Genomic DNA, 57,671 nt, shown 5'->3' on the forward strand with positions numbered 1-57,671 from the left:
TCTCAGAGTCGACCAGGTTCTTCTCGCAGCCGAGCGTGACCACTTTTACTTTCTCCGTCATAACTTTCCTCCAAGCTGTCGCGTTTGCGTCTCTCTTTCAGGGCAACCGATTCGTTTACAAGTAAAACAATGGTAATACCCAGTATAATATAGGCTCCCAAAAGGTGTCAAAACCGGAAGGAGGAGCCCCCGAGGCAGCTGCCCCGGCAGGTTCCTCCCCCTCCGCCCCGCACCCGGGTCCTTTAACGGAAGTTGATAAACTGCAGGTCCAGCGGCAGGTCCGCCTTGCGCAGCATCGCCATCACCGCCTGCAGATCGTCCTTGCTCTTGCCCGTCACCCGGATCTGGTCGCCTTGAATCTGGCTTTTGACCTTCAGTTTGGAATCGCGGATCATGATGTTGATCTTCTTGGCGTTGTCCTGGTCTACTCCCTGCTTCACCTTGATCCGCTGGCGGACGGTGCCGGAAGAAGCGCCCTCGACCTTGCCGTACTCGAGGTTCTTCAGCGAGATGCCCCTCTTCGCCATCTTCGACTGAAGAATATCCAGCACGTTCTGAAGCTTGAAGTCGTCATCGGACACCACGACAAGCTCTTCCTTGTCGAGGGTGATGCTGCTCTTGCTGCCCTTGAAATCAAAGCGGGTCGCAATTTCCTTCTCCGCCTGGTTGATGGCGTTGTTCATCTCCTGCATATCCAGCTTCGATACGATATCAAATGAATTCTCGCTGCTCATGCTCATGCATCCTTCCTTTTCCGTTCAGTTCCATTTCATTCTAACAAAATAATCCCAATGATGCGAACAGTCCGCAGGGTATTTTAAACTCCTTATAAATATTGAAAGTATTTTTGAGAGTGCATTATTTTCATGGGGTGATTTTGGGTTTTGTGAGCGCGCATGTGAGCATATACAATCCGTTAATTAACTCAATCTCTTTCACTCTGAAACATATTTCTCTCAATTCTCATTCTACCCTGATTTTGGGATTATTAAAATGCTTGGATTCAGATCCCTGCCAGTCTCAAAATAAAGTTTCTGATCGGTACCGAGTATTTGCAGGGACACGTCACGGATCGTCAACAAGCGCCGCGGTGATCATGCTGCGACCGCGTTCCCGATGAGGCGCTGCATTCGCAGTTTGTTGTTGTTCTTCTCTGATTAGACGTTTAACCGTTTCGGGCAAAGAGCTCCCCTGCATAGGATAGTTATACAGAGAATTACTTAAGGAGGCGGTATCGTGGCGATAACAGATCGTTATACGCTCAGCCCCAGTCCGTTGATCGAATTGAACGGACGTGAAGAGGAAACGGTTAATATGACGCTTCAGGCTGCGCCCGATGCTGACACAGGGATTGTTTCAGGAATTGTGCGGCTTGGGAATGGCACCCCTGTTCCCTCTGCAACAGTCATGCTTTTCACGCAGACTGGTGAGCCGTTTGAACATACAAGCAGTAATGCTGCCGGACGGTTTATTTTCCCTCGAGTGCCTGTGGGATCTTACTTTATCACCGCAATGGAACCAACCTACTTAACACCTGTCCGAACGTCTATTGCAGTCTTAAGGAATCGTACAGCCGAAGTTGAAATTATTATGCAAACTGATCCGAACGGACAGAAAAACGCTATATTCGGAACAGTGCGAACGACTGTCGGGGGAGAGCCGCTCAGTGATGCTACAGTAGAGCTATTTCAAACAATTGGGGCGTCACAGCTGCTGGCAGGCATTGTTTCAACCAATTCTGAAGGACAATATTTATTCGCCGATTTAGATTCGGGTAATTTTTTTATAAGAGCAAGTAAGGCCGGTTATTTATCCAACCAAAGTGCTTCAACAGACTTGACCAATCGGGACTATACCCCTTTAGATCTTATCCTGCCAGCCGACCCAGACCAATTAACTGGCACGATTAGTGGGATTATTACCGATAGCGGAACGAATAATGCGATTCCCAATGCAATCGTAGCGCTCTACACAATTGCCAACGGCACTGAATCTATAGTAGATATCTCAAGGACTAACGCCGGTGGATTTTATGGCTTCGGCGACCTGCCAGCGGGAACGTATCGAGTAAAAGCAACCGTTCAGGTCGAGACTTAGCATGAAGACCATTGAGCATACATTATCCGTAACGAGTGAGCCGATTACACTGAACGCTAATGAACATGTCGTTGTGAATCTGTCGTTACCTAATAATCATGACCCACATACACGACATAAAAGCAAAAAGAAGCTGCGAAAAAGCAAGCGTCCTTCTCTGAAGAAAAAGAGGCGGCCGATAGGACGATCTATTACCGTTTCATTCCAATTAAAAGTTAGGTGTGGGACTGCACTATTACGGCAACGGTATAAACTATTTCTGGCAGCCAACCGTTGGGGCAAAATTGACCGAAAGAGAGTACAACTAAAATGGGTTCGGTCACGTAAATGCACTAACCCGAAATGTTCCATGAATCCAGTGACACTTCGAACATCCTTAGAGGTAAAACAACGTACAAATTTAATCATGAAGAAAAACCTCAAAATGAAGTGTTAGGATACCAACCTTGTTTAAAACCAATAATGCTACGTCAAAAAGCCTCCGGGTAATTGAACTGGAGGCTTAATCATTTTATTTTCCAGCCACCCTAAGTTGGCATAAAATCATTGCTTGCGGCAGAGCCGGTTACTTTACTTACAACTCGTCGAATCTATGGGTATTTTTTTCACAACCCCTTCTTAAGCTAGACAAAAAGACACCTTCAGCACAAAGCGTCCGCGTGTCTTGGGTGTCCTTTTGGGGTTCTTCGCTGCTTGCGTTACGGAGTGGCGGCCGAAGCCTGGGCAAAATCGAGCTGGATCTTCTTCACGTTCGCCACGTCGCCGACAGCCACCGGCGTACCGTTGACGACCAGATCGACCGCGCTTGCCTTGCCGAAGATCAGAAAGCCCGAAGTCGTAAGCTCGTACGTCTTCGTCTCCCCGTTCTTATATGTTCCCTGGTCGACGGTTGTGCGCTTGCCGCCCTGAAGCTGATCGACTTCAAGCCAGCAGGCGTCGCCCTTGATCGTGATCTGGATGGAGAGTTTGTCCGTGCCCGTTACCGTATAAAAATCGGTCCCCCGTTCGCTCTTCGCCAGCTTCACCTCGGCGGCAGACGCGGGCGTCGGAGCCGGATTCGGTGCAGGCGTGGGAGCCGGAGCGGGTGCAGGTACAGCTCCTGCCGCATTCTGCGTCACATTCCCGTTCTCCGTACCGGGCTGCGGAGCAGCCGGAGGAGGCGCGGCATCATCGGTGATCCGGGCCGGCAGATCCTCGCTTGCCCCGCTCGTGCCTTCGTAGTTTTTACTCACAAAATAATAGCCGAGGCCGAAGATGAGAACGACAAAGGAAATCAGCATGGCGCTCGACGCCCATTTGCTGAACCTCTCGGAGTTGCGGGAGGTCCGCTTGCTGCGGATCGGCTCGATATGTTCAGGCTCGGCGGCCGGAATGTCGCTTTGGTACATGCTCAGCACTTCGTTCGGTTCGAGTCCCACCGCCTCGGCGTAACTCTTGATAAAGGCGCGGACATAAAAGTTGCCCGGCAGCACTTTATAATTGCCGTCCTCGATCGCCTCGAGATAACGCTTGCGGATTTTGGTGGTCTCCTGCAGATCTTCCAGCGATATTTTTTTATCCAGACGGGCTTTCTTCAGAAGCTGGCCTAATTCAGACATGGGGTCACCCCTTCCCTTCATGTTGCCGGGCGGCGTCCAATCCGCCGCCCCTATATGTGTTATCGGAACCCGGAGCGTGCCTGCGGCAGGGCTTAGTAATCGTCGAAGCCCCCGGTGAACGCCTCGTACGAAATCTCTTCTTCGGGATTGTTGCGCAGTTCCACGATGCAGTCAAAGTGCTCGTATGTAAATTGGGACTCCCGGATAAAGATATCCGGATGCTCGATCACTTTGGTCGAAGGCATGGCCATGATCTCCTGCATGAGCGAATGGTGCCGTTCGTTGGAGCGCAGCGTCGAGACGATGCCGTCGATGATGAACACGTTATTGGCGTTCATTTCGTCCTCGGACAGCTGGCTGCGCACCGTTTGGCGGAGCAGAGTCGAAGACACGAAGGTCCAGCGCTTGCCGGAGCAGACGCTGCCCGCGATGATCGATTCGGTCTTGCCTACCCGCGGCATTCCCCGCAGACCGATCACCTGATTGCCTTCGCGCTTGAAGAGCTCACCGAGGAAGTCGACCAGCAGCCCAAGCTCGTCCCGGGTAAACCGGAACGTCTTGCGGTCATCGGAATCCCGTTCGATATAACGGCCGTGACGGACGGCCAGAATATCAACCAGTCTCGGCGTGCGAAGAGCCGTTATAGTTATATTATCCACTTTTTTGAGCATTTTACCCATAAGTTCAATTTTTTCTTCATCTTTGGTCTGCAGCAGCATCCCGCGGGTCCGGTCTTCGACACCGTTGATCGTCACGATGTTGATATCGAGCATCCCCATCAGGGAGGCGATGTCGCCGAGCAGGCCGGGACGGTTCTTATGTATCTTGTACTCCATGTACCACTGCTTGATTTCATTCGATTCCATCGTCATTGCATCTAAGCTCCGTTCTGTTCATGATTGGGGTCCCGAATCATTTCTACAATATTCGATTCATTCCTCCCCGGTTGGGGCGGTATTTTCGGATTAATTTTTGACGATCCTCGCTTCGCTCTCCGTATAAGGCTGAATGCCCGGAGTCCACGCCTGGCCGTCGATCGCTCCCTGAAGAAGCGTTAGAATGCCGTTCCACTGCAGCTGCACGGTCGTGCCGCCCATATTCATCACAGGAATCTGCAGGCTGCGCATACGCTGCACGGCGGCACTGTCCATTGGAGCGTACACCGCAATCCAGTCCGGACCGTGACGCCTGACCTGATGCTGGAACTGGCCGTACCACCCCTCCGCGTCGGAGAGCGAAATATACTCGGCTTCCTCGGAAGGCGCCCATTCACCCGGTACCGGATATGCACTTGTCGTAACCCACTCGATCGTGCGTCCCGCCTTCGTCTGCTCCTTCACCCAAGGATCCCACAGGGCGCGGAACTCGGCATCCTGCACCATCTTCATCTGGATATGGTCTCCGCTGACCTGTACGGTATCGCGGGTCAGCCCGTCGTCGAGCAGCAGCCATTTGCGCTGGGTCACCTGCTGTGCCGCGGTGAGGGCGCTTCGCGCGAGGTCGTGCCCGGCGACGACAATGTAATCGTAGTTCCGGCTTCCGGTCTTCGCGATCAGATCGGGGGTCCAGGTCGCGCTGCTGTCGGCATTCTGCACCCATTCGTAGGACAGGTGCTTAGTGTTCTGCCACTGGGTGAGCGCTGTCTGGAGCGAAGCCTTGTCCGCTTCGGCCAGCGCAGGGCCGGTTACGACGAGCAGCGAGGCCTTCTTCTCGAGCAGTGCCGGTTCAATGACAGGGATGCTCTTGCCGCACCCCGGGGCCAGGGCCAAAACCCCTAACATACTTACACCGATCACGGCTTTTTGTAACACCCGGCTCCAACTTCGGATGCCGGTTCGGTGCTGTTTCATGTCCTGCATCGTTTCATTCATCCCTATCCCACTCATTGATCTCTTGAACAGTATACCAGAAAAAAGCATGAAAAGCCTCCCTGATAGGAGGCTCACACAATGGCAGCTATAATTAGTTGTTGGCTTTGGCCAGTTTCACCATGATGCTGGCCATGACTCTTCTTTCATTTTCGTCCGCAACATCCCAGAGCTCCTTGAGCACGCGCTCTTCCTTGTTCTCCGGATCGACCTTGTCGGACAGGAACTCACCGATCTGGAAAGCGAGCTTCGAGATCAGCTCTTCGCTCATCCCGGCTTTCTCAGCCTGCTCCACACGCTCACCGAGAAACTCTTTCCAACGGTCGAACACCTTCAGGACTGTAGCCATGATCGCAACTCCTCCTTGGGCTTATAGGTTCATTACAAGCTTACTATTCGCAAAAGGAGCGATCATTATGCGGTCCGTCAGGTCAGCCACCCGCCGTTCGGCGAGATGATCTGGCCGGTAATATACCCGGATTCAGGAAGCGCCAGGAAGTAGACCAGGGAAGCGATCTCATCGGGCTTGCCGAAGCGGCCCACCGGAATGTCGTTCTCCATCGCCGCCTTCTCCTGCTCGTCAAAGCCCGACATCATCAGCGTATCCACCGCGCCCGGAGCTACGGCATTGACCGTCACGCCGGAGGGAGCCAGCTCCTTCGCCAGCGCTTTGGTGAAGGCGTTGATCCCTCCCTTGGCCGTCGAGTAAGCTACCTCGCAGGAGGCGCCCGAGATGCCCCAGATCGAAGACACGTTGATAATGCGGCCGTATTTCTGGGAAATCATCCGCGGCATGAACTGCCGCGTCATCAGGAAGGTCCCTTTCAAATTGATACCCATGATTTCGTCCCACTGCTCTTCGGTCACATCCGACAGCAGGCCGTAGTGGGAGACGCCCGCGTTATTCACCAGAATATCCGGATACATGTCATGCTGCGCCAGCTTGTCCTGCATGCGTTCAATGCCGTCCTTGGAGCGAAGGTCCGCCGTTACCGTCAATACCCGGGCCCCCGACTTCATGCAGCTGCGGGCCGTCTCATTGGCGGCCTCATGCGACTGCAGGTAGTGGATGACCACGTTCATGCCGACGGAAGCGAAGCGGCCCGCAATGGCCGCTCCGATCCCCCGGCTGCCTCCGGTAACGAGGACCGTCTGCTCCGTGAACGGCTTGAACCCGTTAGGCCCCGTCTCCACGGCTGGTAACGACCGAGGCGGCTAGACGGCTCCAGTCGAAGTGGTCGCGGAGGCAGGCGTCCACATCCTGAAGCGTGATTTCTTCATACACCGGCAGAATATCGAACAGATCGGAATCCTTGAACCGGTATTTGGTGAACTCGTTGGCGATCGCCTCGGGCGAGTTAAGCTGGCGAAGGAACGCCCCGATCTTCTTGCGCTTGCTGCGCTCGAAGTCCGCCGCGGCAATGCCGGACGCCTTCACGGCATCAATCTCTTCCTTCACCCGTGCGATCAGGCGTTCCGGATCCTTCGTATCGCCGCCGATAACCGAGAATCCGTAGCCTTCGGCGATATTGTACTCGGAGCCGAAGTTATCCGAGATGAGCTCCTCGTCATAGAGCTTCTGGTAGATCGCGGAGCTCGGGCTGACGAGCACATCCATCACGATTTTCATCGCCAGCTCGCGCTTTAGCATCTCCCGGCCGCGGCGCGGCTGTCCCGGCTCCTTGCACCCGAAGAGGCATTTCGGCAGGGAGACGGGGAGAACGGTTACTTTGCGCTCGTTTTTGACCGTATGGGGCTCGTTGTCGAAATAGCGTCGGATCTCCCCCTGCGGCGGGAACTTCTTGCCCGCCTGGTTGCTGCGTACGAGCTCCAGTACTTCCCCCGGATCCACGCCGCCTACAATGAAGAGGCTCATATTGCTCGGGTGGTAGAATGTGCGGTAGCACTCGTAGAGCATATCCTTCGTAATCTCGCCGATCGACTCCACCGTGCCGGCAATATCGATATGCACTGGGTGGTTGTGGTAGAGCGTCTCGATCAGCCCGAAGTAGGCTCTCCAGTCCGCATTATCCTCGTACATCTTGATCTCCTGCCCGATAATGCCTTTCTCCTTCTCGACGTTCTCGTCGGTGAAGTAAGGGTTCTGCACGAAGTTGAGCAGCGTCGTCAGGTTCTCGTGGATGTGCTCGGTGGCCGAGAACAGGTAGGCCGTCCGGTCGAAGCTCGTGAAGGCATTCGCCGAAGCGCCCTGCGCCGCGAAGACCGAGAAGATGTCCCCGGTCGGCTCTTCGAACATCTTATGCTCGAGAAAGTGCGCAATGCCGTCCGGCACGCGGCGCTCCTCTCCCCCTTCCACCTGGAAGTGGTTGTCGATGGAGCCGTACTTGGTCGTAAAGGTGGCATACGTCTTCTGGAAGCCTTCCTTGGGCAGTACGAACACGGTCAGCCCGTTCGGAAGCTTCTCGGTGTACAGCGTTTCTTTGACGTGAGGATAAGGGATCGTCTGCATGCTTATTCGCCCCCCTTGTTATCGCGCAGGAAGTATACCGTATCGAGCTGCACCCGGCGTGCAAGCTCCTGGATCTGTTCCGGTGTGATGCTCTCCACCGCCTCAATCAGGGACGGCACGGAGCGGTCGGCGCCGGATAGGCGGTTATTGAAATCAAAGGCAATGATCTCGAAGGCCGAATCCTGCAGCTCGCGCAGATGACTGGTGATCATCGCTTTGGTCTGCTGCAGCTCGGTTGCGGAAATATTCCCTTCCTCCATCGCCTTGAGCTGTTCCTTGATAATCTGGACAGCCTTCTCATAGTTGCCGATCTCGATGCCCGACTGGATGGTCAGAATGCCCTTGTGCCCGTCAAGCCTCGAAGAGGCATAGTAAGCCAGGCTTTCCTTCTCGCGGACGTTCGTGAAGAGCTTCGAATGCGGATAGCCGCCGAGAATTCCGTTATACATGAGGGAAGCCGGATAGGAAGCATCCCCGTACGACGTAGGTACGCGAAGCCCCATATTCAGCTTGCCCTGGTTGACGTCGAGCCGTTCGACGACCTCTTTGACCTGCGTAACCTCACGATGCCCCGACTTCATCGCATAGTCACCCGGCCGGCTTCCGCCGCCAAGGTCGAGGCTGCGCTCCAGCAGGCCCATGACCTGTTCCAGCGTCGTGCTGCCGACGACGTACACATCGATCGGCGAGGACTGCAGCCACTGGCGGTAGCGCTCCGTCAAGCCGGCGGGCTCGATGGCCTCCAGCGCCTCTATCCGGCCCAGCGGATGGAAACGGTACGGCTCGCCTTCGCACATCTCTTCAATGCAGCGCTCCGCGGCGTAACGGATCTTATCGTTAACGATGGATTCGAGCCGCTTGCGCAGCGTCTGCTTTTCGGAATCGATATACTTTGGAATGAGCGTACCGCCTTCGAACGCCGGCTTCGTGAGCGCTTCACCGACAAACTGCAGCGCGCCCTCCAGCAGTGACTCGGAGCTTGATACGAAAGCATCCTGGATGACATCCATCCGGAACTGGACCATCTGGTAGTCGCCCCGCTTGTAGACATCAAAGCCGAAGCCTGCGCCGTACAGGTCATCAAGCCGCTCACGGAACTGCTTCGTTTCGGGATATGTACGGCTGCCGCGGCGCAGCACGAACGGAATCAGCGCCGTGGGAGTCACCGTATCCTCCTGCAAAGGGCTGCCGACATAAACGGAGACGGCAAACGTTTTGAACTGCTCGGTGGGTAACACATGAACACGCACAGGGCCAAGCGTTCCCCGTTCAAATCGGATCTGCTTCAAAGCCGATACAACTCCCCTCATGAATGCTTCTCCTGCCTTTCTGTTATTATATTCCTCCATAAACAGAAGAAGCAACCGCAGTACGCCGGTTACTTCTACCCTAGTAGTTATTTACAGAAAATATGCTTGCCGATCGTCTTTACTTGAGGTCTCGTCCAGATCCACTTCGAGGTAGCTGTGACGGGATTGAAGTAGTAGATGCAGCCGCCCGTCGGATCGGAGCCGTTCAGCGCGTCCTGCACCGCTTTGCGCGACGTTTCGTTCGGTGTTAGCCAAATCTGGCCGTCCGCAACGGCCGTGAAGGCGCCGGGCTGGAATATAACCCCGGAGACGGTGTTCGGAAAGCTCGGGTTCTTGACACGGTTGAGAATGACGGCCGCAACCGCAATCTGGCCGATATAAGGCTCCCCGCGGGCTTCCCCGTGTACGGCATTGGCCATAATGTCCAGGTCCTGCTTGGACAGGCCGAGCCGTGTGGATTGCGTCATGCCGGCGGCCGTCGTTTTATATGTGCCGCCTCCGCCTCCGCCTCCGCTTCCTGCCGCTGCTCCTCCGCCTGCGGCAGCCTTGCCGCCCTTCACAACCCATGGCGGCAGGTCGGCCGCCGTCGGCTTCCAGTCCTTCGTGGCTTCATACAGCTTCAGCTTCGTCTTGCCGCCGGCGACGCCGTCGACCTTCAGCCCGAACTCGGACTGAAACCACTTGAGGGATTTGAGCGTGTTGTAGCCGAAATCGCCGTCCACTGCTCCTTTATAGAAACCGAGATGTTTGAGGCGGCCCTGCAGCTCGTAGACGTCTGCCGTGCCGGAAGTTCCATAGCGTATTTCATTGCCGCTGAAGGTCTGCTCCGCGCTGAACCGGTGTTTCACTTCAAACCCGGCGAACATCATGAGCACCAAGCCGACTGTAATGAAAACCAGACGTTTGTTCATCGCTTATACTCACCTTTCCCGTTCTCATAATGGCAGCCTGTCTGCTGGTTAGTATGAGAAGGGAAGCGCGCTTCTATTCAAATTGGAAACGGTGCATAAGCTTCACAAACATGGGGGAAACAGGCTAGGAGCTCATCCGCATAACCTGGTACTGCTCAAGCGACATGAGCACTTCCCTCGGCTTGCTGCCCTCGTACGGGCCGACGACCCCCCGGGCCTCCATCGTGTCGATGAGCCGCGCCGCGCGCGTATAGCCCACGCGCATCCGGCGCTGGAGCAGGGAGACGGACGCCTGCTTCGCTTCGAGAATAATCTGCACAGCCTGGTCGTAGAGCTCGTCCTCGTACTGGTCCCCGTCGTCCTGCTTCTCTTCGACCATGGGGACCATGTCCTCGACGTACTCCGCCTGTCCCTGCGTCCGAACATAGTTCACGACCGCTTCGACCTCCTGGTCGGAGAGGAACGCGCCCTGCACCCGCACCGGCTTGGAAGCGCCCATCGGCAGGTAGAGCATGTCCCCGCGGCCGAGCAGCTTCTCGGCGCCCGCAGAGTCCAGAATCGTACGCGAGTCGACCTGCGACGATACGCCGAAGGCAATCCGCGATGGAATATTGGCCTTGATGACGCCGGTAATGACGTCGACGGACGGGCGCTGGGTCGCGATGATGAGGTGGATTCCGGCCGCTCTGGCCATCTGGGCCAGCCGGCAGATCGCATCCTCGACATCATTGGCCGCGACCATCATCAGATCCGCGAGCTCGTCCACGATCACGACGATATAAGGCAGCGGCGCACCGGTCTGCGTCTCCAGGAGCATCGTATTGTAGCCCTCGATGTTCCGCGTGCCGCTCTTGGAGAACAGCTCATAGCGCTTCTCCATCTCGACGACGACCTTCTTCAGCGCCAGCGAAGCGCGCTTCGGATCGGTGACGACCGGTGCCAGCAGGTGCGGAATGCCGTTATACACATTGAGCTCGACCATCTTCGGGTCGATCATCAGGAACTTGACTTCGTCGGGCTTCGCCTTGTAGAGCACGCTGGTAATAATGCCGTTGATACACACGGATTTACCCGAGCCTGTGGCCCCGGCAACGAGCATATGCGGCATCCGGGCCAGGTTGCCCACAATCGGCTGGCCGGAGATATCCCGCCCGAAGGTAATCGACAGCTTGGAGGCCGCATCCTGGAAGGCGCTGCTCTCCATAACCTCGCGCATCGTGACGACCGATACTTCCGAATTCGGCACCTCGATGCCGATCGCGGACTTGCCCGGGATCGGCGCCTCCATCCGGATGTCCTTGGCCGCAAGCGCCAGGGCGATGTCGTCGGTCAGCGAGACGATCCGCGACACCTTTACCCCAACATCCGGCTGGATTTCGTAGCGGGTCACCGCCGGGCCCCGGACCACTTCGAGCACCTTGGCACGGACGCCGAAGCTCTCAAGCGTCGCTTCGAGCTTGCGGGCCACCGCCTTGTAGTCCAGCGACTCGGCCCCCTTGCCCGATGCCGGCTTCGAGAGAAGGTTTAGCGGAGGCAGCTCGTAAGGGATGGCCAGCGGCTTGTTCTTGATATCAAACTCCTCGCCGCCTCCCGCTCCCTCTTCCGCGGCTGCTGATGCCGCGCCCGGACCGGCGACCGAAGCGGATGCGGCCGCCGGCACGGATTCATCCGGCTTGACGACCGTCTCCTGCTTCACCTGCTCCTGGAAATCACGGATGACCGGAATGGCCGGATCATGGGTACGCGTGAGCGGAGCGGGGATGTCGTCCACATCCTCCGCAGGCGTCGTGAACGCCCCACGGCCCTCCGTCTCGGCGGAATAGACGCTGACGCCTTCTTCCTCTTCGTCATCCCATTCAGACGTCTTCGCCTTCTTCTGCTTCTCCTCATCGGACCGGCTGCCCTTGATGAGCTCCATGAAGACCGAGCGCTTGCCCGTCTTCTGCCGGACCTTGCGCTGCGGCTTCACGGTCTCTTCATCGAGCTCGTCCGGCAGTTCGTCCTCGTCCTCCGACTCGTAAGCGGCTGCCGCAGCCTCGGCGGCTTTGCGCTTCTTCTCCGCCGCGGCCGCAGCCTTCGCCGCCTGCTTCTGACGTTCCTGCAGCTTGCGCTGCAGATAACGGCCGAACAGCGTGTCCTTGAACGCTTTGCGTCCTCTCACCTTGTCCACGATGTCCGCGACGGACAGCCCCGTCACCATCATAAAGCCTGCGGCGAACAGCATATACTGGATCAGCCGGGCGCCGAGATTGCTGAAGAGCATGAAGAGCACGGAATACAGCGAGGCGCCGATCATGCCGCCGCCCACTTCATCCTGCAGAATCCGCTGCCCCTGCTCTGTCGGCTTCAGCCCCTGCTTCAAGCTGTACCACGTCTGCGACCAGATCTCACTCCCTGTAAAGTCCGCCTTCGGATACAGCTGGGCGAACACCGAGATATGGCTCATGAGCAGCAGGGACAGCAAGATGAGGGCGATCCCGTATTTGCGCGGGGTGCGCCATACCGGCCATTCCCGCTTCATCATCGCATAGAGGCCGGCATAGATGAAGACGAGCGGAATAACAAAATCCCAGGTTCCGATCAGAAAGCGGAACAAGTATGTAAGTGATCGGGCCACGGAGCCCTCTCGCGACAGTGCGATAATGGAGAGAGTCAGAATCGCGATCCCGTACAGTTCGAACTTCACATTTGTTTTGATTCCTTTGCCCTTTTTCCTTTTCTTGGACAAGGCCGCTCACCCCCGAGGAACCATTATACCATAACCTGGGGGCAAAACGGTAAAAGGACCAAAGTTCGGCGGAGCCGGTTATTCGGCTGCCGGTACCGGCTGGAACTCAATCAGGCGGCCCGGCGAAAACTGCGGATTGAGATAATCCTGGGGGTTGCCGCTAAGCAGACGGACGATCGTCGCCTGCTGGCCGTTCAGCGGCTGCACCTGCATCATCACGCCGTTCATGACAATCTCCACCGGAGCCTGGATCTCGCTCTCGATCCCCTCCATGACCGCTTCGATCGGAAGAATGGTATAGTGGCTCATTGCACCATACCCCCCGTACTGACCTTGCGGCGCTCCTCTATCAGGCCGCTCAGCTTGCGGATCGCATCGCCCACCCCGCCGATCTGGTCGATGAGTCCGTATTTGACCGCATCCGCGCCAATGACCGTCGTTCCGATATCGCGGGTCAGCTCTCCGGTTTTGAACATAAGTTCCTTGAACTTGCCTTCATCGACTCTGGAGTGACGGGTGACGAAGCGGATCACCCGCTCCTGCATTTTGTCGAGGTATTCGAAGGTCTGCGGCACCCCGATCACGAGGCCGTTCAGGCGGATCGGATGGATCGTCATCGTAGCGGTCTCGGCAATGATCGAATGGTTCGCCGATACGGCAATCGGCACCCCGATGCTGTGGCCCCCGCCGAGGACCAGCGTGACCGTCGGCTTGGAGAGCGTCGCGATCATCTCCGCGATGGCCAGGCCCGCTTCCACGTCACCGCCCACCGTATTCAGAATGATGAGCACGCCCTCGATCTTTGCGTTCTGTTCCGCTGCGACGAGCTGGGGAATCAGATGCTCGTACTTCGTTGTTTTGTTCTGCGGCGGAAGCACCATATGCCCTTCCACCTGCCCGATGATCGTCATGCAGAATATATTCGACTCTCCGCTCGGCGCTACCGTCTGTCCGAGCTGCTGGATCGTCTCGACCGTTGTTCCCTTCCGCACTTCTTCGCCCGGCGCGGCCGGCGGATTCTGCGGCGTTTGTTCCTGCTTGTTGTTGGACAAGATACGCACACTCCCCAGGGTTCTTATACAATCTCCTATAGTATGGGACAGGCGCCTGAAATTATGTAATGAAACGGCAAAAAGAGCTTTCACGCGCAGCAGCTCGCAAGCGCGGAAAGCTCTTCGGAATCTCATCAATGGGTTAAGTGACTAATGCCGACGCTCATACTTCCATAATAATCGGAAGGATCATCGGTCTTCTTCTGGTTTGTTCATAAAGGAATCGTCCGAGCGCATCCTTGACATGTGTCTTGAGCGACGCCCATTCATTGACATTTTCATTCATCAGCCGGTGCAGCGTCGATGTGACGATCCGGTTCGCCTCTTCAAGCAGCCCCTCCGACTCGCGGACATACACGAAGCCGCGGGAGATGATGTCAGGTCCCGACAGGATCGTGCCGTCCTGCTTGCTCAGCGTAACCACCACCACAAGGATGCCGTCCTGGGATAGCAGCTTGCGGTCGCGCAGAACGATGTTCCCTACGTCGCCGACGCCGAGGCCGTCGATGAGGATGTTGCCCGCCTGAACCTTGGAGCCCTTGCGTGCTACTCCATCCTGGATCTCGACCACATCGCCGTTATCGACAATAAAGATGTCCTCGCGCGACACGCCCACCGATTCGGCCAGGAGACCGTGCTGGCGGAGCATCCGGTATTCGCCGTGGACCGGGATGAAGTACTTCGGACGCATGATGTTCAGCATGAGCTTCAGCTCTTCCTGGGAGCCGTGGCCCGATACGTGGACTCCGGTGATCGAACCCGGGCCGTAGATCACATGCGCCCCGATCCGCATCAGCTCGTCCACCGTACGGCCCACATACCGCTCGTTGCCCGGAATCGGCGTAGCCGCGATGATCACGGTGTCGCCCGGCAGGATGTCCACCTTGCGGTGTGTGGAGCGGGCCATGCGTGTAAGCGCCGACATCGGTTCTCCCTGCGAGCCTGTGGAGAGTATCGCCACGCGGTCCGCCGCCAGCTTGTTCACTTCCTCCGGCTCAATCAGCATGCCTTCGGGAATGTGCAGATAACCGAGCTCGCTTGCGATCGTCACGACGTTGACCATGCTGCGGCCGATGACCGTCAGCTTCCGCTTGGTCGTTACGCAGGCATCGATGACCTGCTGAATCCGGTGGATGTTCGAGGCGAACGTGGCGATGATGACACGCTGCTTCGCCTTGCGGAACACCTCTTCAATCTCCGCTCCGACGCTGCGCTCCGAACCGGTATAGCCCGGGCGCTCGGCGTTCGTACTGTCGGACATCAGAGCCAGAACGCCCTTGTGTCCGATGGCCGCCATGCGGTGCAGATCCGCATACTGCTCGTTGACCGGAGTCTGGTCGAATTTGAAGTCTCCGGTATGGACTACGTTGCCCTCCGGCGTCTCCAGGCAGACCCCGACGGAATCCGGGATGCTGTGATTCGTTTTAAAGAACGTCGCCGTCATCGTGCCCAATTCCAGCTCGGAATCCGCCGTAATGACGATCCGCTTCGTCTCGCCCAGCAGGTTGGCTTCCTTCAGCTTGGTCTCGATCAGCCCCATCGTCAGCCTTGTCCCGTATACCGGCACGTTCAGGTGCTTGAGCACGTAAGGCAGACCGCCGATATGGTCTTCATGGCCGTGGGTGATGATGATGCCGCGGATCTTATCCCGGTTCTCCGTCAGGTACGAGATGTCCGGAATGACGATGTCAATGCCGAGCATGTCCTCCTCCGGGAACTTCAGACCGCAATCGATGACGACAATATCCTGATTGTATTGAACAACGTACATATTCTTACCAATTTCGCCCACGCCGCCCAGGGCAAAGATCGATAGTTTCTCCGTATTTTTCTTAGACAATGTTGATAAACCTCCTCCAATTAATTGACGACGATTTCATTATGAGCTGCAAACCATTAAATACCGCACCAGTCACTTGCAACCATTATACATGATAAAAAGTTCCATTTACAAGCGAAGCCCGGATCAGGGGGGTAACCCGTCCGATACCTGTTCACCTTAGCAGTTTTTCCCAGATGATAAGCGCTTACACGATTCTTTTAAAATAACCCGGTGCCGCAGGGGCACCGGGTTTTCCGGCCTGACGTAATGCCGCTTTATTCGAACAGGGAAGCGATGAATTTCCGTTCGGCCTCGTTGGCCTCCACCAGCGGCAGGCGTACGCCTCCGGCCGGCAGCCCTTTGAGCGACAGGGCAGCCTTCACCGGAGCCGGGCTCGGGAAGGTGAACAAGCCGCCGAAGACCGGCAGCAGCTGCCCGTGCAGCTTCGCCGCCTGCTTCACATCGCCGCCCAGGTAAGCTTCGATCATCTGCTTCATCTGCTTGCCCACGACATGGCTCGCTACGCTGACGATGCCGTGCGCCCCGACGGACAGGGCCGGCAGCCCCGCGCTGTCGTCTCCGGTGTAGACGAGGAAGCCTTCCGCCGCACCGCTGACGATCTGCGTCAGCTGATCCGTGCCCGTACAGTCCTTGGTAGCGACGATATTCGGGATCTGCGACAGGCGGATCGTGGTCTCCGCACTGATGTTCACGCTGGAGCGGGAAGGCACATTGTACAGGATGACCGGGATCGATACCGACTCGGCAATCGCCTTGAAGTGCTGGTACAAGCCTTCCTGCGAAGGCCGGTTGTAGTATGGCGCCACGAGGAGCAGGGCGTCTACGCCCAGCTTCTCCGCCGCCTGGGAGAGATGGATGCTGTGCGCCGTATCGTTGCTGCCCGTACCTGCGATGATCCGGCACCGGCCCTTCGCCCGCTTGACTGCGGCCTCGAAGAGCTGGAGCTTCTCCTCCTCGGTAAGGGTGGGCGACTCGCCCGTCGTTCCACAGATGACCAGGGAATCGCTTTCCTGCTCATCGATCAGATAATCGAATACCGTTTCAAAACCTTCCCAATCGATCTGGAGATCGCTGTTAAAGGGAGTGATCATCGCTGTAATCAGTCTGCCGAAATCCAAGAGTACTCCTCCTATCCTGCTGTCCGGAAGCCGCGAAGCGGCTCCGGCGGCTTCGCCCGAGCCCCACCCCCGTTCCTTCCGGAAGTGGTGCTCTGCGAGAATTTGTGATCTTCTGTATCCAAGCCCCTCTGCCGAAGTCAGGCTTCGCCTCTTCCTGCAGGTGCGTTTGACGACAGATGATGGCTGTCCAAGGGAGGCAGGTGTGATCAAACGTCAGCGCTTTATCTCTTTACCTGCTTGCAGTGCCTGTCTGCAGCAAAGAGCCTTCCCGGCATCCGGCAGGTTCTGGCAGGTCCGGGAAGCTCACCTTCCCGGACCGCCGCACCTCCTACCTGTGAAGCTCAAACTGCTTATGCAGCGCCCGCACCGCCTTGGCCATATCATGTTCTTCCACCAGCACCCAGATCGTCGTGTTCGAATCCGCCGACTGCAGGATGCTGATATCTTCTTTCGTCAGCGCTTCAACAATGTGCGCCATAATTCCCGGTACGCCGTTCATGCCCCCGCCAATGACGGACACCTTCGCGCAGTTCGGCGTGATCTGCGGCGACAGCCCCAGCTCTTCGAGCTTCTTCGCGGCTCGGTCCGCCTCATGGTCGAAGACCGTGTAGACGACACCCGAGGGATTCACGTTGATGAAATCGACGGAAATCCGCTCCTGCGCCATCGCCTTGAAGACGCTGAGCTGCAGGTCAAAGCTGCCCTCCTGCGGCGTCACCCGGATCTGGGAGACGCCCGCCACGTGGGCAATCCCGGTGACGAAGCGGTCGTGGACCGCTCCGGGACCTGACTTCAGCACGGAAGGATGGGTCACCAGCGTGCCCGGATCCTTGGAGAACGTCGAGCGGACCCGCACCGGGATGCCGGCATGCATCGCCACCTCGACGGCGCGGGGATGAATCACCTTCGCGCCGAGGTGTGCCATGTTGCAGATCTCGACATACGAAACGATAGGCAGCGGCTTGGCGTCCGCGACGATCCGCGGATCGGCCGTAAGAATGCCGCTGACATCCGTGAAGATATCCACCATCTCGGCATGAAGCGCAGCGCCGAGCGCCGTAGCCGACGTGTCGCTGCCCCCTCTGCCGAGCGTGGTGAAATCCCCTTCCTCCGTCTGTCCCTGGAACCCGGCGACGATAACGACCTTGCCCTCCTCGATCCCTTCGATAATACGGACAGGGTCAATCGAATGGATCTGCGCGTTTCCGAAGTCGGCGTTCGTGCGAATCCCCGCCTGTGCTCCCGTAAGAACGGTTGCCGGAATGCCATGCCCGTTCAGCAGGCTGCAGAGCGTTGCGGCCGAGATCAGCTCACCGCATACCAGCAGCATGTCTCGCTCCCGGGGAGGAAGCGCATTCCCGTTGGAGGCGGCCCACTCCAGCAGCGTATCCGTCGCATAGGGCTCACCCTTGCGACCCATCGCCGATACTACGACAACTGGTTTATAGTCCTGGTTCAATGCATCTTGAATGTGTTCGATTACATGTGCTCTGGCCTCGGCGGTGGACAAGGACGTGCCTCCAAACTTCTGCACCAAGATCTTCATGAAGATCCCACTCCTCTTCTCCACCTGTCGTGTAAAAAAGCAAAAGCCTGGCTTCCTGCGCGGTACAGGAAGCCGGCTGCCGCACGGTTACTTCTGCTGGACGGCGATGTACTCGGCGATCTGCACGGCGTTCCAGGCGGCACCCTTCAGCAGATTATCCGAGACGATCCACATGTTCAGCGCACGCGGATTGCTCAGGTCACGGCGGATGCGGCCCACGAAGGTCTCGTTCCTGCCGGCCGCCTCCGTTGCGAGCGGATACAGCTGCTCGGCCGGATTGTCTTCGAGTACGATGCCCGGAGCATCCGCGAGCAGACGCCTGACCTCCTCCACATCGAAGTCTTCCTTCAGTTCGACGTAGACGGACTCGGAGTGGCCGTATACTACGGGAATGCGAACGCAGGTAGCGGTCACTTCGAGAGCATCGTCACCCAAGATTTTTTTCGTTTCATTGATCATCTTCATCTCTTCGTAAGTAAAGCCGTTCTCCACGAACTTGTCGATCTGCGGGATGGCATTGAAGGCGATTCTGTGCTTCTTCGGCAGAGAGCCTACAGGCAGAATCTGCGGCTCCGGCTGCCTGCCCTCAAGCACCTCGCGGGACTGGCGGAGCATCTCGTCGATCGCGCTTGCCCCCGCTCCCGATACGGCCTGGTAGGTGGATACGATGATCCGGGAGATCCCGTACCGGTCATAGAGCGGCTTCAGCGCATGCACCATTTGAATCGTGGAGCAGTTCGGGTTGGCAATGATCCCCCGGTGATCGCTGATCCGGTCGATGTTGACCTCCGGCACGATCAGCGGGGTGTCCGGGTCCATACGGAAAGCACTCGTATTGTCCACGCAGACCGTGCCATGCTTGATGGCTTCCGGAACCAGGGCGCGGCTGACGTCGCCGCCTGCACTGAAGAGCGCGATATCCACGCCTTCGAAGCTCTCCGGTCTCGCTTCCTCGATTGTAATCTCACGGCCCTTGAACTCGATCTTTCTGCCGGCGGAACGCGCGGAAGAAAGCAGCTTCAATTCACGGATGGGGAAATCCCGTTCGGAGAGCAAGCGGATGATCTGCTGACCAACCGCTCCGGTGGCGCCCACTACTGCGACATCAAACAACTTCTGTTCCGACATCTGTATCTCTCCCCTGTCATGATGAAACGATGCAAGTGCAAGATCAATAGTTAAACCGTTCGATAATCATCGGCTGAAGCTGCTTGCCCGAGAGGGCGGCCTCGCAGGTTTCCATAATGAGATCCATTCGTGCCACGAGCGAATTCGGTTTGGCCGTCGGTGCATCCTGGCCGTATGGAACGAAATAAATGTTCTTGGTGATGAGCAGCTTGCCTACGTTCATTGCGTTCAGCCCTAATCCGTCGTTCGTAGAAATCGCCAGCACGAGAGGGCGCCCGTTGCGCATCTGCGCTTTGGCAGCCATCAGCACCGGGCTTTCGGTCATGGCATTGGCCAGCTTGCTTGTCGTGTTGCCCGTGCAAGGGGCGATGACCATGACATCGAGCAGTTTCGAAGGTCCGAGCGGTTCTGCTTCAACAATTGAAGAAATAATATCATTTCCTGTGATGTCTTTCAACTGTTTTAGCCAATTTTCCGATGTGCCGAATCGGGTATCCGTGGTCATAATCGTATTGGAAACAATCGGAATGACCTTGGCTCCGGCATCGACAAACCGCTGGATTTGAGGCATCACCTCTTCGAAGGTGCAGTGGGAACCCGTCAGCGCAAAACCGACCGTAATCTCTTTCCAATTCATTCTTCATTCCTCCTCGCTCTTGCCTCTTCCATGATGATGCGGGTAATCGTGTCGGCCATGATCCTCCCCGCCGTCTTGGGTGCCACAATGCCCGGAAGCCCCGGAGCGAGCATCGCCTTCACCCCGCGCTTTTCCGCGAAGCGGAAATCCGTCCCTCCCGGCCGGGAGGCCAGATCGATAATCAGGGCGCGGTGGGGCATCTGGGCGATCACCTGAGCCGTAATGATCGGTGCCGGGATCGTATTGAACACATAATCCACTTTCGACGCCTGCTGTTTCAGCTCTTCCGTATGGAACGGATTCAGCCCCATCTCGTAGGCCCTTGCAAAATATTCCGGTTTGTTCACGCCCACCTTGACACGGGCGCCCATCCCCTGCAGCGTGCGGGCCAGCGTAATGCCGGTGCGGCCGAAGCCGAGCACCATCGCGGTGGAGCCGTGGATCGTGATATCGGTATTCTGGATCGCCATCATGATGGCCCCTTCGGCCGTCGGAATGGAGTTGTAGATCGCCACATCATCCCGGTCGAACAGCTCGATGAGGCCGATACCGCTCTCCGCACAGAGCTCTCGTAAGTAAGGTTTGGCCATGCCTGTGAAGACCTTGGCATGCTTCGGCAGCGCCGCAATATGTTCCCGGGTCAATCGAAGTTCCGCGGATGAGAAAAGCGAGTCGATTCTTCCGCTGTCATCGGTTCCGACGGCCGGCAGAATCACCGCATCCATGCCCTCCAGCGCCTCCGTGGTGAACTCGGCCTTGGTGATGCCGCTGAAGGCGTTCTGCAGGTTGTCGAAGCCGATCAACAGAACCGTGGCATCCAGCTCGGAGCACTTGCTGATCACCTCGAGCTGGCGGGCATCTCCGCCGATCAGTGCCACTTGAATTCCGGTCAGCATCCATCCTCACCTCTTTCTTCTAATAAAATGACGACCGCATCCCGCTCTCCGGCCCATGCCAAGGCCGTGCCCCCGCAATGGACGCAGAAGCACCTCCCTGCCGTATGAAGCTCCCGGATCACACGGGATGGGCGGCACGATAGCACGGAAACCTCTCGGCCGCTTTCGATAAATCATCTTATGCCGGTGCCCACCGATGGGTTCCAATCCCGCGCGGCGCCGGCAAGAAGTGCGGCGGCAGGCCGTCATCTTAGGGATACAAAAAAAGCGCCCTCCGGGCAGCGGCAGAGCCGCATTCCGAAAAGACGCTTTGGTTCTCTATGCTGTTCGTTCGTGTACCGCCGCTTACCTGGTGCCCGTATGCCCGAAGCCGCCGGCACCGCGAACCGTCGCCCCCAGCTCTTCCACTTCCGCCAGGCGGACCTGCGGGACAAGCTGGAATACCATCTGCGCGATGCGTTCCCCCCGCTCAATGACGAAGGCCTCCTGCCCGTGATTGATGAGAAGCACCTTCACCTCGCCGCGGTAGTCGGCATCCACCGTGCCCGGCGAGTTCAGCGCCGTAATGCCGTGCTTGAAGGCAAGACCGCTGCGGGGGCGATCTGTGCTTCCAGCTCGGCCGGCATCGCCAGCGCCAACCCGGCCGGTACGAGCGCCCGCTGCCCGGGATCGAGCGTTAGCGGCTCTTCAACCGCCGCATACAGATCGAAGCCGCTGGCCAGCTCCGACATCTTCTGCGGCAGCGGAAGCCCTTCGCTGTTCGGCAGACGCTTGATCTCTACAACAAAGCTGTCAGACAAGGATATCCCTCCTGAAGCCCTGGATCGCGGTATCATTCTGTCCTACCATCGCCACAGCGAAAGGACTGGACAGCATGCTGCCGATGAGACCCGTGATATGCTCCATCTCCACCGCTTCCACCCGCTCGATCATCTCGTCGAGGCTGTAGTGGCGGCCGAGCATCAGTTCGTTCTTGCCGAGTCGGTTCATGCGTGCGGAGGTGCTCTCGAGGCTGAGAATCAGGCTGCCCTTCATCTGCTCCTTGCCCTTGCGCAGCTCGGCCTCGGAGAGTCCCTTCTCCTTCAGATCGGACATCATCTCGAGGGTGACCTTCAGCACTTCATCCGTCTGCTTCGGCGCCGTTCCCGTATAGATCGTGAACAGACCGCCGTCCTGGTAGGACGTATGGTACGAGTAGACGGAGTAAGCCAGGCCCCGCTTCTCGCGGATCTCCTGGAACAGGCGCGAGCTCATGCCGCCGCCGATCGCGTTGTTGAGGAGCACCATCGCATAGAGCCGCTCATCCTTCGCCGACAGGCCAGGAAGCGAGAGACAGATGTGGTTCTGCTCGGTCTTTTTCTTGTGGTACTGCAGGTTGCTGTGGAACGAGAGCGGCTGCTCTTCACTCGGCGTTCCTTGGGCCGCGAACGCACCGAAGTGCTTCTCCATCAGAGCGATGACATCGTCGTTGACGTTGCCCGCGATGCTGATGACCGTATTGCCGATCGTATAGTGGGAATTCATGTAATCCCGCAGCGTGCCGGAATCCATGGCCGCCAGATTCTGCTGCGTCCCGATGATCGTGTAGCCGAGCGAATGGTCCTCGAAGGCCGCCTTGGCGATGAGATCATGCACCATATCGTCGGGGGTGTCTTCGTACATGGAGATTTCCTCGTAGATGACGTTCTTCTCCTTGGCCAGTTCCGCCGGGTCGAGCACCGAGTTGAAGAACATGTCGGAGAGCACATCCACGGCCAGCGGGAGATGCTCGTCAAGCACCTTGCAGTAGTAGCAGGTGTATTCCTTGGAAGTAAAGGCGTTCACATTGCCGCCGATGCCGTCGAAGATCTCGGCGATGTCTTTGGCGCTGTATTTATCCGTGCCCTTGAAGAGCATATGTTCGATGAAATGCGAGATCCCGTTTTGGCTTTGGCTCTCGTGGCGCGATCCGGTTTTGACCCAGATGCCGAAGGCAACGGAACGGGTGGTGGGAATCTTCTCCACAACGACCCGGAGCCCGTTATTCAATGTATATTTGTCCAAGCAGGATGCCTCCTCAGCAAGCTATGTAGTATAAGATCATGGGCCCGTCATGCGGCCGGCGGATTCTCCCGCGCGAACAGCAAGGTGACCGGAGGAGGAGTTCTCTCCCACATTCCGGAACGGCAGGAAACCCTTCATTAGATATTATCACTATTGGCGGGTGGACTCAACTTCGGGCACTCGTTCCGGTGAAATGACTTCGGAGACGGTCCCGAGCGCCAGCCCTTTGGAGCGGATCGCCTGGATCATCCCCTTGAGCGCAGCGCTGCTCGAGGAGGTGGGATGCATGAGAATGAGCGTCCCCGGAGCCACCTTGGCCTCCACCTTGCGTACGATCGAGGAGGGTTCGGGCTTCTTCCAGTCAACGGTATCGAGCGTCCAGAGGATCGTGCGCAGCTTGAGCTCATGGGCGACCTGCACGGTAGTCTGGCTGTAATCGCCTGACGGCGGGGCGAACAGCTTGTTCTTTACCCCGACCCCGCCGGTCAGCAGGGCCTCCGTCTTCGAGATTTCATTGCGGTTGCCCATGCGGTCCAGCTTGCTCATGTCCTTATGGGAGTAGGCGTGATTGCCCGCTTCATGCCCTTCGGAGAGGATGCGCCGGGCGGTCTCCGCATTCTTCTTCAGCCACATCCCGTCGAAAAAGAACGTCGCATGGACCCCCTCCTGGCGCAGCGTGGCCAGGAGGGGCTCCAGGAACTCGTCGCCCCAGGCGACATTGACCATCAGCGCCGCCATCTTCTTCTTGGGGTTCCCCATGTAGATCGGCTGGGCTCCCAGCTGGTCGAGGCCGATGGCTGGCGGAATCTCCTTGTAGACGAGCTTCAGAGGCTCCCGGTAGCCCTGCTCCTCCGCCAGCTGCATCGTGGCTTCCACGTCAACTTCCAGCCCGTTGTAGCCGGGCACCGCCTTCCAGACCGGGTCGATGCGCGCGTTAACCGGTGCCTCCCGGCGCTTCTCCGCCTCCGCTTGAATCTTCCGCAGCGTCTCGCTGCGGTCCGCCTCCTGCTCCTCCCCGGTCACCAGCCGGACGGCGGCTTCCACCGCCTCCATCGCAGGCACCCTGCGCGCAGCCGGTGCCTCCTCGGCCTGTTCCCGGGCCCGGGCAGCGAAACCGTCCACCGCCTCGGAGTTCTCCAGGCCCACGAGCAGCAGGCCCAAACATACTGCCGCTGTTGCTATAGGATACCGTTTCATGTTCATTCTCCTGTCGCATCACCGTTTGTCCCATACTTATGCGGCGGCGGACAGGTTTAGACCCGGGGTGTACCGCGGACGAGAAGCAGCCCGGATAACGCAAAAAAGAGACAGACTGCTCTGACTCTTTCTTCGTGTGCCTGCCCGGAAGGCAGGCCGTTATGCGGTTTGGTGCTACGTTTGGGCCGGTGCCTCAGCGGTCAGTACGGCTTTGCGGGACAGGTTGACGCGGCCTTGACCGTCAATCTCGGTCACCTTCACCGTGATCTGGTCGCCGATCTTCACGGCGTCTTCCACCTTGGCTACCCGTTCGGTCGACAGCTGCGAGATGTGCACGAGGCCGTCTTTACCCGGCAGGATTTCGACGAATGCGCCGAACTTCTCAATCCGCTTGACCGTACCGAGGTAAATCTCGCCGACGATCACTTCGCGAACGATGCCCTCGATGATCTGGCGTGCCTTCTCGTTCATCTCCTGATTCGAAGAAGCGATGAAGACGCGGCCGTCCTGTTCGATGTCGATCTTGACGCCGGTTTCTTCGATGATCTTGTTGATGATTTTGCCGCCCGCTCCGATGACATCGCGGATCTTGTCCGGATTGATCTGCATTGTGAGGATCTTCGGCGCGTACTTCGAAAGCGAAGTCTTCGGCTCCTGGATGCGCTCCAGCATTTTGTTCAGGATGTGCATCCGGCCGACTTTCGCCTGCTCCAGCGACTGGGTCAGGATGCTGCGGTCGATCCCGTCGATCTTGATGTCCATCTGCAGTGCCGTTACGCCTTTGGCGGTACCGGCTACCTTGAAGTCCATATCGCCGAGGTGGTCTTCCATCCCCTGAATATCGGAGAGAATCGAGAAATGCTCGCCGTCCTTGATCAGACCCATGGCTACACCGGCAACCGGCGCCTTGATCGGTACCCCGGCATCCATCAGAGCCAGCGTGCTCGCGCAGATACTTGCCTGGGAGGTGGAACCGTTGGATTCCAGCACTTCGGATACGAGACGGATCGTGTACGGGAAGTCGGTTTCGTTCGGAATGATCGGCTCGAGTGCGCGCTCACCCAGTGCACCGTGGCCGATTTCGCGGCGGCCCGGAGGACGAAGCGGTCTGGCTTCCCCTACGGAGAACGGAGGGAAATTATAGTGGTGCATGAAGCGCTTCGATTCTTCGAGGTCGATGCCGTCGAGAATCTGGACGTCGCCGAGCGCACCGAGGGTGCAGATGCTGAGCGCCTGCGTTTGACCGCGCGTGAACAGGCCGGAGCCGTGCGTGCGGGGCAGCAGGGAGATGTCGCATTCGATCGGACGGATCTCATCGAGGGCACGGCCGTCCGGACGTACTTTGTCATGCGTGATGAGGCGTCTGACTTCTTCTTTTACGATATCATACAGGGTTTCCTTGACGTCGGCCATTTTCTCCGGCGTTTCGGCGTATACGAGGGCAAAGTGCTCCTTCGCTTCGGCATTCACCGCATCGATCGCTTCCTGGCGGGCATGCTTCTCCTGCACCTTGATCGCTTCGATCAGGCGGGCCTGTGCGAATTCACGCACCGCTGCGCTGACTTCCGCGTCCACCGCGTGCAGCTTCACTTCCATCTTCGGCTTGCCGGCTTCAGCGACGAGCTGCTCCTGCACCGCAACGATCTTGCGGATCTCATCGTGGCCGAACATGATCGCCTCGAGCATCACTTCCTCCGGCACTTCGTCGGCGCCCGCTTCCACCATCATGATGGCGTCTTTGGTACCCGCTACCACGAGGTGAATATCGCTCTTATCGGCCTGCTCCAGCGTCGGATTGATGACGAACTGACCATCCACACGGCCGACGATCACACCGCCTACAGGGCCGTTAAACGGCACGTCGGAGATGCTCAGCGCCGCCGAGGTTCCGATCATCGCTGCAATCTCGGGAGAGCAGTCCTGATCCACGCTCATGACGATGTTGGCGATCTGCACGTCGTTGCGGAACCCTTCCGGGAACAGCGGGCGGATCGGACGGTCCGTCAGACGGCTCGCCAGAATCGCTTTCTCGCTCGGACGGCCTTCACGCTTGATAAAGCCCCCCGGGATTTTACCCACAGAGTATAACCGCTCTTCGTAGTTCACGGTGAGCGGGAAGAAATCGAGATCTTTCGGTTCGGACGAAGCCGTAACCGTACATAGAATCACCGTATCGCCGTACTTTGCCACGACGGCCGCGTTGGCCTGCTTGGCCAGACGCCCGGTTTCGAGGATCAGCGTACGTCCGCCGAGATCCATCTGCACCTGCTTCTGCATAAACAACCTCCTCATGAATTGGCGTGCCGTCCCACAAAACGACAGCACGGAACCCGGAGTTCGGGTTCTTCCTTATGTACCATTCTTCATCCTGGCTAGTATTTCCTTCTTTTGCGAAAAACATTATTCGGAGTCCATGAGCTCGAAAAAAAGCAACCCCGCCTTCCTTGCCCCCTCACCGGAAGTCCGGTAGGAGCAAAGGACGAACGTGGTTGCTTTATGCTTGTGCCAATTAGCGGCGCAGACCGAGCTTTGCGATCAGGTCGCTGTAACGCTGAACGTCCTTATTCTTCAGGTACGTCAGAAGTTTACGGCGTTGACCGACCATCTTGAGGAGACCACGACGGGAGTGGTGGTCCTTCTTGTGCGTCTTCAAATGGCTGGTCAGGTTCACGATGTTTTCCGTGAGGATTGCGATCTGAACTTCAGGAGATCCCGTATCGCTCTCGTGTGTCTTGTGAGTAGCAATCAGTTCCTGTTTGCGTTCTTGTGTAAGTGCCATTGGTAATTCACCTCCATTGTTCTAAGTAATTGCCTCTAGCCCAGAGACCGTCGGAGAATCGAGTCTCCATGCCATGGTTACTATGCTTGTCTGTATCCCGCTAGCATCCGGTTTCGCCTGCAGCGAAAACAGCAACGTTAACCAGTATAGCACACCGGATTATAAAAAGTAAAATGAATTAAAGCATTTCTGCGGAATTTTCTTCCGTGAGCAAATTCCGGGCTTCACGGGCATCCCTTCCGATCTGTTCGATCAGCTCGCCGACCGATTCGAATCTGCGTTCGGCGCGGATATATTCAATAAATTCCACCCTGACCTCTTCGCCGTAGACGGAATCGTCAAAATCAAACAAGTGCGCCTCGAGTACCGGCTCCTGCAGATCGGAGCCGAACGTCGGCTTCACCCCGAGGTTCATCACCCCGGCCTTCTTCTGTCCGCGGACTTCCACCTGTACGGCGTAAACTCCGTTCGCCGGCACGACATAAGGCTCCCTCACTTCGACGTTGGCGGTGGGGAACCCGATGGAATGCCCTCGGCCGTCACCATGCACCACCGTGCCCGTCACATGATAAGGGCGGCCGAGCAGATGGGCGGCCTGCCGGACCCGGCCGGCGAGCAGCGCTTCCCGCACCAGAGTGGAGCTCACCTTCTGGCCGTCCATATGGAACGGCCGGACGACTTCGACCGCAAACCGGCCGGCGGCCAGCTCGCACAGGGTATCCGGCGTACCGGCGCCGCGGTGCCCGAACGTAAAGTCAAAGCCGACGAAGACGGTATTGACCCCAAGCGGAATCAGCATCTCCTCGACAAACTGCTCCGGTGTCACACACATGAACGATTTGCTGAAATCGACTACGCAGAGCGTATCCACGCCCAGCTCCCGGAGGCGCTTCTCTTTGGCAGGAAGCGGCGTCAGCAGCCGGGTATACTTGTCCATGCCGAGCACCTGTCTCGGGTGCGGATGGAAGGTCATGATCGCGGCCGGCAGAGCAAGCTCCCTGCCCCGCTCCACGGCCCGGCCGATGACCTCCTGATGGCCCAGATGGACGCCGTCAAAGTCACCGATCGCCAGAACCCCGCAGGGCGGGCCCTCGCCGCCGGGAGACGGCAGCGGGAATGTCAGCTGTAACGTTCTCATCATCGCTTCGTTCACCTACTTCAGACCTTGGGCGGCAGCCGCCGCAGGTCCGGGATAAACAACGGGCCGATCCCCTGCATGCAGGGAGCCGGCGCGTTGGTCAACATTCATATTAGGAAAAAATCTTGTTTGGAATGAGCAGACCCTGGACAGGATCCCACTCATAAATTCCGATCAGTTCGCGGGTTGGGGAGAAAACAGCAGCTGTCTCTCCGCCGGTCAGATGAGAAACGGCAGAAGGCAGCACCCGGATCTTTTGGCCCTGCAGCGCCTTCTGCGTCTGGACTTCGTTCAGAAGCACCTCCGGCAGGTGGGACAGCGCCCGTTCCATCGGCACGAGCCGCTGCTGCAGCAATCCCTCCCGCTGAAGCTCTTCGATCTGCTCCAGGGTGAGACAGGACTCCGCCCGGATTTGTCCGGTGGACGTGCGTACGAGTTCCGCCATGACCGCCGGCACCCCGATCGCCGCACCGATGTCGACGCAGAGCGTCCGGATGTAGGTGCCTTTGGAGCAGAGAACGCGAAACCGGACTTCCGGATAATCCCCCGTCCAATCCGTGGAGAGCACCTCGATCTTGTGAATCGTCACCCTGCGGGCTTTGCGCTCGACCTCCACGCCTTGTCTGGCCAGATCGTACAGCCGCTTCCCGTCCACCTTCACGGCGGAATACATGGGCGGCACCTGCTCAATCTCACCGGTGAAGCGGTGGATGGCTTCGGTCACTTCCTCCGGAGTCAGCTTCAAGCTGAGCCCATCCTCCGTGCGGAGCACGCTGCCGGAGAGATCCTCGGTATCGGTGGCGATGCCAAGACGCAGCGTCGCCTCATATTCCTTCGGAAGCTCCTGTATGTATTCCACAAGACGGGTAGCCCGTCCGATGCACAGGGGGAGCACCCCTGTCACCTGCGGATCGAGCGTACCGGTATGACCGATCCGCTTGATCTTCAGGATGCGCCGGACTTTGGCTACGACGTCATGTGAGGTAAATCCGGCCGGTTTCCAAACCGGCAGAATGCCTTCTAGCGTCATCCGATTCCCTTCCCCACTTCCCGTACGACCGTATCGACGGCCTCCTCCATCGTTCCGAGGAAGGTGCAGCCGGCCGCTTTGACATGTCCGCCGCCGCCGAAGGCCTGGGCGATCGCCGCGACGTCCGCCCTGCCCCCCGAGCGAAGGCTGACCTTGATCACACCCGGCTCCTTCTCCTTGAACAGCATGCCGACCTCTACGCCCTCCACATTGCGGGCGTAATTGACAAGTCCGTCCATGTCGTCGGATGATGCGCCGGTTGCTTCACGATCCTCCGTACTCACGGTGAGCCAGGCAATCCGTTTGTCGGCACTGAAGCTCAGCGTATTCAGGCTCCGCTTCAGCAGCGACACCTGGCCGTAAGACATCGTCTCGAGCAGGCGCTCCGCCAGCTCATGACCCTTGACGCCCCGCCCCAGCAGATCCGCGGCGATGCCGAGCACCTTCGGAGACGTATTGGAGTAGCGGAAGCCGCCGGTATCCGTCAGCAGCCCGGAATAAATGCAGCTGCAGAGCCCCTCGGTCAGCGGAAGCCCCAGCTCCTGTACGAGATCGTACAGCACCTCGACCGTCGCCGCGGCATCAGGATGCACGAGATTGACCGCCCCGAACAGGTCGTTCGTGGCATGATGATCGATGTTGAGCAGGGAAGCCTGCGGTGACAGGCACTCGCTCACCCGGCCGATCCGGCCGTAATCCGCGCAGTCCACGGATATGACCCGCTCGAACTTGCGTTCGGGCGGGTTCCGGTCATACGCATGAAGGGTGCCGACGCCGGCCGCCATATACATGTACTTCTCCGGCATCGTTCCTTCGTTGATTAACGTATAGTTCTTGTTCAAAGCCTGAAGCATCCAGGCGACCGCAAAGGTGGACCCGGCCGCATCCCCGTCGGGCTGCATGTGGGATACGACCAGAAAATCATCACCTTCCCGGATGTATTCCGCCGCCGCGCGGAGCGAGGTGGTATAATCCGCTGGCGTCATAGATTCGCATTCTCCCCATTGATCTGAGTGAGAAGCGATTCGATCTTGCTGCCATAATCGATGGAAGCGTCGAACTTGAAGAGAAGCTCCGGCACCTTGCGCATCCGGATCCGCTTGCCGAGCTCGGAGCGGATGAAGCCCGTGCTGCGGGCGAGTGCCTTCAGCGTCGCTTCCTTCTGGTCGTCGCTGCCAAGTACGCTCAGGAAAATCTTAGCCTGTGAGAAATCGTTCGTAACATCGACACCGGTGACGGTGATGAACCCGATGCGCGGATCTTTCAGTTCGGATTGGATGATCTGCGAAATCTCTTTCTTGATCTGCTCTCCAACCCGGCCGACACGAATTTTAGCCATGGGATCACCTCTCTACAGTTTCCATAACGTAGGCTTCGATAATATCCCCTTCTTTGATGTCGTTGAACTTCTCGAGGGAGATACCGCACTCGTAGCCCTGCGCTACGTCTTTGGCATCGTCTTTGAAGCGCTTGAGGTTGTCGATCTTGCCGTCGTATACCACGATTCCCGCACGGATCAGGCGGCCCTGAGCGTTGCGGCTGATTTTGCCCGAGGTAACCATGCAGCCGGCAATCGTACCGACTTTGGAAACCTTGAACACGTTGCGCACTTCGGCCTGGCCGATGACGACTTCCTTGTATGTCGGATCGAGAAGACCCTTCATCGCGGATTCGATCTCTTCCATAACCTTGTAGATGATGCTGTGCAGACGGATGTCGACCTTCTCCTGCTCCGCCGTATTCATCGCCTGCGGCTCCGGACGGACGTTGAAGCCGATCACGATCGCGTTGGAGGCGGAAGCCAAAATAACATCGGACTCGGTGATCGCACCTACGCCGCTGAGCAGAATCTTGACGCGGGCGCCTTCCACATCGATTTTCTCGAGGGAGCCTTTGAGCGCCTCGGCCGAACCCTGCACATCGGACTTGATGATGACGTTAAGATCCTTGATCTCGCCTTCTTTGATCTGCTTGTAGAGATCGTCAAGGGTAACGCGGGAGTTCGCGGTGATCTCCGACTGGCGCAGCGTAACGGCACGCTTCTCAGCGATGTCACGCGCTTTGCGCTCGTCTTCGAAGGCCAGGAACGGATCGCCCGCCTGCGGCACTTCCGTCAGACCGGTAATCTCGACCGGTGTGGACGGGCCTGCCTCCTTAAGCTTCTTGCCCTTGTCGTTGACCATCGCACGCACGCGGCCGAAGCACACGCCTGCTACGAAGCTGTCGCCGACCTTGAGCGTACCGTGCTGGATCAGGACGCGGGCCACCGGACCTTTACCCTTGTCAAGCTCGGCTTCGATAACCGTACCTCTGGCGCGCTTGTTCGGGTTCGCCTTGAACTCCTGAACTTCCGCCACAAGGAGGATCATGTCGAGCAGGTTCTCGAGTCCCATGCGCTGCTTCGCCGAGATGTTGCAGAAGATCGTATCTCCGCCCCACTCTTCCGGAACCAGCTCATACTCGGTCAGCTCCTGCTTGATCTTATCCGGATTGGAATCCGGTTTGTCGATCTTGTTCACGGCTACGATAATCGGCACCTTCGCCGCTTTGGCGTGGGCGATGGCTTCCACCGTCTGAGGCATAACGCCGTCATCAGCGGCAACCACGATGATCGTAATATCCGTAACCTGGGCACCGCGCGCACGCATCGAGGTGAACGCTTCGTGACCCGGAGTATCGAGGAACGTGATCTTCTTATTATGAATTTCCACTTGGTACGCCCCGATATGCTGGGTAATGCCGCCAGCTTCGCCTTCGGTGACATTCGTGCTCCGGATGGCATCGAGAAGCGTAGTTTTACCGTGGTCGACGTGACCCATGATGGTAACTACCGGTGGACGTTCCAGCAGATCCGCTTCTTCGTCGTTCTCTTCGAACTGCTCGAACTTGTCTTCTTCCACCGGAATCTTCAGTTCGACTTCCACTTTATAGTCATCCGCAAGCAGCTGGATGGCATCCAGATCGAGTTCCTGGTTAATGGTGGCCATCGTACCGAGGAACAGAAGCTTCTTGATGACTTCGGACGCATCCTTGTGAAGAGCTTTGGCCAGCTCGCCAACCGTCATCGTGCCGCGCACGATAATCTTCTTCGGCGTGTTGTCGATCTTCGGCTTCGGCGGCTCCTGGTTCCGTCCACCCTTGCCCCGGTTGTTGCGTCCTGCGCCGCGGCCGGTGCCCGGCTTGTTGTCGTCAAACCGCTTGCCCGCCGGCCGGCTCCGCTTGAACTTCTCTTCGCCGTCCTTATCGATCACCGCTGCCGCAGGCTTGCCACCCGTGGCTGCCGTACGATTGCGCTGGTCGAAGTTGCCGCGCCGTGAATCCGGACGCGCCGCCGCCGCCGGCGCAGGTGCTGCACCTGTGCGTGCTCCGCCGCCCTGACCGCCGCGGTATCCGCCGCCGCCTTGACCGCCGCCGCTGCTGCCGCCCTGGCCGCCGCGGTATCCGCCGCCGCCTTGACCGCCGCCGCTGCTGCCGCCTTGGCCGCCGCGGTATCCGCCGCCGCCTTGACCGCCGCCGCTGCCGCCCTGGCCGCCACGGGAGGCGCCGCCTTCGCTGCGCTCAGCAGCCGGACGGCTTTCCTGCGAACCTTCACTGCTGCGTGCCGGAGCCGATTCCTGTCCCGAACGCTGCTCCGGTTTTGGAGTTACCGCTACCGTTTTATTCGAAGCGGGTACTGCATTGTTCTCTGATCTTTTAGCTGCTGCATTGGCCTTTACGTCTTTGAAAAACTTCTCTACACTATCCACCGCATCATTCTCCATTACACTCATATGATTGTTGACCGGACGACCCAGTCTTTTTAAGATGGTAATAATCTCTTTGCTGCTCATGTTGAGCGACTTCGCATACTCATACACCCGCAGCTTGTCTTTATTATTATCTTGTTTCGTCAATACTGTCCACCTCCGAAACGTTTTCCTACTGTTTCAACAACATGCGCGCAAATCCCGCATCGGTGACGGCGAGGACAACCCTGGCCTCCTTGCCGATGCTTGCTCCAAGCTGCTCCCTACGTCCAAACTGATGAAGAGGTACTTGATAATAGCTGCATTTATCGTTTACTTTCTTATAGGTCCCCGCAGAGGCGTCTTCGGCGATGATGACCAGCTTCGCTTCCCCGTGACGGACCGATTCAATGACCATGTCCTCACCGGTTATCACTTTGCCGGCCCGCATAGCTAGACCCAAATTATTGAAAAATTTGTTATTCGTCGTCATGCTCATCATCCACCGCTTCTTTACCGGCAATAAACTCGTCTTCCACTTTAATGAAATCCTGCTCCAGCGCATCGTAGATGTCCGGAGAGACAGGCGTCTTGAGGGCGCGGTCAAACGCGCGTGACTTCTTCGCAAGCTTGAAGCAGGACTGCTTGCCGCACAGGTAGGCCCCGCGCCCCGCCTTCTTGCCCGTCAGGTCAATCAGCAGCACGTCATCCGGGGTCTTGACGACCCGGATTAATTCCTTCTTGGGCATGCTCTGGTTGCAGGCAACGCACTTGCGCAAAGGTATCTTTCTGGGTTTCATCCGGCTCTCCCCCTTTCCGTAACGAACGCCAGCCTTAGGACAGGCTAGTCGATGCTGACCGAATCCTGATGCATTTCTTCGGTATACGTACGCTCGCGGCCGAATTCCTGCTCCGCCTGCGTCTCGCTCTTGATATCGATCTTCCAGCCCGTGAGCTTCGCCGCAAGGCGGGCATTCTGGCCTTTGATCCCGATCGCCAGCGACAGCTGGTAGTCCGGCACGATGACACGCGCCATCTTCTCGGCTTCGAACACCTGGACTTCAAGCACCTTGGAAGGGCTCAGCGCATTGGCCACATACTCTTCCACGCTCTCCATCCAGCGCACGATATCGATCTTCTCGCCCTTGAGCTCGCTTACGATGGTCTGCACCCGCATGCCTTTCGGGCCGACACAGGAGCCGACCGGATCGACTTCGGGGTTGCGGGAGTGAACTGCGATCTTCGAGCGGAAGCCGGCTTCCCGGGCTACCGAACGGATCTCGACCACGCCTTGGAAAATCTCCGGCACCTCAAGTTCGAAGAGACGCTTGAGCAGGCCGGGATGGGTGCGCGAGAGAATGATCTGCGGCCCCTTGGTCGTGTTCTCCACCTTCGTAATGTAGGCTTTGACACGGTCGCCGTGCTTGAACTTGTCGGTCGGCATGAGCTCGCTCAGCGGCATCGCCGCTTCGATCTTGCCCAGGTCGATATACAGGTTGCGCTGGTCTTGGCGCTGCACGATTCCGTTCACGATGTCTTCTTCCTTGTCGACATACGCGTTGTAGATCAGTCCCCGCTCCGCCTCGCGGATCCGCTGGGTCACGACCTGCTTGGCCGTCTGGGCCGCGATCCGGCCAAAGTCGCGCGGCGTGACTTCGATCTCCACAATATCGTCGAGCTGGTAGTTCTGGCTGATCTCTCTGGCTGCCGGCAGGGAGATCTCAAGGCGCGGGTCCAGCACATCGTCGACAACGGTCTTGCGCGCATATACTTTAATTAACCCGGTATGGCGGTTAATATCAACACGCACATTCTGCGCCGTGTTGAAATTGCGTTTATAGCTCGAGATCAGCGCCGCTTCAATGGCATCGATCAGTATCTCCTTCGCGATGCCTTTCTCTCTCTCAATTTCATTCAACGCTTCGATAAAATCCATGTTCATTTGAATGGAGTTCCCCCTCTCATAAAATACGAACCGTTCGCACTTGCTCCGAACGGATCCTAGAATAGGATGGCCAAGCGAGCGCTGGCCACTTTGGCGAACGGAATGCTGTGCTCCTTCTTGCCTACGGTAACCACTACCGTCTGCTCGTCAAAGGAGGTCAGCGTACCCTCGAATTCCTTCAGCCCGTTCACCGGCTCGTATGTAGTAATAAACACATGCTCGCCCACGGCTTTGTGGTAATCCTGGGTTTTCTTCAAGGGGCGTTCCGCGCCGGGGGAAGAAATTTCCAGGAAGTAGGCGTCCGGAATCGGGTCTTTCTCATCCAGCTTGGCACTGAGGTATTCGGTGACCCGGGTGCAGTCATCGATATCGATGCCGCCTTCCTTGTCCACATACACCCGCAGAAACCAGTTGCCGCCCTCTTTTACATACTCGATGTCGACCAGCTCAAATCCGTTGTCGTCCAGAAACGGACGAACGAGTTCTTCCACGGTGGATTTGATTTGTGTGCTCAAGGCTACTTTTCCTCCTATCATGCCTGGCAAAGCGCGTCCGTCATACCGGGGCTGTACCGCTTAGAGCCTATACAAAATGTAAAGAGTGGGTTTCCCCACTCTTTGGTCACGAGATATTACATTGCTACCATAGAAGATTATACCATAGCTCTGTGCCTAGCGCAACCGCACCGGAAACCGCCGGGCGGCGGGCCTTTCGGATACTTTGATTATAACCAAGTATAGGATAAGTTCATACCGCCTAGAACAGGGACAGCTGGTTCGATTCCGGCAGCCCGCGGAAGCAGTTCATGCCGGCGAGCAGCTCGACGATCGTTTTGGAAGCCTTGCTGCGCCGCTGGAAGTCCTCGATCGAGAGGAACGGCCCCTCGTCCTTCGCCGCAGCGATGCTCTTGGCGGCGTTCTCCCCGATCCCGGCCAGCGCCGCAAACGGAGGAATGAGCGAATCGCCTTCGATCAGGAACTTCGTCGCATCGGATTTATACAGATCGATCGGCTTGAAGGAAAACCCGCGTGCCGTCATCTCGAGAGCCATCTCGAGAATGGAGATCATATTCTTCTCCTTCGGCAGCGCCTGGAAGCCCTTGTCTTCGATCTCGATGAGCCGGCGCAGGATGGCGTCATAGCCCTGGCAGAGCGTCTCGAGCTCGAAGTCCGAAGCCCGGACGGAGAAGTACGTCGCGTAGAACGCAATCGGGTGGTACAGCTTGAAGTAGGCGGTCCGCACGGCCGAGATAACGTAAGCCGAGGCGTGCGCCTTCGGGAACATGTACTCGATCTTCTCGCACGAATCGATGTACCAGGCCGGCACCTTGCAGCGCTTCATCTCTTCCTTCCACTCGGGGGTCAGCCCCTTACCCTTACGCACGCTCTCCGTGATTTTGAACGCGAGGCTCGCATCCATACCCGCCTTGTAGATCAGATACAGCATGATATCGTCACGGCACCCGATTACGGTCTTGATCGTACAGATGCCCTTCTTGATCAGCTCCTGGGCGTTGCCGAGCCATACCCCCGTTCCGTGGGACAGTCCCGAGATCTGCAGCAGGTCGGCAAAGCTCGACGGTCTGGCTTCTTCCAGCATCTGGCGGACGAACCTCGTCCCCATCTCCGGAATCCCGTACGTCGCCACCGGCGTCCGGATCTGATCGGGCCGCACGCCGAGCGCATCCACCGAGTTGAACATGCTCATGACCTTCGGATCGTTCATCGGGATCGTTGTCGGATCCACGCCGGTGAGATCCTGCAGCATCCTCATCATCGTCGGATCATCGTGACCGAGGATATCGAGCTTGAGCAGGTTCGCATCGAAGGCGTGATAGTCAAAGTGCGTCGTCTTCCACTCGGAGGTCTTGTCGTCGGCCGGAAACTGCACCGGTGTGATGTCGTCGACATCGATGTAATCCGGTACGACGACGATCCCGCCCGGGTGCTGCCCCGTGCTCCGCTTGACGCCCGTGCAGCCCAGGGCCAGCCGGTTCACTTCCGCGCCCCGCCACGACTTGCCCTGGCTCTCCTCGTATTTCTTGACCATCCCGTAGGCGGTCTTCTCCGCGATGGTACCGATCGTTCCCGCACGGAATACGTTTTTCTCCCCGAAAATCTCTTTCGTATAGTTATGCGCATGCGGCTGGTATTCCCCGGAGAAGTTCAAGTCGATATCGGGAACCTTGTCCCCCTTGAAGCCGAGGAACGTCTCGAACGGGATATCCTGCCCTTCGCCCTTCAGCTTCTCCCCGCACTGCGGGCAGTCCTTGTCCGGCAGGTCGAAGCCCGAAGGGATCGAGCCGTCAAGGATCCATTCGCTGAACTTGCAGGAGCGGCATGTATAGTGCGGCGGCAGCGGGTTGACCTCGGAGATGCCGAGGAAGGTCGCTACGACGGACGAGCCGACGGAGCCCCGGGAACCTACGAGATACCCGTCCGCGTTGGACTTTTTGACGAGCCGCTCGGAGATCAGGTAGTTCGCCGAGAAGCCGTACTTGATGATCGGCACGAGCTCCTTCTCCAGACGCGCGGTGACCACTTCGGGAATCGGCTCCCCGTACAGCTGGCGGGCCGTCTCATAGCAGGTATTGCGGATCTCGTCATCGGCACCCTCGATGATCGGCGTAAACAGCTTATCCGGGAACAGCTCCAGCTCCTCGAACCGGTCAGCCAGCTCCGACGTATTCTTGACGACGACCTCGAAGGCCGTCTCCTTGCCAAGGTAGTCGAATTCGGCGAGCATCTCCTTCGTCGTCCGGAAGTGCACGTCCGGCTTGCGGATATCCTTCAGCGGAGAGAAGCCCGTAATGCCGTTGATCGTAATATCCCGGGAGATCTTATCCCGCGGATGCAGATAATGCACGTTGCCCGTCGCAATCACCGGCTTGCCGAGCTTGCGCCCGATCTCGATGATCGTCCGGTTCGCATCCTCCAGCTGCACCGGGCTGCCCACGAGCCCTTTCTCGACCAGGTGCATGTTGACGCACGTCGGCTGGATCTCCAGCACATCGTAGAATTCCGCCACGCTCTCGGCTTCCTCCACCGACTTGTTCAGCACGGTTTCGAAGAATTCGCCCTTCTCGCAGCCGGAGGCGATGATAAGGCCCTCGCGCATCTCCATCAGCTTGCTCTTCGGAATGCAGGCCACCCGGTGAAAATACTCCGTATGCGAAAGCGACACGAGGGTGTACAGATTCTTCTTGCCGACCATGTTCTTCGCATAAATGCAGCAGTGAAACGGACGCTGGGTCGTCAAGTTTTTGCCGACCTGATCGTTCAGCTGGTGCAGCTGCGTGTAGCCGACTTCGGCGGCATCCTTCAGCAGGTGGAACAGCACGTAGCCGAGTGCGATGGAGTCGTCGATCGCGCGGTGATGGTTCTCGAGCGAAACCTTGAACTTATCGGCCAAAGTATTCAGCCGGTGATTCTTCAGCGTCGGCATGAGCAGCCTCGCGAGCTCCAGCGTATCGAGCACCGGATTCTTTACTTCCGGAAGGCCGAGCCGTTTGCAGTTCGCCTGGATGAAGCCGATATCGAACCGCGCATTGTGCGCGACGAGCACGCTGTCTCCGATAAACTCCACGAACTGCGGCAGCACCTCTTCGATCGTCGGCGCCCCGCGGACCATCTCGTCCGTAATGTTCGTGAGCTGCTGGATGTTGTACGGAATCCGTTCGTGGGGATCGACGAAGGTGCTGAACCGGTCGATCTCCTTGCCTTCTTTCATCCTCACCCCGGCGATCTCGATGATCTTGTTGCTCGTGACCGACAGACCCGTGGTCTCGATATCAAATACGATGTACTCCGCATCGGCCAGAGGAATCTCGGTCGCGTTATGAACCACCTTGACCGAATCATCCACTACGTTGGCTTCCACACCGTAGATCATCTTGATACCGTTCTTCTTCGCCGCCTTGTTCGCTTCCGGGAAGCTCTGCACCCCGCTGTGGTCGGTAACGGCGATCGCCTTATGGCCCCACTTGGCGGCCATCTTGATGTACTGGTCGATCGGCGTAATGCCGTCCATGGTGCTCATCGTCGTATGCAGATGGAACTCGACGCGCTTCTCCGCCGCATCGTCCTTGCGGTCGGGCGGAGCGGAAATTTCGTTCACGTCGGACGGAATCATGACAAGCTCCGGAATCTGCATGAACCGGTCGTACTCGACCTTCCCCTTGAGCTTCAGCCACGTGCCGTTCTTGATCAGGCTGTAGATCCTCACGTCCTCCTTGGTCTTGGCGAACGCCTTGACCATGATGGAATCCGAGAAGTCCGTTATATTGAAGGTGAACAGGGTGCTGCCGTTTCGCAGCTCTTTGACTTCGACCCCGAACACGGAGCCCTGCACCACGACTTTCTTTTCTTCGTCTCTCACATTCTGCAGAGGCACGGCAGGCTCTTTGATATCGTAGCCGACCATGAGCTTGACCTCGCCTTCCGGCTCCGGCTCCTGCGATTCCTCCGGCTCCACGCTTGTCATGATGACGGATGTGACTTCTCTCTGTTCCTCGATGATCTGCTGCGCGAATTTCTCGAATACTTCCTCCCGCGCCTGATCCACCGTATATTTCACGTGCAGCTGCACACCAAAAAATTGGAAAAATAAGTTTGAATGAGTCCGCCGATATCCTTCTTCTTCGCCAGCTCCATGCCGATCGTGTCCAGCAAATGGAGCGTCAGGTTGGTGCCTTTCACATCGATCTTCGCTTTGGTCATCCACCCGTTGATCGACGGATGCTCCCGCTGAACCCATTCGATGAACATCGTCCAGTATTCGTGCGCTACCTCTTCGACCGACACGTCCGGGGTATACTGCAGGACGAAACGGATGTTCGCAATATGCGAAAACTTGTCGCGGATCATCTTGCAGAAGGATCGGTATACGTCTTGCGGAATGACCTTGGTTTTGACGATATAAAACATCCATTCCCGGTTCCTGCGGCTCGTCTCTACCCTGTCGATATATCCGTCGCTGAAAAACTGATGAACGACATCGTTCGGCACCCCGGCCTGATGCATCAGCATCTCGAACCGGTCCCGCTTCTGCGCCGTACTGCTGGTCATGCTGCCCCTCCCCCATGAAAAACAATAAAGGGCATAAGGATGAGAGATCCCCTGCCCTTATGTAACAAAAGGTTAGTCGTTTTGAGGTTTGAAGGATTTGGAGGCAGAACGTTCGTGCTGCGGGCGGACAAGCACGGCTGCTCCACCGCTGTTGAAATCAAGCTGCCCCAATGATGAATGAGATAGGAAGCAGCTTGAATTCAAAGGCGGCCGTAAACTTTCCGCAGCCGTGCTTGTCCTGGGTCAGCCACCGAGTGGTACGCCTGCCCGCCAAACCTTCAAAAAACAAAACGTCTAATTACACTGCGTGATGTAGTTGTAAGCAAATCTACTTCGTGTCCGGGCTCGTTGAGACAAGTCAAGATCCACACTCAAAAGAAAACTGAGGCAGACGACGCTCGGATTAATAAGCGCGTCCGAAGACAACGGTATGCTTGGAAGGTTCGCCGCACACGAGGCACTTCGGCTTCGCCGGAGCTTCGAACGGAATGTTCCGGCTCGTTGCGCCGGTCTCTTCCTTGACCTGGGCTTCGCAGGCGGCGGAGCCGCACCAGCCCGAGAGGGCAAAGCCGCGCTTGCCGTCAAGGAAGGTCTTCAGCTCATCTACCGTGTCCGCTTCGGTCATGTTCTCGTCGCGGAACCGCTTGGCTCGATCATACATTTCCTGATGGGTTTCCGTCAACAGCTTTTGGACCTCTTCCACGAATTGGTCCTGCTGGACGATCCGCTTCTCGCCCGTGATCCGGGAGACGAGAACCACCTGTCCGTTCTCCATGTCACGCGGACCAAGCTCGACGCGGATCGGCACGCCGCGCATTTCGTACTCGTTGAACTTCCAGCCCGGGCTTTGGTCCGGGTTGTCGTCCACTTTGGCGCGTACGCCGGCGGCCTTCAGCTGGCTGTACAGCTCGTCCACCCGGCCGACGACCGCTTCGCGGGTCTTCGGAGGTCCGATCGGGATCATGACGACCTGTGTCGGAGCGATCTTCGGAGGCAGTGCCAGCCCGCGGTCATCCCCGTGGACCATGATCAGCGCGCCGATCAGGCGGGTACTGACGCCCCAGGAGGTCGTGTGGCAGAACTGGTGCGTGTTCTCGCGGTCCAGATACTTGATATCGAAGGCTACGGCAAAATTCGTGCCCAGGTAGTGGGAGGTACCGGCCTGTACGGCTTTGCCGTCCTTCATCATCGCTTCGATGGAGTACGTGTCCACGGCACCCGCGAACTTCTCCGAAGGCGTCTTCTGGCCCATGATCACCGGAATGGCGAGATAGTTCTCGGCAAAGTCACGGTAGATCTCGAGCATCTGCATCGTTTCCTTGCGGGCATCCGCTTCGTCCTCGTGCGCCGTGTGGCCTTCCTGCCACAGGAACTCACTTGTCCGCAGGAACGGCTGCGTGCGTTTCTCCCAGCGGACGACGTTCGCCCACTGGTTGATGAGCACCGGCAGGTCGCGGTACGAATTGATCCACTCGGAATACATATGCCCGATCATCGTCTCGGACGTCGGGCGGATCGCCAGACGCTCTTCGAGCTTCTCGCCGCCTGCCTCGGTCACCCATGGCAGCTCGGGGTTGAAGCCTTCGACGTGCTCCTTCTCCTTCTGGAAGAAGCTCTCCGGAATGAACATCGGGAAGTACGCGTTGCGGTGTCCCGTCTCCTTGAACCGGCGGTCAAGCTCCTTCTGGATGTTCTCCCAGATCTCGTAGCCGTCCGGCTTGAATACGATACAGCCGCGGACCGGCGAGTAGCTCATGAGGTCCGCTTTTTTGATTACATCAATATACCAGCGTGAGAAATCTTCGCCCTGCGGCGTGATCTCCTTCACGAATTGTTTGTCCTGCTTTTCCTTAGCCATTACCGTTTTCCCCCTACGACAACCAGTTCTTATCCATTAATCAGCCGCAAAATATCGTTATACGTTACGGCTATCATCAGCAGCATCAGCATCGCGAAGCCGACAAAGTGCACCATGCTCTCGCGGCTCGGATCAATCGGCTTGCCGCGCAGCGCCTCCAGACCCAGGAAGACCAGGCGGCTTCCGTCGAGCGCCGGAATCGGCAGCAAATTGAACAGACCGAGATAAAGGCTCATGATGGCCGTCCAAGAGACGTACTGCGGGATGCCGGCGCTGGCCTGCTCGCTCGTAAACTCGACAATCCGCACGGGTCCGCCGAGGTCGTCCATTTTCACCTGCAGCGTGGCCAGCTTGCCGAACCCGTCCAGAATAAGGGTAGATGCGGAGATCAGGTTTTTGCCTCCCTCCACAATCCCTTCCACAAAGCGGGTCGGACGCGTCTCAAGCGTATTCGTTACACCAACGCGGAATACGCCGTCTTTGTCCAGTACCGGGGTCACCTGCTTGGTCACCTGCACCCCGCCGCGCTCGATCACCCAGTCCATCGGCTTGTTCGCCGAATTCTGCACGAGCTCCCGGATGCGGTCTCGGTTCGAACCGAGATCCTCTCCATTAACGGAGATGACGATATCACCGGACTGCAGGCCCGCTTTCTCTGCGGCGGACCCCGCAACGGCATCCTGAATCATTACGCGGCCGGTCGGCACACCGATCATGAAGACGACCGAGACGAAGAGCACGAAAGCAAGAATGAAGTTCATGAGCGGCCCAGCAAAGATGGACAGTGCCCGCTGGCCTACGGTCTTGCTGCCGAACTGGCGGTCCCATGGCGCAATCTGCGTCTCGGTCTCTTTGTTCACGAGCATGGCCTGCGGGTGGATCGCGTACCGCTCCACCGCACCGTCCACATCGAGCCGCACGAAGAGCTTCCGTTCCAGGTCGATCTCTTCCACTACGCCTTCCACGGCGCCCGTACGGTGTTCCAGGTCACTGACATAAATGTGGGTCACCTGGCTGCCGCTTAGTTTGACCGCGATGCGCTGCCCCGGATTGATCTGCACGATCTCCGGATCTTCCCCGGCCATACGGACGAAGCCGCCGATCGGGAGCAGACGAAGCGTATAACGAGTCTCCTTCCGCTTGAAGGAGATCAGCTTGGGGCCGAAGCCGATCGCGAATTCGCGGACCAGAATGCCCGCCCGCTGGGCGAAATAAAAATGTCCCCATTCATGAATCGTCACGAGAACAAAAAACAAGAGCACAATTTGGAAAACGTTCTGCAGCGTAGCCAATGCGTATGCGGCCTCCTTAAACACCTATGTTCGTAATGAAAGCTCATGGGCTGTTTTATCATAAGATTAACATTATTGCCGAAGGGAATACAAGCAAACGCCCCCGCGCCTGCGGAGAAGGTTCTTTGGATCCCGGCCGATCGGCCGTCCGTCTACCCGCAGCCGGGCAAGACCTCCAGGCCCCCTGCCTCCTGCCGCTTCCCCTGCCCCATGCATGTCTGCCTACGAACATATATGTTCACCGCAGCCAAAAAATGTCTTCCCTCAAAGCCCAGCCTACCGTCTGGCCGCTCCGCGAGCCGTCTCTCTGGCCACTGGTCGATCTCCGTGATGGTATCCAGATCCGGATCCGGGATGGTGTCGTGCCGGCTCATGGCCTCCTCGATAATCCGTTCGATATCAAGGAATGCAATTTCCCCCTGCAGGAAGCGTTCCACCGCAACCTCGTTGGCCGCGTTAAAGACGGTAGGCATCGAGCCCCCCGCACGTCCGCTGTCATAAGCCATCCGCAGGCAGGGGAACCGGTCAAAGTCCATCGCCCGGAAGTTCAGCCGCCCGATCTCGGACAGGCGCAGCCTCTCCGAAGGCGTCTTCATCCTCCGGGGATACGTCAGCGCGTACTGGATCGGCACCCGCATATCCGGCATGCCCAGCTGGGCGATGATGCTGTAATCCTCGAATTCCACGAAGGAGTGGATGATGCTCTCCGGATGGATCAGCACGTCAATCCGGTCATATGAGAGCCCGAACAGCCAGTGCGCTTCCATGACCTCAAGCCCCTTGTTCACCATGGTGGCCGAGTCGATCGTCACCTTCGCGCCCATCGACCAGTTCGGATGGTTCAGCGCATCCTGCACCGTGACACCGACGAGCTGTTCGCGAGTGCGGTCACGGAACGAGCCGCCCGATGCCGTCAGGGTGATTTTATGTATGTCTTCCATCGATTCCCCGTTCAGGCACTGGAAAATCGCCGAATGCTCGCTGTCGATCGGCAGCAGGCTGACACCCTTGCGCCGTGCCGCCTCCGTCACCAGATGCCCGCCGCTCACCAGCGTCTCCTTATTGGCAAGACCGATGTGCTTGCCGGCCTCGATCGCCGCGAGCGTCGGGTGAAGCCCCTGGCTTCCGACTACGGCGGTAACCACCAGCTCCGCGTCGGTGCCGGCCGCAATCTCGGTCAGCCCTTCCGGTCCGGAATACACCTGCACGCCTGCCGGCACCTGTCGTGCAAGCTCCTGCGCCAGCTCCGGGGTGGCTACCGACACCTTCCGAGGCCGGAAGCGTTCGATCTGCTGCTGCAGCAGGGGCAGATTGTGGCCGCCCGCCAACCCTTCCACCGAATACAGCTCCGGGTAATGCGATACTACATCAAGCGTCTGGGTGCCGATCGATCCGGTCGAGCCCAGAATACTGATCTTCTTCAAAAGGAGTTCACCTCTGTATGCTTAGAGCTAGCAGGAATCCTGCAGCTAGATGTGCGGAATAAGGGATAGAATCTGCAGGAACGGAAATACGATAAGCCAGGAGTCGGTCCGGTCGAGAACGCCGCCATGCCCCGGCAGCAGGCTGCCGGTATCCTTGATCCCCTTCACCCGCTTGTAGGCCGATTGGATCAAATCTCCAAGCTGCCCGACCACCGCAATCAGCAGCCCGATCCAGGCCGCCTTAGGGAAGGAGAGGAGCTCCGGACGGAGCCAAGCGAAGATCATCGCCACGATGATGGAGACGACAACACCGCCGAGCGCCCCTTCCACCGACTTCTTCGGTGAGATTGTCGGCCACAACGGGGTTTTGCCCACCTGCGAGCCGATGAAGTAGGCACCGGAATCCGTAGACCAGATGCACAAGAAGACAAGCAGCGTCCAGAACAGACCGTCCTCCGGACCGTTGCGCGTCTGCACCATATAATGAAAGCCGATTCCGACATATACCATGCCGACGAAAGCCATCGCCACGTGATCGATCGTGATCCGGTTCTTGGAGATCACCGTGGCCGCCATAAACACGAACATGGCCATCCAGACCAGCTGGGTCAGCGATATTCCCGTATGACCCCAAGGGACAATCAGGGCGAACACGCCGAGATAGCCGATGAAAGGGAGCGCCCTGCCCTGTTTGAGGCCGTTCATTCGTAAAAACTCGTCATACCCGATCAGGGCGAGAATCAGAATCAGTCCCGTATACCAGGAACCGCCCAGATACAGGAGCAGCAGAAACCCGAGTCCCGCCGCTATTCCAGTGACTATCCGCTGCTTCAAGGACCATTCCTCCATTGTCTTTGCAGCTCCGCGGTCCACCGTTCCTGACATTCGGACCGCGGTGGCTACAAGCCGCCGTATCTTCTTGCGCGGCGTTGATATTCCTGAACCGCTTCATAGAAGCGCTCCTCCGTAAACTCCGGCCAAGCCAATTCGGTAAACCAAAGCTCCGAATAGGCGAGCTGCCACAGCATGAAGTTGCTGATGCGAAGTTCCCCGCTGGTGCGGATGAGCAGATCCGGTTCCGGGAGCGGATCGGTCAGCAGGTATTTCGAGAACCGTGCCTCGTCGATCTCCTCGGGCTTCAGCTTTCCGTCCAGGGCATCCTGCGCAATCTGCTGGATTCCCCGGAGCATTTCTTTGCGGCTCCCGTAGTTGAGTGCAAAATTTAGGATCAGGCCGGTGTTGCCCGCCGTCCGGTCGATGGCGTCCTGAACGGCTTTGAGGGTATACTCCGGGAGCCCTTCCTGCCAGCCCGTCATCCGGATCCGGACGTTATTGGCGACCAGCTCGTCGATTTCTTTGGGAAAAAACTCCAGAGGCAGCTTCATGAGGTAATCTACTTCCTCTTTGGGCCGCTTCCAGTTCTCGGTGGAGAAGGCGTACAGTGTCAGGACGTTGACCCCGATGCTGTTGGCCGCCATCGTAATCTTCTTCACGTTCTTCATACCGGAGTGGTGTCCCGCTACCCGCGGCAGTCCGCGTTTCTGGGCCCACCGTCCGTTGCCGTCCATAATGACGGCCACATGGTTTGGAATGTTGTCTGCAGCCAAACTGCGGGCAGCTTCTTCGCCCTCCGTATTGCTTCCAAACCATTTCTTGAATGGTATCATTCCTATGTTCCCCCATCAGGAAAGACTAAAGCCCCCTAAAAAATAGGGGGTCTTCACCAATTATACTTCCATAATTTCCTTTTCCTTCGCGGCCAGAACCTTATCCACTTCGGCAATGTGCTTATCGGTCATCTTCTGAATCTCTTCCTGGTGTCCACGGGACTCGTCTTCCGAGATGCCGTTCTTCTCCAGCTTCTTGATGTCGTCATTGGCATCGCGGCGGATGTTGCGGATCGCCACCTTGGCTTCCTCGCCGGCCTTCTTGGTCATCTTCACCAGATCCGCACGGCGTTCTTCCGTCAGGGCCGGGATAACGATCCGGATTGAGCTGCCGTCATTCGATGGCGTCAGCCCCAGGTCCGACTTCATGATTGCCTTCTCGATCGCCGCTACCGAACCCTTATCCCAAGGCTGAATCATCAGCGTGCGGGAATCCGGGGTGTTGATGTTGGCGAGCTGGTTCACCGGCGTCATCGCGCCGTAATATTCGACCTGAATCCGGTCGAGCAGGGCTGGCGTCGCGCGTCCCGCACGAAGGGAGGCAAGCTCCTTCTTCAGGGCGCCGATCGCCTTTTCCATGCGGTCTTCGGCATTCTTCTTGATCGATTGGGGCATTGCTTATACACTCCTTACAATCGTACCGATCTTCTCTCCCTGCACCACACGCTTAATATTGCCGCTTTCGGTGATGGAGAATACGATCAGCGGGATATTGTTGTCCATGCACAATGAGGATGCGGTTGAATCCATGACGCCGAGGTTCTTGTTGAGTACTTCGAGGTAGGTCAGCGTGTCGTACTTGATCGCCGTGCTGTCCTTGAACGGATCGGCACTGTAGACGCCGTCGACTTTGTTCTTTGCCATGAGGATGACTTCGGCTTCGATCTCAGCGGCACGCAGTGCGGCCGTGGTATCGGTCGAGAAGAACGGGTTGCCTGTGCCTGCGGCAAAAATAACGACCCGGCCTTTCTCCAAGTGACGGATCGCCCGTCTGCGTATGTACGGCTCCGCTACCTGCTGCATCGTGATCGACGACTGCACCCGGGTCGGAACTCCAATCGTTTCGAGGGCATCCTGTAAAGCCAGCGAGTTCATTACGGTAGCCAGCATCCCCATATAATCCGCAGTTGCGCGGTCAATCCCTTTCGAGCTTCCGGCAATTCCGCGCCAGATGTTGCCGCCGCCTACGACAATGGCGACCTCCACCTTCAGGTCCACTACTTCTTTCACCTGCTGCGCGATGGAAGTGATGACTTCCGAATCAATGCCGTACCCCTGCTGTCCAGCGAGCGCTTCGCCGCTAAGTTTCAATACGACTCTTTTATAAGTGGGATGTTCCAAGCTCCATAACCTCCGTTTCGGTCTCCTACCCGCATTCTCTATTCCTTGCTTCTATAGTCTATAGTTAGAAAAGAAGGAACACAAAATACGTGTTCCGTCTCTTCTACCTTCTATAGCGTCTTACAGCTTCACTTGGGACATAACTTCCTCAGCGAAGTTCTCTTGCTTCTTCTCAAGGCCTTCGCCGAGTTCGAAACGGGCGAAGCGGCGGATCGAGATGTTCTCGCCGATCGTGGAGATCTTCTCGTTCAGCAGAGCGGAGATCGTCTTGTCCGGATCCTTGATGAAGGACTGCTCCATGAGGCAGAACTCTTCATAGTATTTGCTCATGCGGCCTTCAACCATCTTGTCGACGATATGAGCCGGCTTGCCTTCGTTGAGGGCTTGGGCTTTCAGGATTTCGCGCTCCTTGTCGAGAGCTTCCTGCGGCACTTCTTCGCGGCGGACATAAGTCGGATTAGCCGCTGCGATCTGCATAGCGATGTCACGAACGAAAGCGCGGAACTGCTCGGTCTTCGCAACGAAGTCCGTTTCACAGTTTACTTCTACGAGCACGCCAACGCGGCCGCCGCCGTGGATGTAGGATTCAACAACACCCTCGGTAGCAATACGGCCTGCTTTGTTTGCTGCCGCAGCAAGACCTTTCTCACGGAGAATTTCGGAAGCTTTCGTCAGATCGCCGCCTGCCTCTTCCAGTGCTTTCTTGCAATCGAGCATGCCTGCTCCTGTTTTTTCGCGCAACTCTTTAACCGATGCTGCATTTACCGCCATGATGTGGCCTCCTCTTAAAAAGTATATGTACTCCCAAAAAAAGGGCGGTGAAAGGATTTTGCACCTTTAAACCACCCTTTTCTTATTCATGACATGTTAAGCTGTCGTCTGTTCGCCTTGGTGTGCTTCGATAACAGCGTCGGCAATTTTAGCTGTGAGCAGCTTTACTGCACGGATCGCGTCGTCGTTACCCGGAATGACGTAGTCAATCTCGTCCGGATCGCAGTTCGTGTCTACGATACCAACGATTGGGATACCAAGCTTGCGAGCTTCCGCAACGGCGATACGCTCTTTGCGCGGGTCGATTACGAACAGTGCGCTTGGCAGACCTTTCATATGGGAGATACCGCCAAGGAACTTCTCGAGGCGATCTTTCTCTTTGCGGAGAATGATAACTTCTTTCTTAGGCAGCACTTCGAACGTGCCGTCCTGCTCCCACTTCTCGAGCGTGTGCAGACGGTCGATCCGCTTCTGGATCGTTTGGAAGTTGGTCAGCGTGCCGCCGAGCCAACGCTGGTTGATGTAGAACATGCCGCAGCGCTCAGCTTCTTCCTTAACGGAATCTTGAGCTTGCTTTTTCGTACCTACGAACAGGATTGTCCCGTTCTCGCCGGCTACGGATTTGACGAAGTTATAAGCTTCCTCAACCTTTTTAACCGTTTTTTGCAGGTCGATAATGTAAATGCCGTTTCTTTCAGTGAAGATGTATCTGTCCATCTTTGGGTTCCAGCGACGGGTCTGGTGACCGAAGTGTACCCCAGCTTCAAGAAGCTGTTTCATGGAGATAACTGCCATCCTCACACACCTCCTCTAAGTTTGGTTTTTTGTGTGAATTCCTCCGCTGATCTCATCTTCACGATGAAACTCCCGCAAGCGGAAGCACCCTCATCGGAATTAATCATGCGTGTGGATTTTTAACACCGACAACTACTATAACACAAGAGCCCAGCGTATGCAACTCCTGGGGAATGTAGAACTCTCCGCCCCTTCCCGGGACAAAAAAAACGGCCCTCCGCTGCCGGAAGTCCGTTCTTACTGGCCGGTGATGGCGGCAAGCACCTGATCGAGGGTCTGCGGTCCTTTGAACACATGAACGCCGATCTTGACCTTCTCGTTGAGCCCCCGGTTGTTCATCTCCGTAAGAAAGGCGTTCTTGTCCGCGATGACGCCGCTGGTGACAAGCATATCGCCCACCTGCGATACGACAGTCCCTGGGAAGACATAGATATAGGTCTCCTTGACCGCATCGGCCGGAGCCGGCGCAGGAGCAGGCTGTGCGGCGGCCAGCTTCTGCCGCTCTTCCTCCACCTTTTGCTGTACCGTCTGGTCAAGCTGGGCCTGGTCATATACCGCTTCTTCCTTCTCGTATACCTTGAAGTGCTGCAGGGCGAGCTCCTTGATCTGCGCTTTGTCGAGGGGCGCCGCTTCCTGCGGCATCACCGTCTGCGGGTTCGCCACCGTATTCATAAGCTCCAGCAGCAGAGCCCCCGCCATGAGTCCCAGCCCCAGGCCGTACAACAGGGATTTGTTCTTAAGCATGGGTTTTCTCCTCCTGTTTGGCCAGCTGCAGAATCAGGTGGATCTCCCCTTTGTTCAGTCCGAGCTTCTTGGCGATGGCATCGGTGGATTTGCCCTGCTCATACAAGCGGAAGAGCTCCTCGTACCGGTCCTTGATGTTCTTCGGCGCCGGAGGCGGCTCGGGTGCCGCCTCCCCGCCGTCCGGCTGCAGCGCCTGCAGCTCGAGCGGATGCAGGGCCGATGCGGGGTCCTGCGGGAGGATCATCTGCCCCCCGGCAGGCGGAGCTGAAGCGGGCACCTGCGGAGGAGGGGCCGCCGCGAAGGAGACGCCTCCTCTGTGCTCCTCCTTGTGCTGCTCCTGGGCGAAGGATACCCGGCTCAGCTCCTGCTGAAGCGCTGCATTCTGCTTCTCCAGCGCTTCCACCCGGGAGGCGAGGCGGACATACTGCATCTCGTTCTCCTTCTTCGTCTCGGCGAACATGGCGATGAGCGCCTGGTTCTGCTCCTCGAGCTCGGCGGCAAAATGATCCATCGCCTCTTCCATTTCACCGACCATGCCGCCGCTGTCCCTGGCCGCGCCGCCTGGAGCCTTCGGAATGATTTTGGCATACACCACCAGCACCAAACCCAGCAGAACGATATACATCCATGGTTGATCCATAACCTATCACCTAATTTCACGCGGAATACGCTGCGCTGACAGCGGTCTCACTTTTCGAAAACGCTTCTTATAAGGATAGGTCAATATGATGACCTTTAAACGGGTGATCTCCCCGCACCGGCTCCCTTTTCTCCTGCGCCTGCTCCTTACCGCCGCGCCCACGGCCGCGCGCCCCTCCGGAACGCCGTTCTTTCGGCAGCTCCCCGTGTATACCGCTCCCGTGGGCCTGCTCGGCCGCGGCGGAAACCTGCCGTTCCTTGACCGTTGTCTTCTCCGCCTGCTGGCCAAGCGCCATCTGATCCGTTACAGGCCTTCGGGAGAGCTCCTGCTGCTTGACGCTAACCTCGTCATTCTTATGTAGGGCCATGTGGAGCTCCACCGGCTTGATACTCAATCCAATCGCCTCCTTCGGTTATGGAGGGCTTGCGGACGGCGGACGGCCCCTTTAGACAATCGGGATCATGGCAATATCGCCGTCCTGAAGCATAAACCTTACCCGCTGCGCCGTATCTTTGACAAACTTCGTATACCGGCCGATCACGATCTTGGTGCCGCTGTAAACATAGGACAAAGCCTCTACCCGTGCGCGTTCCGAATCTTCGAGGGATTTCTCGATATCCATGATCCGCCGCTTGCAGGCGTTCAGCTCGTCGACTCCCTGCTTCTTCGTATGGTTGAGCTTGATGCGCATGCTCATCTTGTCGGGGCTGAGCTGTCCGGCGGCGGCCAGCTGGTCCAGAAGGGACAGCGCCTTGTCGGTCTTGTCCAGGTTCTCCATGTACACCTTCAGCTGCGAGCGCAGCTGCTGAAGCTCATTGCGCAGCTCCGGAAGCACGCCGACTTCAAAGCTCGTGGGCGTCGACATCGAGTTGCCGATCGTCCGGGCCGCCACGCGCTCGCCCGCCTGGATCATCCCGCCGACGATGAGGCCCTTGGAGCCCATGCAGACCACCTGCCGGCCCGCGCGGACCTGGGAATGCATGATGCTCTGGGTAATGAGCACCTCTTCCCCCGCTTCGATCACGGCATCCTGGACGAACGAGCTTTTGACCCGGCCGCCCGCGCGGATCAGGCCTTTGTTGTGGCCGAGAATGCCCGCGTTGATCTCGATCGAGCCGTCCGCTTCGAGGTCCGCCGCCTCCACACTGCCCGTGATCCGGATATCGCCGGCCGCCTTGACGCGGAAGCCCGGCAGTACGTTGCCGCGGATGACAACGGTTCCCACAAAGTCGATATTCCCGACGTTGTAATCAATGTCCCCGTTAACTTCGTAGACGGGAAACACATTGATCTTGTCCCGGTCGGTCTTCGAAACCATGCCGTCGATGGCCGCATACATCGCGAGCTGATCCGGATCGGTGACGACATTCTTGCCGATCTTGAACCGCGCTTCCTTGCCGTCTTTGCCGAACAGGGGCTCACCGGTGACGGCGCGTCCCTCTGTACTTTTAACCGCAGGAAGACGTTCGGCAATCAGCTGCCCTCGGCGAACATTGTGGATAGCGGTCACTTCCTTGTAATCCACCGTGCCGTCCTCGAGCTCCAGCGGGCGCTTCGAACGGTCGTCGAGATCGAACAGCATGCGGATGCTGCCGTCCTCGCCGTTCTTCGGCGCATCGCCTGCCGCGATCACCGTTTTGGACAAAAAGAAGCTCTGCGGATGCTTCACAATCTCGGCGATCTGCTTCTCATCGACGCCGTAGACGATATGGTTCGCTTCAAGAAGCTCCGCAAACTGTTCATTCGTTACTGAGAACGACTCGTCAGCATTCGAAAACTGCACGTAAGCCGTCAGCTTGTCGTCGGATACCGTAATGTCCATATAATAGGACAGGGGCATCGTCTGGTCGTTCATTCCTCATTCCCCGCTTCCCATCCTGGAGATCTTTGCTCTGCTAGTCCTGGAACAATTGATCCTTGTGGCGTCCCAATGCTCCTCTGAGTCTCAAGATTGCCTTCGAGTGCAGCTGCGATATTCTGGATGGGGACAAACTCATGACTTCGGCAATCTCGCTCAAAGACAATTCTTCAAAGTAGAAAAGAGAGACGACGATGCGCTCCTTCTCCGTCAGTTTCTCGATGGCCTTGGCCAGCGTTTCCTTCAGATGAAGCTCGTTCACCTTGGATTCCGGATTCTTCGCTTTCTCGTCCACAAGCAGCGAGAGGCGCGTCTCGGAGTCTTCTTCGCGGATCGGGTCGTCGATCGAACAAACCGCCGTTACCGCAATATCCTGAACCATCTGCTGAAACTCCGACTCGCTTACATTGAGGTATTCGCTCATTTCGGAGTCGGTTACCGAACGCATGTATTTCTGCTCGAGCTTCTGATATGCGTCCTCCACCTTCTTGGCCTTCTCGCGGATCAACGGGGCACCCAGTCGCCCTGCCGGAGACCGTCGATGATCGCACCGCGGATGCGCCAGGAAGCATACGTTTCGAATTGCAGCCCGCGCTCGTAGTCGAACTTCTCGATGGCATCGATCAGACCCATGACGCCGAAGCTCGCGAGATCTTCCTTCGCCACATTCTTGGGCAGTCCGATGGACAGCCGGCTCGAGACATAATCGACCAGCGGAAGGTACGATTCGATCAGGGTCTGCTTGGCTGTCGGGATCTTTTGTTCTCTCCACTGCTTCCAAATCTCAATGTTGGCCAGATGGGATTTTTGAGTGATCATGATTGGTTGTCACCATCCTATTCTTCAGACATTTGGCGTACCGCTTGGGCTAACTCTTCGGGTGTCGGCTGTACTTTCGTCGAGAGCTTCGGCGGCTTCAGAGGAGCGAATCCCTGATCCGGCGGTGCGGAGGCGTTCATGCTTCCCTTCAGCATCTGGTGCAGTTCCTGATCCTCGTCCGGGGTCATGGCATCGAAGGCCTGTCCTTTGGAGGACTCCTCCGGCGCGGCGTCCAGCATCACCGGGGGCTGCGGTGCGGTCAGGCTGTTCAGGCCGGCGAACGTGCCGAGCAGCCATCTGCAGGCGAAGACGAGCAGAAACAGAATGATAAAACTGTAACAGCTGCGCACGAAGGTGGTCAACCATATGTTGTTGGGAATGGAGAGCACAAAAGTAATAATAAAGGCCGCTACTCCGGTATATAAGTTCCAGCGCAATGTTCCGATCATATCTACAGTTCCTTCACTCCGTGTTGTACGCTGCGAATGCTCAGCAGGCCGGTTTCACAGTTGAATTCGATGGTTCTTCCGAAGTTGCCCCCGGTGTCTTCCGCTTTCAGCGGAATGCGGTACTGGTTCAATATGGCCTTGCAGGATTCCACATTGCGCGGTCCGATTCTCATCGTCTCGGACTGCGTACCGAAGGAGAACATCTGTGCCCCGCCGGCCATCTTGGCTTCCATCCGCCGTACCTGGGCACCGAGCTTTTCCATTTGGCGGATCATCTCCGGCAGGGCCGTGTCCGCATATTTGGCAATGTTGAGCGTGCCTTCCCTGGCAATGTCGGAGGAGGGCAGCATCACATGGGCCATGCCGGCCACCTTCGCCGTGCTGTCAAAGAGTGTCAGGCCGACGCAGGATCCCAGACCCGTTGTTTTGAGCACCCCGGTCAGGTGCGCCACATTCAGGTCGGCCATCCCCACTTTAATGAGGTTGTCCTGGATCATGGAGCCCCCACTCCCAGCGCCTGAAAGATTTTGGGGAACGATTCGGGATCCGGGATCAGGAAGAAATGGCCTTCCACTTCTTCTTTTCCGTCCAGGAACTTCGTATCGATGAGCAGGGCCTGATCGCCCATTTCCCCGAACTGGAGGAGTCCATAGCCCAGAATCGCCCCCGCCATGTCAATGGCCAGCGACGGTACCGTGGGCTGCATGTTCAGCTTCGTGAAATCGGCCAGCGAGGACAGATAGGACCCTGCCATGATGTTGCCGATCTCGTTCAGCGCCGACATTTCCATATCGGTATATCCTTCGTCGCTCACCACTTCGATGCCGGCCAGGCTCTTCAGGAGCTTCTTTGCCGATTCCAGTGTAAGAATGAAGAACAGGTTGCCCGGCGTCTCTCCTTCCACCCGGAGAAAGATGGCGATGACGATCGCCTCCGCCCCACCGACACTGTCGGCCACTTCTTCGAAAGGAACCATCCGCACCTTGGGCACCAGCATATCGACCGGCTTGTCCATCAGCTTGGACAAGGCCGTGGCCGCGTGCCCGGCTCCGATATTACCGACTTCCCGGAGCACATCCATCTGAAAGTCGGCGAACGATCTGAAGGTATCCAAACTTATCTACTCCTCTATGTTATCCAATTGGACGATCTCATTCTTGCTCAGCACTTCCTTGAGATTGAGGAGAATCAGCAGACGGTGCTCGCCGACCTTGGCGATGCCCTGCAGATACTTGGCTTTGATGCCGCCCACAATCTCCGGCGGATCATCGATGAGCTCAGGATCGACGTCGATGACGTCATTCGCCGAGTCGACGATCATGCCGACTTCCAGGTCTTCCACACCTACGATAATGATGCGGGAGTTATCCGTATACTGCGTCTCGGGAAAGCCGAACCGGCCGCGAAGATCGATAACCGGCGTAACCACACCGCGCAGATTGATGACGCCTTTGACAAATCCGGGAGTCTTGGGTACGCGAGTCAGCGGCTGCATGCGCTCGATGGTTCTCACCTTTTCGACTTCTACTCCGTACTCCTCATCCGCCAGTGCGAATACGATGACTTTCAATTCCTGACTCATGCTTTCGGCCTCCTTAAGGTTGAGCTCTCATGCACTCCGCAAGTATTACTTTATTTGAAAAGCGCATTAGTGTCTATGATTAATGCTACTTGTCCGTCACCCAAAATCGTGGCCCCGGACACCGCAAACAGGTTCGTCAGATACTTGCCGAGCGACTTCAGGACGATCTCCTGCTGCCCGATAAATTCGTTGACCGCGAGCGCCGCCAGCTTCTCACCCTTGCGGATGACCACCATCTGGATCTCGTCTTCCGTCAGGTCGCTGCCGCCAGGTACATCGAACAGATCGGCGAGCGGAATGAGCGGGATGACGCTGGTGCGGTATTCCACCATCGGGTTGCCGTGGACGCTGCGCAGCTGCTCTCTGCGAATGGCCATCGTCTCGACGATGGAAGTCAGCGGAATCGCATACTTCTCGCCTTGAATCCGGATGAGCATCGCGGAGATGATCGAGAGGGTCAGCGGCAGCTGGACGGACCACTTGGAGCCTTTGCCGAGCTTGGCATCGACATGGACGTGTCCGCCGAGGCTTTCGATCTTCGTCTTGACGACGTCAAGCCCTACGCCGCGGCCGGAAATATCCGAAATTTTGTCCGCTGTAGAGAACCCCGGAGCGAACAGAAGCTGGTACACTTCCTCGTCGGAGAGCCGTGCGGACTGCTCCTGCGTCACGACGCCGTTCTGGATCGCCTTGGACAGCACCTTCTCGCGGTTGATCCCCCGGCCGTCATCTTCAATCTCGATGAAGACATGGTTGCCGCTGTGATAAGCGCGAAGGTGGATCGTTCCCGTCTCGGGCTTGCCCAGGGAGACGCGCTCGGCATACGGCTCAATGCCGTGGTCTACCGCGTTGCGCAGCAGGTGAACCAGCGGGTCGCCGATCTCGTCGACGACGGTACGGTCGAGTTCGGTTTCCGCTCCGGTAATGATGAGATCGACCTTCTTGTCGAGAGTCTTCGCCACATCGCGGATCATCCGCGGGAACCGGTTGAATACGGTGTCGACCGGAACCATCCGGAGCTTCAGCACGATGTTCTGCAGGTCTGTGGATACCCGTGCCATATGCTCGACGGTTTCGGTGAGCTCGTTCTTGTGGATCTCGCTGGCCAGCTGTTCGAGCCGTACCCGGTCGATCAGCAGCTCGCTGAAGAGGTTCATGAGCATATCGAGGCGCTCGATATCGACACGGATGGTCCGGTTCGCCACCGGAGCACCGCCGCCGGCAGGCTTCTTCGTCTCAGCCGCGGGCGCTGCCGCTTTCGGCGCTTCCTCGGCTGCAGGGACCGGTGCCGCAGCTGCCAGCGCCTGGACCGCTTCCGGTTCGGCCGGCTTCATGAACTCGGCCAGCTTGTCCTTATCGAGGGAGACCAGATCGACCTTGTCGATTTCGGACACGCCCGCGACCTGCTTGTGCAGCAGTTCTTTGTCCAGCTGGGAGACATAATACACCGTGAAGGAGTTCTCGAAGCGCTCCTGCTCAATGTCTTCCACGGAAGGCGTGGACTTGATCACTTCACCGTTCTCTTCCAGCACGTTGAAGACCATATAAGCACGGGCCGCTTTCAGGACGCAGTCCTGGCGGACGGACACTTCCATCCGGTAAGCGGGCATTCCGGTTTCGATCGATTGATTGAGAATGCTGAACTGGAATTCATCCAGTTCGCTGCCTTTGGCGCCTTGGGCTCCTGCGGCTTCGGGGCTCTTCGCTGCGGCTGGGACCTCCGCCGCTCCGCCCTTCTTGTAATCGCCGGACACGATGGACTTGAGCGCTACTACGATATCGGTTACATCGGCCTTGCCCGTCCCGCCCTGGATCACATCCTCCACCATCGATTCCAGGGAATCCAGACTCTTGAAGATGCAGTCAAAAATGAAGGAATCCATCTTCAGCTTGTTGTTGCGGACAAGGTCGAGCACATTCTCCATCTCATGGGTAAGCGAAGCCAAATCCTCAAAGCCCATGGTGGCGGACATCCCTTTCAGCGTATGGGCCGAACGGAAAATATGCTGAACGATACTGATATCTTCAGGGCTTGCCTCCAAGCTGAGCAGATGCTCGTTCATCGCCTGCAGATGATCCCTTGACTCATCGATAAACATCGAGAGATATTGATTCATTTCCATAACCACACCTCCAAGAAGAATAGAAATTTATGTAACCCAGTCGGGGGATCAGCGTCCCACGGATTGGATCAGCATGCCCGCAATCTGCTGTTGGGGCACTACATGCATCACACAGCCGAGCTCCACGGCCGCACGGGGCATGCCGTAGACCACACAGGTCTCCTCCGATTCGGCGATCGTTGT

At 57.5% G+C, this 57,671-nt stretch carries 51 protein-coding genes and 4 pseudogenes (2 of these 55 running past the window's edge); 1 reads left to right on the top strand and 54 read right to left on the bottom strand.

Annotated features, from left to right (window positions below):
* Positions 1-61 (bottom strand): annotated as a pseudogene (gene rimO / locus PM3016_RS24900) (30S ribosomal protein S12 methylthiotransferase RimO); it reaches 1,269 nt to the left of the window's first position.
* Positions 62-242: 181 nt separating this feature from the next.
* Positions 243-734: a YajQ family cyclic di-GMP-binding protein gene (locus PM3016_RS24905; protein WP_013919418.1), complete on the bottom strand. Its 492-nt coding sequence runs from the start codon at positions 732-734 to the stop codon at positions 243-245.
* A 502-nt stretch (positions 735-1,236) separates the two neighbouring features.
* Here PM3016_RS24905 and PM3016_RS24910 point away from each other — a divergent pair.
* On the top strand, positions 1,237-2,097 hold the full coding sequence (locus PM3016_RS24910) for an MSCRAMM family protein (RefSeq protein ID WP_014371396.1): 861 nt from the start codon (positions 1,237-1,239) through the stop codon (positions 2,095-2,097).
* A gap of 698 nt (positions 2,098-2,795) precedes the next feature.
* Here the strand turns inward: PM3016_RS24910 and PM3016_RS24915 are convergent.
* The 52 genes and pseudogenes from PM3016_RS24915 to PM3016_RS25170 all read right to left on the bottom strand — a co-directional run.
* Positions 2,796-3,695 carry a helix-turn-helix domain-containing protein gene (locus PM3016_RS24915; RefSeq protein WP_013919420.1) on the bottom strand — a complete coding sequence of 300 codons (900 nt, stop codon included), beginning with the start codon at positions 3,693-3,695 and terminating at the stop codon, positions 2,796-2,798.
* 92 nt (positions 3,696-3,787) lie between these two features.
* On the bottom strand, positions 3,788-4,561 hold the full coding sequence (locus tag PM3016_RS24920; protein WP_041617955.1) for a DUF3388 domain-containing protein: 774 nt from the start codon (positions 4,559-4,561) through the stop codon (positions 3,788-3,790).
* A 99-nt stretch (positions 4,562-4,660) separates the two neighbouring features.
* On the bottom strand, positions 4,661-5,554 hold the full coding sequence (locus tag PM3016_RS24925) for a hypothetical protein (RefSeq protein WP_238540322.1): 894 nt from the start codon (positions 5,552-5,554) through the stop codon (positions 4,661-4,663).
* Positions 5,555-5,657: 103 nt separating this feature from the next.
* Positions 5,658-5,912 carry a DUF3243 domain-containing protein gene (locus PM3016_RS24930; RefSeq protein WP_013919423.1) on the bottom strand — a complete coding sequence of 85 codons (255 nt, stop codon included), beginning with the start codon at positions 5,910-5,912 and terminating at the stop codon, positions 5,658-5,660.
* Between the two features lie 77 nt (positions 5,913-5,989).
* Positions 5,990-6,757, bottom strand: a complete 768-nt coding sequence (ymfI, locus tag PM3016_RS24935) for an elongation factor P 5-aminopentanone reductase (protein WP_013919424.1) — start codon at positions 6,755-6,757, stop codon at positions 5,990-5,992.
* Positions 6,741-8,033, bottom strand: coding sequence for an EF-P 5-aminopentanol modification-associated protein YfmH (yfmH, locus tag PM3016_RS24940; RefSeq protein ID WP_014371398.1), 1,293 nt, complete (start codon positions 8,031-8,033; stop codon positions 6,741-6,743). Before yfmH ends, ymfI begins: the two co-directional genes overlap by 17 nt.
* Positions 8,034-8,035: 2 nt before the next feature.
* Positions 8,036-9,343 (bottom strand): EF-P 5-aminopentanol modification-associated protein YfmF, encoded by a 1,308-nt coding sequence (yfmF, locus tag PM3016_RS24945; protein WP_013919426.1) that lies wholly within the window; start codon positions 9,341-9,343, stop codon positions 8,036-8,038.
* Between the two features lie 86 nt (positions 9,344-9,429).
* Entirely contained in the window at positions 9,430-10,254 is an 825-nt protein-coding gene (gene sleB, locus PM3016_RS24950) for a spore cortex-lytic enzyme (RefSeq protein WP_014371399.1), read from the bottom strand.
* A 124-nt stretch (positions 10,255-10,378) separates the two neighbouring features.
* Positions 10,379-12,982, bottom strand: coding sequence for an FtsK/SpoIIIE family DNA translocase (locus tag PM3016_RS24955; protein ID WP_014371400.1), 2,604 nt, complete (start codon positions 12,980-12,982; stop codon positions 10,379-10,381).
* Positions 12,983-13,060: 78 nt separating this feature from the next.
* Positions 13,061-13,291 (bottom strand): YlzJ-like family protein, encoded by a 231-nt coding sequence (locus tag PM3016_RS24960; protein WP_013919429.1) that lies wholly within the window; start codon positions 13,289-13,291, stop codon positions 13,061-13,063.
* A complete protein-coding gene (locus PM3016_RS24965; protein WP_013919430.1) occupies positions 13,288-14,034 on the bottom strand; it encodes a ClpP family protease in 747 nt (248 codons plus the stop codon). The genes PM3016_RS24960 and PM3016_RS24965 overlap by 4 nt, the downstream gene beginning before the upstream one ends.
* 163 nt (positions 14,035-14,197) lie before the next feature.
* Positions 14,198-15,874 carry a ribonuclease J gene (locus tag PM3016_RS24970; protein WP_013919431.1) on the bottom strand — a complete coding sequence of 559 codons (1,677 nt, stop codon included), beginning with the start codon at positions 15,872-15,874 and terminating at the stop codon, positions 14,198-14,200.
* 257 nt (positions 15,875-16,131) lie between these two features.
* A complete protein-coding gene (gene dapA, locus PM3016_RS24975) occupies positions 16,132-16,995 on the bottom strand; it encodes a 4-hydroxy-tetrahydrodipicolinate synthase (RefSeq protein WP_013919432.1) in 864 nt (287 codons plus the stop codon).
* Positions 16,996-17,323: 328 nt separating this feature from the next.
* The gene (dapG, locus tag PM3016_RS24980; protein ID WP_013919433.1) at positions 17,324-18,541 is read right to left on the bottom strand and encodes an aspartate kinase; all 1,218 of its coding nucleotides are present in this window, start codon (positions 18,539-18,541) and stop codon (positions 17,324-17,326) included.
* An 87-nt stretch (positions 18,542-18,628) separates the two neighbouring features.
* Positions 18,629-19,669 (bottom strand): aspartate-semialdehyde dehydrogenase, encoded by a 1,041-nt coding sequence (locus PM3016_RS24985; RefSeq protein WP_014371401.1) that lies wholly within the window; start codon positions 19,667-19,669, stop codon positions 18,629-18,631.
* A 43-nt stretch (positions 19,670-19,712) separates the two neighbouring features.
* A complete protein-coding gene (locus PM3016_RS24990) occupies positions 19,713-20,306 on the bottom strand; it encodes a dipicolinate synthase subunit B (protein WP_013919435.1) in 594 nt (197 codons plus the stop codon).
* On the bottom strand, positions 20,303-21,202 hold the full coding sequence (gene dpsA, locus PM3016_RS24995; protein WP_013919436.1) for a dipicolinate synthase subunit DpsA: 900 nt from the start codon (positions 21,200-21,202) through the stop codon (positions 20,303-20,305). The genes PM3016_RS24990 and dpsA overlap by 4 nt, the downstream gene beginning before the upstream one ends.
* Before the next feature lie 345 nt (positions 21,203-21,547).
* Positions 21,548-22,038 (bottom strand): annotated as a pseudogene (gene dut, locus PM3016_RS25000) (dUTP diphosphatase).
* Positions 21,995-23,245, bottom strand: coding sequence for a M16 family metallopeptidase (locus PM3016_RS25005; RefSeq protein ID WP_013919439.1), 1,251 nt, complete (start codon positions 23,243-23,245; stop codon positions 21,995-21,997). Before PM3016_RS25005 ends, dut begins: the two are co-directional and overlap by 44 nt.
* A gap of 150 nt (positions 23,246-23,395) precedes the next feature.
* A complete protein-coding gene (locus PM3016_RS25010; protein ID WP_014371402.1) occupies positions 23,396-24,442 on the bottom strand; it encodes a polysaccharide deacetylase family protein in 1,047 nt (348 codons plus the stop codon).
* A 174-nt stretch (positions 24,443-24,616) separates the two neighbouring features.
* Positions 24,617-26,719 carry a polyribonucleotide nucleotidyltransferase gene (gene pnp, locus PM3016_RS25015; protein WP_013919441.1) on the bottom strand — a complete coding sequence of 701 codons (2,103 nt, stop codon included), beginning with the start codon at positions 26,717-26,719 and terminating at the stop codon, positions 24,617-24,619.
* A gap of 232 nt (positions 26,720-26,951) precedes the next feature.
* Positions 26,952-27,221: a 30S ribosomal protein S15 gene (gene rpsO / locus PM3016_RS25020; protein WP_013919442.1), complete on the bottom strand. Its 270-nt coding sequence runs from the start codon at positions 27,219-27,221 to the stop codon at positions 26,952-26,954.
* 178 nt (positions 27,222-27,399) lie between these two features.
* On the bottom strand, positions 27,400-28,362 hold the full coding sequence (locus tag PM3016_RS25025) for a bifunctional riboflavin kinase/FAD synthetase (protein ID WP_013919443.1): 963 nt from the start codon (positions 28,360-28,362) through the stop codon (positions 27,400-27,402).
* A 109-nt stretch (positions 28,363-28,471) separates the two neighbouring features.
* A complete protein-coding gene (gene truB, locus PM3016_RS25030) occupies positions 28,472-29,389 on the bottom strand; it encodes a tRNA pseudouridine(55) synthase TruB (protein WP_013919444.1) in 918 nt (305 codons plus the stop codon).
* A complete protein-coding gene (locus PM3016_RS25035; protein ID WP_013919445.1) occupies positions 29,386-30,375 on the bottom strand; it encodes a DHH family phosphoesterase in 990 nt (329 codons plus the stop codon). Before PM3016_RS25035 ends, truB begins: the two co-directional genes overlap by 4 nt.
* Positions 30,372-30,728: a 30S ribosome-binding factor RbfA gene (gene rbfA, locus PM3016_RS25040; RefSeq protein ID WP_013919446.1), complete on the bottom strand. Its 357-nt coding sequence runs from the start codon at positions 30,726-30,728 to the stop codon at positions 30,372-30,374. Before rbfA ends, PM3016_RS25035 begins: the two co-directional genes overlap by 4 nt.
* A 4-nt stretch (positions 30,729-30,732) precedes the next feature.
* Positions 30,733-33,282 carry a translation initiation factor IF-2 gene (gene infB / locus PM3016_RS25045; protein ID WP_014371403.1) on the bottom strand — a complete coding sequence of 850 codons (2,550 nt, stop codon included), beginning with the start codon at positions 33,280-33,282 and terminating at the stop codon, positions 30,733-30,735.
* Between the two features lie 25 nt (positions 33,283-33,307).
* A complete protein-coding gene (locus PM3016_RS25050) occupies positions 33,308-33,607 on the bottom strand; it encodes a YlxQ family RNA-binding protein (protein WP_013919448.1) in 300 nt (99 codons plus the stop codon).
* On the bottom strand, positions 33,594-33,914 hold the full coding sequence (rnpM, locus tag PM3016_RS25055) for an RNase P modulator RnpM (RefSeq protein ID WP_014371404.1): 321 nt from the start codon (positions 33,912-33,914) through the stop codon (positions 33,594-33,596). The genes PM3016_RS25050 and rnpM overlap by 14 nt, the downstream gene beginning before the upstream one ends.
* Before the next feature lie 44 nt (positions 33,915-33,958).
* Positions 33,959-35,056 (bottom strand): transcription termination factor NusA, encoded by a 1,098-nt coding sequence (gene nusA, locus PM3016_RS25060; RefSeq protein ID WP_013919450.1) that lies wholly within the window; start codon positions 35,054-35,056, stop codon positions 33,959-33,961.
* Between the two features lie 59 nt (positions 35,057-35,115).
* Complete coding sequence (gene rimP / locus PM3016_RS25065) at positions 35,116-35,574, bottom strand: ribosome maturation factor RimP (RefSeq protein ID WP_013919451.1); 459 nt, start codon at positions 35,572-35,574, stop codon at positions 35,116-35,118.
* Between the two features lie 241 nt (positions 35,575-35,815).
* A pseudogene (locus tag PM3016_RS25070) lies at positions 35,816-40,125 on the bottom strand (PolC-type DNA polymerase III).
* A gap of 403 nt (positions 40,126-40,528) precedes the next feature.
* On the bottom strand, positions 40,529-41,983 hold the full coding sequence (gene proS / locus PM3016_RS25075; RefSeq protein WP_013919454.1) for a proline--tRNA ligase: 1,455 nt from the start codon (positions 41,981-41,983) through the stop codon (positions 40,529-40,531).
* A 29-nt stretch (positions 41,984-42,012) separates the two neighbouring features.
* Positions 42,013-43,275 carry an RIP metalloprotease RseP gene (gene rseP, locus PM3016_RS25080; protein ID WP_013919455.1) on the bottom strand — a complete coding sequence of 421 codons (1,263 nt, stop codon included), beginning with the start codon at positions 43,273-43,275 and terminating at the stop codon, positions 42,013-42,015.
* A gap of 152 nt (positions 43,276-43,427) precedes the next feature.
* Positions 43,428-44,699 (bottom strand): 1-deoxy-D-xylulose-5-phosphate reductoisomerase, encoded by a 1,272-nt coding sequence (locus PM3016_RS25085; RefSeq protein WP_014371405.1) that lies wholly within the window; start codon positions 44,697-44,699, stop codon positions 43,428-43,430.
* A 45-nt stretch (positions 44,700-44,744) separates the two neighbouring features.
* Complete coding sequence (locus tag PM3016_RS25090) at positions 44,745-45,533, bottom strand: phosphatidate cytidylyltransferase (RefSeq protein ID WP_014371406.1); 789 nt, start codon at positions 45,531-45,533, stop codon at positions 44,745-44,747.
* A gap of 65 nt (positions 45,534-45,598) precedes the next feature.
* Positions 45,599-46,366: an isoprenyl transferase gene (locus tag PM3016_RS25095; RefSeq protein ID WP_013919458.1), complete on the bottom strand. Its 768-nt coding sequence runs from the start codon at positions 46,364-46,366 to the stop codon at positions 45,599-45,601.
* Positions 46,367-46,426: 60 nt separating this feature from the next.
* On the bottom strand, positions 46,427-46,981 hold the full coding sequence (gene frr / locus PM3016_RS25100) for a ribosome recycling factor (protein ID WP_013919459.1): 555 nt from the start codon (positions 46,979-46,981) through the stop codon (positions 46,427-46,429).
* Between the two features lie 3 nt (positions 46,982-46,984).
* Entirely contained in the window at positions 46,985-47,707 is a 723-nt protein-coding gene (pyrH, locus tag PM3016_RS25105; RefSeq protein ID WP_013919460.1) for a UMP kinase, read from the bottom strand.
* Between the two features lie 120 nt (positions 47,708-47,827).
* Positions 47,828-48,478, bottom strand: coding sequence for a translation elongation factor Ts (gene tsf / locus PM3016_RS25110; RefSeq protein ID WP_013919461.1), 651 nt, complete (start codon positions 48,476-48,478; stop codon positions 47,828-47,830).
* A 96-nt stretch (positions 48,479-48,574) separates the two neighbouring features.
* Positions 48,575-49,273: a 30S ribosomal protein S2 gene (gene rpsB, locus PM3016_RS25115; RefSeq protein ID WP_013919462.1), complete on the bottom strand. Its 699-nt coding sequence runs from the start codon at positions 49,271-49,273 to the stop codon at positions 48,575-48,577.
* A gap of 237 nt (positions 49,274-49,510) precedes the next feature.
* Positions 49,511-50,017 carry a hypothetical protein gene (locus PM3016_RS25120; RefSeq protein ID WP_014371407.1) on the bottom strand — a complete coding sequence of 169 codons (507 nt, stop codon included), beginning with the start codon at positions 50,015-50,017 and terminating at the stop codon, positions 49,511-49,513.
* Complete coding sequence (locus tag PM3016_RS25125) at positions 50,010-50,657, bottom strand: hypothetical protein (RefSeq protein WP_148279706.1); 648 nt, start codon at positions 50,655-50,657, stop codon at positions 50,010-50,012. Before PM3016_RS25125 ends, PM3016_RS25120 begins: the two co-directional genes overlap by 8 nt.
* 67 nt (positions 50,658-50,724) lie before the next feature.
* On the bottom strand, positions 50,725-51,051 hold the full coding sequence (locus PM3016_RS25130; RefSeq protein ID WP_014371409.1) for a hypothetical protein: 327 nt from the start codon (positions 51,049-51,051) through the stop codon (positions 50,725-50,727).
* Positions 51,052-51,102: 51 nt separating this feature from the next.
* A complete protein-coding gene (locus PM3016_RS25135) occupies positions 51,103-52,512 on the bottom strand; it encodes a DUF342 domain-containing protein (RefSeq protein WP_013919466.1) in 1,410 nt (469 codons plus the stop codon).
* Between the two features lie 40 nt (positions 52,513-52,552).
* Positions 52,553-53,334: pseudogene (locus tag PM3016_RS25140) on the bottom strand (FliA/WhiG family RNA polymerase sigma factor).
* Positions 53,335-53,351: 17 nt separating this feature from the next.
* Positions 53,352-53,783 (bottom strand): hypothetical protein, encoded by a 432-nt coding sequence (locus PM3016_RS25145; protein WP_014371410.1) that lies wholly within the window; start codon positions 53,781-53,783, stop codon positions 53,352-53,354.
* A 2-nt stretch (positions 53,784-53,785) separates the two neighbouring features.
* Entirely contained in the window at positions 53,786-54,280 is a 495-nt protein-coding gene (locus PM3016_RS25150; protein ID WP_013919469.1) for a chemotaxis protein CheD, read from the bottom strand.
* On the bottom strand, positions 54,277-54,897 hold the full coding sequence (locus PM3016_RS25155; RefSeq protein ID WP_013919470.1) for a chemotaxis protein CheC: 621 nt from the start codon (positions 54,895-54,897) through the stop codon (positions 54,277-54,279). Before PM3016_RS25155 ends, PM3016_RS25150 begins: the two co-directional genes overlap by 4 nt.
* A gap of 6 nt (positions 54,898-54,903) precedes the next feature.
* Entirely contained in the window at positions 54,904-55,365 is a 462-nt protein-coding gene (locus PM3016_RS25160) for a chemotaxis protein CheW (protein ID WP_013919471.1), read from the bottom strand.
* A 50-nt stretch (positions 55,366-55,415) separates the two neighbouring features.
* The gene (locus tag PM3016_RS25165) at positions 55,416-57,488 is read right to left on the bottom strand and encodes a chemotaxis protein CheA (RefSeq protein ID WP_014371411.1); all 2,073 of its coding nucleotides are present in this window, start codon (positions 57,486-57,488) and stop codon (positions 55,416-55,418) included.
* Positions 57,489-57,536: 48 nt separating this feature from the next.
* Positions 57,537-57,671, bottom strand: the end of a protein-coding gene (locus PM3016_RS25170; RefSeq protein ID WP_013919473.1) for a protein-glutamate methylesterase/protein-glutamine glutaminase. It continues 1,023 nt past the right edge of the window; the window shows 135 of its 1,158 coding nt (coding positions 1,024-1,158); its start codon lies beyond the right edge, outside the window; it ends in the stop codon at positions 57,537-57,539.

Source organism: Paenibacillus mucilaginosus 3016, from assembly GCF_000250655.1.
GTDB lineage: Bacteria > Bacillota > Bacilli > Paenibacillales > NBRC-103111 > Paenibacillus_G > Paenibacillus_G mucilaginosus.

Bases quoted from the DNA above. Each gene is read 5' to 3' on its own strand.
- PM3016_RS24905 (WP_013919418.1), bottom strand. From the start codon at position 734: ATGAGCAGCGAGAATTCATTTGATATCGTATCGAAGCTGGATATGCAG.
- PM3016_RS24915 (WP_013919420.1), bottom strand. From the start codon at position 3,695: ATGTCTGAATTAGGCCAGCTTCTGAAGAAAGCCCGTCTGGATAAAAAA.
- PM3016_RS24920 (WP_041617955.1), bottom strand. From the start codon at position 4,561: ATGGAATCGAATGAAATCAAGCAGTGGTACATGGAGTACAAGATACAT.
- PM3016_RS24925 (WP_238540322.1), bottom strand. From the start codon at position 5,554: ATGCAGGACATGAAACAGCACCGAACCGGCATCCGAAGTTGGAGCCGG.
- PM3016_RS24930 (WP_013919423.1), bottom strand. From the start codon at position 5,912: ATGGCTACAGTCCTGAAGGTGTTCGACCGTTGGAAAGAGTTTCTCGGT.
- yfmH (WP_014371398.1), bottom strand. From the start codon at position 8,033: ATGCAGACGATCCCTTATCCTCACGTCAAAGAAACGCTGTACACCGAG.
- yfmF (WP_013919426.1), bottom strand. From the start codon at position 9,343: ATGAGGGGAGTTGTATCGGCTTTGAAGCAGATCCGATTTGAACGGGGA.
- sleB (WP_014371399.1), bottom strand. From the start codon at position 10,254: ATGAACAAACGTCTGGTTTTCATTACAGTCGGCTTGGTGCTCATGATG.
- PM3016_RS24960 (WP_013919429.1), bottom strand. From the start codon at position 13,291: ATGAGCCACTATACCATTCTTCCGATCGAAGCGGTCATGGAGGGGATC.
- dapG (WP_013919433.1), bottom strand. From the start codon at position 18,541: ATGAAGATCTTGGTGCAGAAGTTTGGAGGCACGTCCTTGTCCACCGCC.
- PM3016_RS24985 (WP_014371401.1), bottom strand. From the start codon at position 19,669: ATGTCGGAACAGAAGTTGTTTGATGTCGCAGTAGTGGGCGCCACCGGA.
- PM3016_RS24990 (WP_013919435.1), bottom strand. From the start codon at position 20,306: ATGAATTGGAAAGAGATTACGGTCGGTTTTGCGCTGACGGGTTCCCAC.
- dpsA (WP_013919436.1), bottom strand. From the start codon at position 21,202: ATGCTGACCGGAATTCAAGTGGCACTGATCGGCGGAGATGCCCGCCAG.
- PM3016_RS25010 (WP_014371402.1), bottom strand. From the start codon at position 24,442: ATGAAACGGTATCCTATAGCAACAGCGGCAGTATGTTTGGGCCTGCTG.
- pnp (WP_013919441.1), bottom strand. From the start codon at position 26,719: ATGCAGAAGCAGGTGCAGATGGATCTCGGCGGACGTACGCTGATCCTC.
- rpsO (WP_013919442.1), bottom strand. From the start codon at position 27,221: ATGGCACTTACACAAGAACGCAAACAGGAACTGATTGCTACTCACAAG.
- PM3016_RS25025 (WP_013919443.1), bottom strand. From the start codon at position 28,362: ATGATGAGAACGTTACAGCTGACATTCCCGCTGCCGTCTCCCGGCGGC.
- truB (WP_013919444.1), bottom strand. From the start codon at position 29,389: ATGACGCTAGAAGGCATTCTGCCGGTTTGGAAACCGGCCGGATTTACC.
- PM3016_RS25035 (WP_013919445.1), bottom strand. From the start codon at position 30,375: ATGACGCCAGCGGATTATACCACCTCGCTCCGCGCGGCGGCGGAATAC.
- rbfA (WP_013919446.1), bottom strand. From the start codon at position 30,728: ATGGCTAAAATTCGTGTCGGCCGGGTTGGAGAGCAGATCAAGAAAGAG.
- PM3016_RS25050 (WP_013919448.1), bottom strand. From the start codon at position 33,607: ATGACGACGAATAACAAATTTTTCAATAATTTGGGTCTAGCTATGCGG.
- rnpM (WP_014371404.1), bottom strand. From the start codon at position 33,914: ATGAAACCCAGAAAGATACCTTTGCGCAAGTGCGTTGCCTGCAACCAG.
- nusA (WP_013919450.1), bottom strand. From the start codon at position 35,056: ATGAACATGGATTTTATCGAAGCGTTGAATGAAATTGAGAGAGAGAAA.
- proS (WP_013919454.1), bottom strand. From the start codon at position 41,983: ATGGCTAAGGAAAAGCAGGACAAACAATTCGTGAAGGAGATCACGCCG.
- PM3016_RS25095 (WP_013919458.1), bottom strand. From the start codon at position 46,366: ATGATACCATTCAAGAAATGGTTTGGAAGCAATACGGAGGGCGAAGAA.
- frr (WP_013919459.1), bottom strand. From the start codon at position 46,981: ATGCCCCAATCGATCAAGAAGAATGCCGAAGACCGCATGGAAAAGGCG.
- tsf (WP_013919461.1), bottom strand. From the start codon at position 48,478: ATGGCGGTAAATGCAGCATCGGTTAAAGAGTTGCGCGAAAAAACAGGA.
- rpsB (WP_013919462.1), bottom strand. From the start codon at position 49,273: ATGGCAGTTATCTCCATGAAACAGCTTCTTGAAGCTGGGGTACACTTC.
- PM3016_RS25120 (WP_014371407.1), bottom strand. From the start codon at position 50,017: ATGCTTAAGAACAAATCCCTGTTGTACGGCCTGGGGCTGGGACTCATG.
- PM3016_RS25125 (WP_148279706.1), bottom strand. From the start codon at position 50,657: ATGGATCAACCATGGATGTATATCGTTCTGCTGGGTTTGGTGCTGGTG.
- PM3016_RS25135 (WP_013919466.1), bottom strand. From the start codon at position 52,512: ATGAACGACCAGACGATGCCCCTGTCCTATTATATGGACATTACGGTA.
- PM3016_RS25145 (WP_014371410.1), bottom strand. From the start codon at position 53,783: ATGATCGGAACATTGCGCTGGAACTTATATACCGGAGTAGCGGCCTTT.
- PM3016_RS25150 (WP_013919469.1), bottom strand. From the start codon at position 54,280: ATGATCCAGGACAACCTCATTAAAGTGGGGATGGCCGACCTGAATGTG.
- PM3016_RS25160 (WP_013919471.1), bottom strand. From the start codon at position 55,365: ATGAGTCAGGAATTGAAAGTCATCGTATTCGCACTGGCGGATGAGGAG.
- PM3016_RS25165 (WP_014371411.1), bottom strand. From the start codon at position 57,488: ATGGAAATGAATCAATATCTCTCGATGTTTATCGATGAGTCAAGGGAT.